At 33.3% G+C, this 47,219-nt stretch carries 43 protein-coding genes and 1 other RNA gene (1 of these 44 cut by a window edge); 28 read left to right on the top strand and 16 right to left on the bottom strand.

Features of this window, described 5'->3' with window-relative positions; genetic code table 11:
* Nucleotides 1-243: 243 nt before the first annotated feature.
* Nucleotides 244-1,707 (top strand): RNA polymerase factor sigma-54, encoded by a 1,464-nt coding sequence (gene rpoN, locus OEA66_RS04225; RefSeq protein ID WP_267280206.1) that lies wholly within the window; start codon nt 244-246, stop codon nt 1,705-1,707.
* 63 nt (nt 1,708-1,770) lie between these two features.
* Here rpoN and OEA66_RS04220 read toward each other — a convergent pair whose 3' ends face one another.
* Nucleotides 1,771-2,445 carry a DUF8845 family protein gene (locus tag OEA66_RS04220; RefSeq protein WP_267280205.1) on the bottom strand — a complete coding sequence of 225 codons (675 nt, stop codon included), beginning with the start codon at nt 2,443-2,445 and terminating at the stop codon, nt 1,771-1,773.
* Nucleotides 2,438-2,929, bottom strand: coding sequence for an RNA polymerase sigma factor (locus OEA66_RS04215; RefSeq protein WP_034674450.1), 492 nt, complete (start codon nt 2,927-2,929; stop codon nt 2,438-2,440). The genes OEA66_RS04220 and OEA66_RS04215 overlap by 8 nt, the downstream gene beginning before the upstream one ends.
* 162 nt (nt 2,930-3,091) lie before the next feature.
* Between OEA66_RS04215 and rnpB the strand changes: the two genes are divergently transcribed.
* Nucleotides 3,092-3,414: RNase P RNA component class A (rnpB, locus tag OEA66_RS04210), an RNA gene on the top strand.
* Between the two features lie 97 nt (nt 3,415-3,511).
* Here the strand turns inward: rnpB and OEA66_RS04205 are convergent.
* A complete protein-coding gene (locus OEA66_RS04205; protein WP_267280204.1) occupies nt 3,512-4,381 on the bottom strand; it encodes a polyphosphate kinase 2 family protein in 870 nt (289 codons plus the stop codon).
* A 150-nt stretch (nt 4,382-4,531) separates the two neighbouring features.
* A complete protein-coding gene (locus OEA66_RS04200) occupies nt 4,532-4,987 on the bottom strand; it encodes a DUF1573 domain-containing protein (RefSeq protein ID WP_267264803.1) in 456 nt (151 codons plus the stop codon).
* A gap of 128 nt (nt 4,988-5,115) precedes the next feature.
* Between OEA66_RS04200 and OEA66_RS04195 the strand changes: the two genes are divergently transcribed.
* The 6 genes from OEA66_RS04195 (at nt 5,116) to OEA66_RS04170 (ending at nt 11,800) form a co-directional block, all read left to right on the top strand.
* Nucleotides 5,116-7,818 carry a valine--tRNA ligase gene (locus tag OEA66_RS04195; protein ID WP_267280203.1) on the top strand — a complete coding sequence of 901 codons (2,703 nt, stop codon included), beginning with the start codon at nt 5,116-5,118 and terminating at the stop codon, nt 7,816-7,818.
* A gap of 19 nt (nt 7,819-7,837) precedes the next feature.
* Nucleotides 7,838-8,452: a hypothetical protein gene (locus tag OEA66_RS04190; protein ID WP_267280202.1), complete on the top strand. Its 615-nt coding sequence runs from the start codon at nt 7,838-7,840 to the stop codon at nt 8,450-8,452.
* 87 nt (nt 8,453-8,539) lie between these two features.
* A complete protein-coding gene (locus OEA66_RS04185; protein WP_267280201.1) occupies nt 8,540-9,181 on the top strand; it encodes a DUF4241 domain-containing protein in 642 nt (213 codons plus the stop codon).
* A 55-nt stretch (nt 9,182-9,236) separates the two neighbouring features.
* Nucleotides 9,237-10,124 (top strand): ribokinase, encoded by an 888-nt coding sequence (locus tag OEA66_RS04180; protein WP_267280200.1) that lies wholly within the window; start codon nt 9,237-9,239, stop codon nt 10,122-10,124.
* Between the two features lie 90 nt (nt 10,125-10,214).
* Complete coding sequence (locus OEA66_RS04175) at nt 10,215-11,051, top strand: alpha/beta hydrolase family protein (protein ID WP_267280199.1); 837 nt, start codon at nt 10,215-10,217, stop codon at nt 11,049-11,051.
* 104 nt (nt 11,052-11,155) lie between these two features.
* Nucleotides 11,156-11,800: an HD domain-containing protein gene (locus tag OEA66_RS04170; protein ID WP_267280198.1), complete on the top strand. Its 645-nt coding sequence runs from the start codon at nt 11,156-11,158 to the stop codon at nt 11,798-11,800.
* Here OEA66_RS04170 and OEA66_RS04165 read toward each other — a convergent pair.
* Entirely contained in the window at nt 11,797-12,195 is a 399-nt protein-coding gene (locus OEA66_RS04165) for a hypothetical protein (RefSeq protein WP_267280197.1), read from the bottom strand. The genes OEA66_RS04170 and OEA66_RS04165 overlap by 4 nt on opposite strands.
* Before the next feature lie 18 nt (nt 12,196-12,213).
* Nucleotides 12,214-13,377, bottom strand: a complete 1,164-nt coding sequence (locus OEA66_RS04160; RefSeq protein ID WP_267280196.1) for a hypothetical protein — start codon at nt 13,375-13,377, stop codon at nt 12,214-12,216.
* Nucleotides 13,378-13,600: 223 nt separating this feature from the next.
* On the opposite strand from OEA66_RS04160, the gene OEA66_RS04155 reads away from it, so the two are divergent.
* Nucleotides 13,601-14,191 carry a hypothetical protein gene (locus OEA66_RS04155; RefSeq protein ID WP_267280195.1) on the top strand — a complete coding sequence of 197 codons (591 nt, stop codon included), beginning with the start codon at nt 13,601-13,603 and terminating at the stop codon, nt 14,189-14,191.
* Nucleotides 14,192-14,194: 3 nt separating this feature from the next.
* Here OEA66_RS04155 and OEA66_RS04150 read toward each other — a convergent pair whose 3' ends face one another.
* The 9 genes from OEA66_RS04150 to OEA66_RS04110 all read right to left on the bottom strand — a co-directional run bounded on the left by OEA66_RS04150 (nt 14,195) and on the right by OEA66_RS04110 (nt 24,094).
* A complete protein-coding gene (locus OEA66_RS04150; protein ID WP_267280194.1) occupies nt 14,195-15,085 on the bottom strand; it encodes a DUF72 domain-containing protein in 891 nt (296 codons plus the stop codon).
* A gap of 251 nt (nt 15,086-15,336) precedes the next feature.
* Nucleotides 15,337-15,480, bottom strand: a complete 144-nt coding sequence (locus tag OEA66_RS04145; RefSeq protein ID WP_267280193.1) for a hypothetical protein — start codon at nt 15,478-15,480, stop codon at nt 15,337-15,339.
* 36 nt (nt 15,481-15,516) lie between these two features.
* On the bottom strand, nt 15,517-15,717 hold the full coding sequence (locus OEA66_RS04140) for a helix-turn-helix transcriptional regulator (protein WP_267280192.1): 201 nt from the start codon (nt 15,715-15,717) through the stop codon (nt 15,517-15,519).
* Nucleotides 15,714-16,163 carry a hypothetical protein gene (locus OEA66_RS04135; RefSeq protein ID WP_267280191.1) on the bottom strand — a complete coding sequence of 150 codons (450 nt, stop codon included), beginning with the start codon at nt 16,161-16,163 and terminating at the stop codon, nt 15,714-15,716. The genes OEA66_RS04140 and OEA66_RS04135 overlap by 4 nt, the downstream gene beginning before the upstream one ends.
* A 228-nt stretch (nt 16,164-16,391) precedes the next feature.
* Entirely contained in the window at nt 16,392-16,637 is a 246-nt protein-coding gene (locus OEA66_RS04130; protein WP_267280190.1) for a hypothetical protein, read from the bottom strand.
* Between the two features lie 4 nt (nt 16,638-16,641).
* Nucleotides 16,642-20,052 (bottom strand): leucine-rich repeat domain-containing protein, encoded by a 3,411-nt coding sequence (locus tag OEA66_RS04125; protein WP_267280189.1) that lies wholly within the window; start codon nt 20,050-20,052, stop codon nt 16,642-16,644.
* A 325-nt stretch (nt 20,053-20,377) separates the two neighbouring features.
* On the bottom strand, nt 20,378-22,036 hold the full coding sequence (locus OEA66_RS04120; RefSeq protein ID WP_056077045.1) for a ribonucleoside-diphosphate reductase subunit alpha: 1,659 nt from the start codon (nt 22,034-22,036) through the stop codon (nt 20,378-20,380).
* A gap of 252 nt (nt 22,037-22,288) precedes the next feature.
* A complete protein-coding gene (locus OEA66_RS04115) occupies nt 22,289-23,098 on the bottom strand; it encodes a hypothetical protein (protein ID WP_267280188.1) in 810 nt (269 codons plus the stop codon).
* 21 nt (nt 23,099-23,119) lie between these two features.
* Nucleotides 23,120-24,094 (bottom strand): ribonucleotide-diphosphate reductase subunit beta, encoded by a 975-nt coding sequence (locus tag OEA66_RS04110; protein ID WP_056077054.1) that lies wholly within the window; start codon nt 24,092-24,094, stop codon nt 23,120-23,122.
* 432 nt (nt 24,095-24,526) lie between these two features.
* On the opposite strand from OEA66_RS04110, the gene OEA66_RS04105 reads away from it, so the two are divergent.
* From OEA66_RS04105 to OEA66_RS04085, 5 genes are all read left to right on the top strand, one after another.
* Nucleotides 24,527-25,216: an ABC transporter ATP-binding protein gene (locus OEA66_RS04105; RefSeq protein WP_267264820.1), complete on the top strand. Its 690-nt coding sequence runs from the start codon at nt 24,527-24,529 to the stop codon at nt 25,214-25,216.
* Nucleotides 25,217-25,714: 498 nt separating this feature from the next.
* Nucleotides 25,715-26,944 carry an ABC transporter permease gene (locus OEA66_RS04100; RefSeq protein WP_267280187.1) on the top strand — a complete coding sequence of 410 codons (1,230 nt, stop codon included), beginning with the start codon at nt 25,715-25,717 and terminating at the stop codon, nt 26,942-26,944.
* Nucleotides 26,945-27,108: 164 nt separating this feature from the next.
* Nucleotides 27,109-28,377 (top strand): ABC transporter permease, encoded by a 1,269-nt coding sequence (locus OEA66_RS04095; RefSeq protein WP_267280186.1) that lies wholly within the window; start codon nt 27,109-27,111, stop codon nt 28,375-28,377.
* A 106-nt stretch (nt 28,378-28,483) separates the two neighbouring features.
* The gene (locus OEA66_RS04090) at nt 28,484-29,680 is read left to right on the top strand and encodes an efflux RND transporter periplasmic adaptor subunit (RefSeq protein WP_267280185.1); all 1,197 of its coding nucleotides are present in this window, start codon (nt 28,484-28,486) and stop codon (nt 29,678-29,680) included.
* 38 nt (nt 29,681-29,718) lie between these two features.
* A complete protein-coding gene (locus OEA66_RS04085) occupies nt 29,719-31,131 on the top strand; it encodes a serine hydrolase domain-containing protein (RefSeq protein ID WP_267280184.1) in 1,413 nt (470 codons plus the stop codon).
* Nucleotides 31,132-31,222: 91 nt separating this feature from the next.
* Here the strand turns inward: OEA66_RS04085 and OEA66_RS04080 are convergent, their stop codons facing one another.
* Nucleotides 31,223-31,516 carry a hypothetical protein gene (locus OEA66_RS04080; RefSeq protein ID WP_267264825.1) on the bottom strand — a complete coding sequence of 98 codons (294 nt, stop codon included), beginning with the start codon at nt 31,514-31,516 and terminating at the stop codon, nt 31,223-31,225.
* A gap of 171 nt (nt 31,517-31,687) precedes the next feature.
* On the opposite strand from OEA66_RS04080, the gene OEA66_RS04075 reads away from it, so the two are divergent.
* From OEA66_RS04075 to OEA66_RS04010, 14 genes are all read left to right on the top strand, one after another.
* Nucleotides 31,688-32,017 carry an ArsR/SmtB family transcription factor gene (locus tag OEA66_RS04075; RefSeq protein WP_267280183.1) on the top strand — a complete coding sequence of 110 codons (330 nt, stop codon included), beginning with the start codon at nt 31,688-31,690 and terminating at the stop codon, nt 32,015-32,017.
* A 69-nt stretch (nt 32,018-32,086) separates the two neighbouring features.
* Nucleotides 32,087-32,560 (top strand): DUF6428 family protein, encoded by a 474-nt coding sequence (locus tag OEA66_RS04070; RefSeq protein ID WP_267280182.1) that lies wholly within the window; start codon nt 32,087-32,089, stop codon nt 32,558-32,560.
* A 128-nt stretch (nt 32,561-32,688) separates the two neighbouring features.
* On the top strand, nt 32,689-33,105 hold the full coding sequence (locus OEA66_RS04065) for an arsenate reductase ArsC (protein ID WP_267280181.1): 417 nt from the start codon (nt 32,689-32,691) through the stop codon (nt 33,103-33,105).
* Between the two features lie 118 nt (nt 33,106-33,223).
* Nucleotides 33,224-34,489, top strand: coding sequence for a serine hydroxymethyltransferase (gene glyA, locus OEA66_RS04060; protein WP_267280180.1), 1,266 nt, complete (start codon nt 33,224-33,226; stop codon nt 34,487-34,489).
* A 143-nt stretch (nt 34,490-34,632) separates the two neighbouring features.
* Complete coding sequence (locus tag OEA66_RS04055) at nt 34,633-35,100, top strand: regulatory protein RecX (RefSeq protein WP_267280179.1); 468 nt, start codon at nt 34,633-34,635, stop codon at nt 35,098-35,100.
* A 64-nt stretch (nt 35,101-35,164) separates the two neighbouring features.
* Nucleotides 35,165-38,464 carry a T9SS type A sorting domain-containing protein gene (locus tag OEA66_RS04050; RefSeq protein WP_267280178.1) on the top strand — a complete coding sequence of 1,100 codons (3,300 nt, stop codon included), beginning with the start codon at nt 35,165-35,167 and terminating at the stop codon, nt 38,462-38,464.
* A gap of 7 nt (nt 38,465-38,471) precedes the next feature.
* Entirely contained in the window at nt 38,472-38,717 is a 246-nt protein-coding gene (locus OEA66_RS04045) for an Fjoh_0651 family PID-CTERM protein (RefSeq protein ID WP_267280177.1), read from the top strand.
* Between the two features lie 290 nt (nt 38,718-39,007).
* Entirely contained in the window at nt 39,008-40,969 is a 1,962-nt protein-coding gene (locus tag OEA66_RS04040; RefSeq protein WP_267280176.1) for a polysaccharide biosynthesis protein, read from the top strand.
* Between the two features lie 104 nt (nt 40,970-41,073).
* Nucleotides 41,074-41,883: a polysaccharide biosynthesis/export family protein gene (locus tag OEA66_RS04035; RefSeq protein ID WP_267280175.1), complete on the top strand. Its 810-nt coding sequence runs from the start codon at nt 41,074-41,076 to the stop codon at nt 41,881-41,883.
* Between the two features lie 28 nt (nt 41,884-41,911).
* Nucleotides 41,912-44,287: a GumC family protein gene (locus tag OEA66_RS04030; RefSeq protein ID WP_267280174.1), complete on the top strand. Its 2,376-nt coding sequence runs from the start codon at nt 41,912-41,914 to the stop codon at nt 44,285-44,287.
* A gap of 31 nt (nt 44,288-44,318) precedes the next feature.
* Nucleotides 44,319-45,638, top strand: a complete 1,320-nt coding sequence (locus tag OEA66_RS04025; RefSeq protein WP_267280173.1) for a nucleotide sugar dehydrogenase — start codon at nt 44,319-44,321, stop codon at nt 45,636-45,638.
* Nucleotides 45,639-45,656: 18 nt separating this feature from the next.
* Nucleotides 45,657-46,691 carry a polysaccharide biosynthesis protein gene (locus OEA66_RS04020; protein WP_267280172.1) on the top strand — a complete coding sequence of 345 codons (1,035 nt, stop codon included), beginning with the start codon at nt 45,657-45,659 and terminating at the stop codon, nt 46,689-46,691.
* A 15-nt stretch (nt 46,692-46,706) separates the two neighbouring features.
* The gene (locus OEA66_RS04015; protein WP_267280171.1) at nt 46,707-47,114 is read left to right on the top strand and encodes a WxcM-like domain-containing protein; all 408 of its coding nucleotides are present in this window, start codon (nt 46,707-46,709) and stop codon (nt 47,112-47,114) included.
* Between the two features lie 44 nt (nt 47,115-47,158).
* Nucleotides 47,159-47,219: the start of a polysaccharide biosynthesis C-terminal domain-containing protein gene (locus OEA66_RS04010; protein WP_267280170.1), read on the top strand. It continues 1,058 nt past the right edge of the window; 61 of the gene's 1,119 nt are visible here — the first part of the coding sequence; it begins with the start codon at nt 47,159-47,161; the stop codon falls past the right edge of the window.

The raw sequence follows: 47,219 nt of genomic DNA, 5'->3' as shown, positions 1-47,219 counted from the left end.
ATGAAGTTGGCAAAGCTGCGGAGCGAGGAGTAATAGCAGATAGCCGGATAAAGCTTCTAAACTCTTCATGAATTTTTTTTTTATTCTGCCTAATTTTATGAAGTATTTTAGTGAACAAAATAAGCCAAAACACGAATGTCTTGGCTTTATAAATTTATTACTACAAAAATCGTGCTAAACGTGTTTTTGTCAAAAAAAATTATTAAATTCGTAGATGTTATGATAACAAACACAAAGTAGAATATGCTAAAACAACATTTACAACTTAAATTAGGACAGAAACTTGCTCCACAGCAAATTCAGCTGATGAAGTTGATTCAGCTTCACACTTTGGAGTTTGAGGAGGAACTTGAAAGGGAACTTGAAGAAAATCCGGCACTTGAAGTAGCAAAAGATGAATCTAAAGAAGATGAATACTCTTCTTTAGAGGATAACTATGAAAGTGAAGGTACAGAAAGCATCGAAACTGATTTTGATGTCAACGAATATATATACGATGATGAGCCTAGTTACAAGACGGCTTCGAGTAATTATTCTGCAGATGATGAGGATTTCGACAATGAAAGTTTGCTTACAGAAGGACAGTCGTTATATGACTATTTAATGGAGCAAATAAATCTTATAAATATTAATGATGAAGATCTGAAAATTGCTGAATATATTATCGGAAATTTAGATACAGATGGATATTTAAGAAGAGAGATCAAAGCAATTGTCGACGATTTGGCTTTTTCGCAAGGAATTTATACCACGAAAGAAAAAGTAGAGGATATTCTTGAAAATTATATCCAAAAACTTGATCCTTCAGGGGTAGGTGCAAGAGGTTTGCAGGAGTGTCTTTTGCTTCAAATTGAAAAGAAAGTGAGTTCTGATAAAGCAGTTTCTTTGGCTGCAAACATTCTGAGATTTCAGTTTGATGCACTTACCAATAAACATTACAACAAGATCATTCAAAAATATGATATTGAGGAAGAAGATTTGAAAGATGCTTTAGAAGAAATTTCAAAATTATCTCCGAAAGTTGGCGGTAACTTCGATACCCAAACAATTACTATTAATCAAGAGATTATTCCGGATTTTGTTATTCAGGTGAAAGATGGGGTAGTTATTCCTATGTTGAATAGTAAAAATGCTCCAACTTTGAGAGTTTCTGAAGAGTATAAAGATATTTTAACAACATATTCTCACGATAAAAAATCATCTGAGCATAAACAAGCAGCTTTATTTATCAAGCAAAAATTAGATGCTGCAAAATGGTATATTGATGCTATTAATCAACGTCAGAATACTTTGCTTCAGACGATTACTGCTATTGTGAAATTTCAGTATAACTATTTTATTACTGGGGATGAAAAGTCTCTAAAACCTATGATTCTGAAAGATATTGCCGATATTACCGGTTTCGATATTTCAACAATTTCAAGGGTTGTGAAAAGTAAATATGCTGATACACCAAATGGTATTCTTTATCTTAAAGATTTGTTTTCTGACAGTTTAACTAATGACGATGGTGAAGAAGTTTCGACTAAAGAAATCAAAAATCACCTTCAGGAAGTAATAAGTAAGGAAAATAAGAGAAAACCTTTAACTGATGATGCATTGGTAGTTATTCTGAAAGAACAAGGCTACAATATTGCCCGAAGAACGATTGCAAAATATCGTGAACAGCTTAGTATTCCGGTTGCTAGATTGAGAAAAGAACTTTAAAAATAGAAAAAGCATTTCAAATCTGAAATGCTTTTTTTTTATGCAAAATATTTATTAATATTTTTAATTTTCATGAGATTCTATTTCTTTTAACTGATTTAAATTTTTATCGAGTCTACTCATGATAATCCCATATACAAGACGATAGTAAATCCAAATTAATATCACACACAAAATTGTACTTACAATTATTCCAACAATAAAACCGGTAAATGAAGAACTGTTGAGTTCTATACTTTGAGCATTTAAAATATAAAAAGTAAATCCTATTAATGCAGTTATTAGAATTAATAATAATCCGATGTTGGTTAAAATAAATGCATTTACGGTTTTTTTGAAAGTAATTATTCTTATAATAAACAACTTAAGGTCTTCTTCGATTTTTATTTTACGGTAGTTTTGATAAAACTTAAGTACAAAAAATCCGGTAACGACAAGGCTTAAAATTTTTATAATCAAATAAATATTATCGAGTTTAGTAACAAGTTGGCTATCTTTTTGAACCCCCATTTTCTCTAAAATATTCAGGAAGCTGTCTGATTCGTTACTCTGTATTAGATAAAACACACCCAAAACGCTGAAAAATAGAAACTCCACCACACTAATCCAGAAAATATATTTCATGTAATTACGTGATTTTTTATTGAGCATTTTCAGAATCTCATTATCATTATATTTTGGTTGAACGGGCTGTTCCTGCCAAGTCTTCTTAAAGCTGTCTAAATCAAATTCAGGCATGTTTTTCCATTTTTTCTTTAAGGATTTTCTTTAATCTATTCATTTTCACACGTGCATTTACCTCTGTAATACCGAGGTTTTCGGCTATATCCTTATAAGGTAAGTCATCGAGATACATCATTACAATTGCCCTTTCTACATTGGGTAACGTCTTGATTACAGTGTAAAGAAGTGAAATTTGCTGCTGTTTGTCATCATCATCCTCGATGAAATCTCTGTGGTTGATGTCGAGCTCATTGGTTTGTAAACTTTTACTTTTTTTTCTGAAAAGAGTGATTGCTGTGTTGAGTGCAACACGATACATCCAAGTAGAAATTTTTGAATTTCCTTTAAAAGAATCATAGCTTCGCCAAAGCTGTAAAACAATTTCCTGGAAAAGATCTTCTTCGTCTTCCAGCGAATTGGTGTACAGACGCGAAACTTTGATAATCAATCCCTGATTATCTTTCACAAGCTGCGCAAACTCTTTTTCTTTAGAAATCAAAATAAATGTATAACGGCACGAAGATAATAATTATTAGTCAATTATAAATTTTAGTTTTAAAATTCAATTTAAGGGTTTTAAAAATTGACAAGGAAGTGAATTGACTATTCATCATTCACAAAATGTGAATTACTATTCGCATTTTACATATCTTTGCAGCCACGAGAAAGTCGGCTTGTTGATTCTTGCTTCGGTAAGGGTAGGAAAGTCCGGACACCATAGAGCAGCAAAGCGGATAACATCCGTCATCCGTGAGGGTAGGACAAGTGCAACAGAAAGCAAGTACAGTTCGGCTGTAGTGAAACCAGGTAAACTCTTTGCGGTGCAATGATAAGTATATCGGTTCTTTTCAGTAATGAAAATAGGGGCGGCTCGTCCTGAAAGCCGAGGGGTAATCAGCTCAAGTTTTGCAGTAATGTAAAACGTAGATAAATAACAGGCGCTTTTTTAAAGTACAAAATCCGGCTTACAGATTTTCTCGTGATTTTTATTAAAATTGCCACAAATAAACGAATAATTCAAAGAAAAATATTCATGTATTCGTAGCAATTTAGATTGTTTCATTTACTTTTGCTGGCTCTTTTATTCACTTTCCAACTGTTTTTTAGCATCATCTAATCCTGCTTTATCTTCTTCAGAAAGCTTAGGATATTTCAGATTCATTTTTTCTAAAGTATCAATGATGATTTGAATTGCCGAAAGCCTCGCAAACCATTTATTATCAGCCGGAATTACGTACCAAGGCGCTTCATCTTTTGAGGTTTCATTAATTGCGGTTTCGTAGCAACTCATATATTCATCAAATAAAGCTCTTTCTGGTAGATCGGCGGCGGAGAATTTCCAGTTTTTTTCCTGTTCATTGATTCTGTCTAAAAGTCTTTTCTTTTGTTCATCCTTCGAAACGTGAAGAAAAATTTTAACGATGGTTGTTCCGTTTTGAGCCAAATGTTTTTCAAAATTTCTAATACTTTCGTAGCGTTGATTCCAAAATTCTTTATCAAAATCTTTTACTGAATCCCAGGTTTTTTCGCTTAAATTATATTCAGGGTGTACTTTACAGACCAAAACACTTTCATAATGAGAACGGTTGAAAATTCCGATCATCCCTTTTTGCGGTAAAGCCAAATAATGTCTCCAAAGAAAATCATGAGCATATTCTTTTGAGCTTGGTGTTTTAAAACTTGTCACGTTACAACCTTGCGGATTTACTCCACCAAAAACATGCTCTATTAAGCTGTCTTTTCCTGCTGCATCCATTGCCTGAAGTACAACCAAAAGAGATTTACTTCCATCGGCATATAATTTTTCCTGGAGTTCCCGAAGTTTTTCTTTTTCCTGAATTAATATTTGTACACCTTCTTCTTTAGTAAGTTTTCCTTTGTATTCTGTTGAAGTTTTTTTTATTGAAAATTTATCTTTAATTAAAAAATCATCTGAGAAATTATTATTCATATTTTTTAAATATTTAAAGTTTAAAATTAAATTTTAATGATTTGCTTGATTCCATCAACCAAAATCTAGCAAATCATTAGCAAATCAAATATAAATGTAACAAAAAAACCGCCTCGACTGAGACGGTTTAAGAATTTTTTTGAGTAAAAATTATTTTTTAGCTGCTATTTTTGCCGCTTTTTTGTCAGCTTTTGCTTTTGCTTTTTGTTCTGCAGCAGTTAATGGCTTTGGTTCTGGAGCATTTGCGTTCACATCACCTTTAATGTAGATTACGCTTCTGCTGTTTACTGGGTCATTAGAAAATACTTCAATCATTTTGTTGAATGCTCCAGGGCTAGCTGTATTATATCCAACTTTAATTTTAGCAGATTTTCCGGGTGCAATAGGATCTTGGCTAAATTCAGGAGTAGTACATCCACAAGACGGCTTTACATTTGAAAGAATCAAAGGCTTATCACCAGTATTTGTTACTGTGAAGAATCTTGTACCATCAGCATTTGGCTTAATTGTACCGTATTCATAAGTAGTTCTGTCGAATGTAATTGTTTGCGCAGTTGCTAATGCAAATGTTCCGAATAATGCAATTCCTGCAAATAAATTTTTCATATTCTTGAATGTTAATATGTTTGTTAGATAAATTTTGAGAAACAAAGTTAAAAATTATTTTAATTAATGCTTACATTTTTTTACTTTAAACTATTTTTGCAGATTATAAGATAAAGAAACCAGAATTTATGCAGATTTCAGAAAAGTATAATCCACAGGAAACAGAACAGAAATGGTACAATTACTGGCTGGAGAACAAATATTTCCACTCAGAACCCAACGAAAAGCCACCTTATACGATTGTAATTCCGCCGCCAAACGTCACAGGAATTCTTCACATGGGGCATATGTTGAATAATACCATTCAGGATGTTTTGGTTCGTCGTGCAAGAATGCAGGGCTTTAATGCCTGTTGGGTTCCGGGAACAGATCACGCTTCTATTGCTACGGAAGCTAAAGTTGTTGCTAAACTGAAATCTGAAGGTATTAATAAATCGGATATCACTCGTGAAGAATTTTTAAAACATGCTTGGGAATGGACCGATAAATACGGAGGAACAATTCTTGAGCAGTTGAAAAAACTAGGTTGTTCTTGTGACTGGGACAGAACCCGTTTCACAATGGAAGAGTCTCTTTCTCAGCAGGTAATCAAATCTTTTGTTGATTTATACAATAAAGGTTTGATTTATAGAGGTTACAGAATGGTAAACTGGGATCCAGAAGCGAAAACCAATATTTCTGATGAAGAAGTAATCTTCAAAGAACAAAACGGAAAATTATATTTCTTAAAATATAAGATCGAAGGTACAGAAGAGTTTCTTTCGGTTGCCACAACGCGTCCAGAAACTATTTTTGGAGATACTGCCGTTTGTATCAATCCTAATGATGAAAGATATGCTCATCTGAAAGGTAAAAATGTAATCGTACCGATCGTTAACAGAGTTGTTCCAATTATTGAAGACGAATATGTTGACATAGAATTTGGAACAGGAGCTTTAAAAATTACGCCGGCTCACGACATTAATGACTACGAAATCGGAAAAAAACACAATCTTCAGATGATTGATTCTTTGGATGATGACGGAAATTTAAATGATCAAGGACAACATTATGCCGGGAAAAACAGATTTGATGTAAGAAAACAAATCGCAAAAGAATTAGAAGAAAAAGATCTTTTGTTGAAAGCAGAAGATTATGTAAATAAAGTAGGGACTTCAGAAAGAACAGGCGCAGTTATCGAGCCTAAAGTTTCTGTTCAGTGGTTTTTAAAGATGTCTGAAATTGCAAAACCTGCTTTGGATGTCGTAATGGATGATGAAGTAAAATTCTATCCTGAAAAATTTAAAAACACCTACAAATATTGGATGGAAAACATCCGTGATTGGAATATTTCTCGTCAACTTTGGTGGGGACAGCAAATTCCTGCATTTTATTACGGGGACGGCGAAAATGATTTCGTAGTTGCAGAAAACATAGAAGATGCAGTAGAACTTGCGAAGCAGAAAACCAACAACCAACAACTAACAACCAACAATCTAAAACAGGATGAAGATGCTCTTGATACATGGTTCTCATCTTGGTTGTGGCCAATGTCGGTTTTTGACGGGTTGAACAATCCTGAAAATAAGGATATCAATTATTATTATCCAACTTCAGACTTGGTAACTGGTCCGGATATTATTTTCTTCTGGGTTGCCAGAATGATTATGGCCGGATTGGAATACAGAAAAGAAGTTCCATTCAAAAATGTTTATTTTACAGGAATTGTAAGAGATAAAATTGGCAGAAAAATGTCTAAATCTCTTGGGAATTCACCGGATCCGTTAGATTTGATCGAACGTTATGGTGCAGATGCAGTAAGAGTGGGGATTATGATGAGTTCTGCAGCAGGAAACGATTTGAAATTTGATTCTGAGCAGATTGACGAAGAAGGAAATGCTTTAACTGAAAAACAGATAAAACAAAGAATGGAGGAAGGTAAGGAAGCAATTTACACTTCGCCTCTTTGCGATTTGGGAAGAAACTTCGGAACAAAAATCTGGAATGCTTTCCGTTTAATCAACATTTGGAATCATGAAGATAAACCTGCCAATCAAACTGAAATTCAGACAATAGAATGGTTTGAAAATCAACTGGATAAAACTATTGTTGAAGTAAATGATCAATTCAGCAAATTTAGAATTTCTGACGCTTTAAATTTACTTCAAAAATTAGTTAAAGACGATTTCTGCGGTTGGTATCTTGAAGCAATCAAGCCTAATTATGGTGAAGGAATTTCTAAAGAAGTTTATACAAAAACTATTTATTTATTTGAAGAACTAATGAAGCTGCTTCATCCGTTTATGCCTTTCTTAACGGAAGAATTGTGGCAAACTATTTCCGAAAGAAATATAGAAGATGCTTTAATGATTTCTCAGCAAAAGAAAGAAGGATCATTTAATGAAGATATCATCAAGAAATTTGAAACAGCTCAGGAATTCATTTCCGGAGTTAGAAATTATCGTCAGACAAAAGGAATTTCTCCAAAAGAAGCAGTTGAAATTTATACAAACGCTTCTGAATTAGCGAATGAATCTGTTATCAGAAAACTAGCTAACGTTTCAGAAATTCACTTTGGAACAAAAACGGATAAGCCAAGCTTTACATTTTTGGTTGGTTCTACGGAAGTTTCAATTCCTTTGAGTGAAAACTTAGATTTAGGAGAAGAAAAAACAAAAACTGAAGAAGAAATAAAATATTTAAAAGGATTTTTAATTTCTGTGGATAAAAAACTGTCAAACGAAAAATTTGTTGCCAACGCAAAACCTGAAGTTGTAGAATCTGAGCGTAAAAAACAAAAAGATGCTCAGGATAAAATTGCAATTTTAGAAGAGAAGTTGAAAAGTTTATAAAAAATTCAATTAGTTTTGAATGAAAGACGATAGAGAAATTTTCACATTAGATAGCAATACGGTTGCTTCAAACCCGGGCAGAGTCAAAGTGATGCCTTTGGTTTTGATGAGGCATATTCACGAGCCTATTTTTTTATTAATTGCTTTATTGGCTTCGATAGCATTTACTATTGATGTTTCATTGATTTGGGGTGGAATTGCGCTTCTTATTTTTTTAGCAATAAATATTTTTTATTGGAGAAGAAAAAAAGAGCACTTTGCACATGGAGATTCAAATGGTGGAATCGTTATTTCTGAAAATCCCAAATTAGTTGCAGTTACAACAAATCTGTCAATAGGATTTGGAGGCAATTATCCTGTGGTGAAAATTATACCTTATAAAGGAAAAGGGAAATTGAATGACAGAATAGGAACTGTTGCATTGTATCAAGGTTCTGATAATACAACTACTCATTGGGAAGATTTTTTTCCTGTTCCTGTAGAATATGTTAATAATAACAAGATTGAATTAAAAAATGTTTTACAATCTTATTGCGAAGAAAGCTGGGAAATTTTGCAAAATAGAATTCAACAGATAAATAAACCATATAGAGAAGGTTTGTTTAAAATTTATTCTGAAGAAAGTAATTGGTAAAAACTGAAAAATTTATAATTTATAAAGGTTTTTGGTTTAGGTTAAATCTCATTTTAGCCTAAACCTTAGGCTTAATTTAAAATTAAAATGACACACTTAGAAAATATACAAAAACTCTTCTCAAAAGACTTTGTCGAAAGTCCTCTGTTAGAAAGTTTTGAAGTCGGGAAAATATATCTTTCGACAGGAAAATTGGTTGCTTGTGATCCTTTGATTACGAACGATATGCAGCCGTTTTCTACTGAATTTCCAAAAGGAGATTTTCAGGTTTTACTTCATAAAGAAAGAGAAAGTAACTGTGTTGCGTATGCTGAAATTATTTTTAGTAATACAAAAATTTCTTCATGGAAATTAGCGACAACAAAAGAACAAAACATAAAAGATCTTGCTGAAGGTGAAGTGTACGGTTATCCTGTAGAAAGCGGAATGGGCTGCTTTATGGACGTTCAGACTCAGGAACAATTAAATCTTTTAGAACAAAAAATTTTCCAGAGAAAAGGGGATGACTTTATGGGGATTTATGAAGAATTTTTTCATGAACATTTCTTTGATGAGAACGGAGCAATTGATCAGTTTGCGTTTTTAAAACCTACTGAAGAAAATCCCGGGAATATTTTCGCTTTCGAAACGGGTTACGGAGAAGGTTTTTACGCAAGTTATATCGGTTTTGATGATAAAAATAATCCGGTAAAAATTATTACTGAATTTATTGAGATATTGGTGAACTAAAATTGCTTACTTTTAAAGCCTTAGTTTTTAATTTACAAGACTAAGATTATTAGGTATGAATTTTTCTTCAGAGCATCCAAAAATTGTGGTTGTAGGTAGCTGTTCGCTGGATTTGGTATTATATACCGACAAAATTCCTTTGTGCAACGAAACGGTAATGGCAAATCATTCTGAAAATTTTTTTGGAGGAAAAGGCGCAAATCAAGCAGTTGGTACAGCAAGATTGGGAGCGAGTGTTTACTTTATAGGCTGTGTTGGTTTCGATCCTTTAGGACAGCAAATTATGCGAAATTTGGTTACAGAAAACGTTAATGTTGGTTTTGTATACGAAACAGATCAAGAGTCGACAGGAATTGCTTATGTGACAAGCTGTAACGGAGATTTTTCAATCGTTGTAGATCCTGCCGCCAACAAAATGCTCACTACAAAACAAATCAATGATGCCGAAAAGTACATTCACAGTTCGGAGCTTGTTCTTTTACAGTTGGAAATTCCGATGGAAGTAGTTGAATATGCCGTAAAAAAAGCAAAAAAACTAGGTAAAATGGTCGGTTTATATGCTTCACCGGGTAAAAAACTTAATGAAGAGATCCTTGATCAGGTTGATTTTATTATTGCTAAAAGTAATGAACTTTCTATCATTTTCGGGGAAGATAAAAGGGAAGAAATTCTGAAAAAATATTTCAACAAACTTTTTGTAAGAGACGAAACAAATTCTACCATTTATTTTGACGGAACAGAAATGAAATATTTTCGTAATGAAAATGAAAGTATGGTCTACAAAATGGGAATGGGAGACGCTTTTACTTCAGGTTTTGCAGTCGCTTTGTGTCATCAAAATACAATTGAAGACTGCGTGAAATTTGGGAATATTGTTTCTTCAAAAGTTTCTACAGGAAAAGGTGCGCAATCTGCACTTCCTTATCTTAAAGATTTGATTTAAACTTTATTTAATGCATATTGAAAAGTCTTTAAAATAAAGATTTATAATACTAAAAAGTCCACATTTGATGTGGATTTTTTATTTCTTCTCATGGAAAAACTCATACTGACTACAAAAGATAAAACACAAATTGTTGCACATTTATTTAAACCTGAAAAATCTAACAGGAAAATCATTCTGATCAATTCAGCAACGGGTGTAAAACAACAGGTTTATTTTTCTTTTGCTCAGTTTTTTTCTACAAAAGGATTTACTGTAATCACTTACGATTATCGCGGAATAGGGCTTTCAAAACCTCAGAAAATGAAAAATTTTAAAGCTTCTATGCGAATTTGGGGAAGTGAAGATTTTAAAACGGTTACGGAATTTATTGTTGAAAATTTCCCTGATTATCAGAAATTTTGCTTGGGACATTCTGTTGGTGCTTTAGTTATAGGAATGAATGAGCATTCTAAAATTTTTGAGAAATTTATCTTCGTTGCTACCCAAAATGCATACATAGGAAACCTAAAATGGAAGACAAAACTGGAAGCTTTTTTCGGTTTCGGATTTGCTCAGCCGTTTTTCACAGAGTTATTTGGTTATTTTCCAGCGAATTGGTTCGGATTGGGAGAAAGTCTTCCAAAAAATTGCGCTTATGATTGGAGAACCTTAATTTTGAACAGGAAATCCACCGAAAATTTATTGCATAAAACCACTGATTATTCTAAAGATTTAAACCAAAAAGTATTGGTTTTGTATGCTGAAGATGATGTTTGGTTAACAGAAAAAGGAGTGAAAAGTCTTCTCGATGAAACTTATCCTAATCTAAAACCAAATTACAGGTTCTTGAAAACTTCAGAATCTGAAAAAGGCGAAATCGGTCATATCAATTTTTTTAGAAGTTATAATAAAAAACTTTGGGATATTGTTTTAAATACGATTTGATGTTAAGCGATAAATATTTCCCTCCATTGGATGGGTGGCGAAAATTCCAAAGGAATTTTTGACGGGTGGTTTAAAAATATGTAACAAAAAAATTAAATTCAAAAATGAGCAACACAATAGAAAGCACAATCCAATTCGTAAAAGAAAAACTAGAAGGCGCAGAAGCTGGGCATGATTGGTTTCACATCGAAAGAGTCTGGAAACTTTCCGGAAAAATTGCTCAGACTGAAAACTGTAACCTTGAAGTAGTAGAACTTTCAGCTTTGTTACATGATATTGCAGACCCGAAATTTCATGATGGAGACGAGACTTTAGCTTTAAAAATTTCAAGAGATTTTTTAGAAAGTCAGAGTGTTGACGGAAAAATTATTCAGCAGGTTTTATTTGTTATTCAGAATATTTCATTTAAAAATAGAGGAGAAGCGCCTAAAGATTTACCTATTGAATTAAAAATCGTTCAGGATGCCGATAGAATCGATGCAATTGGTGCAATTGGAGTGGCAAGAACATTCAATTTTGGAGGTTTCAAAAATAATCTGATGTATCATCCCGATATTCAGCCAAAACTGAATATGTCAAAGGAAGAGTACAAAAAATCAAACGGAACAACCATTAATCATTTCTACGAAAAACTTTTGTTGTTAAAAGATCTGATGAATACCAATGAAGGCAAAAAAATAGCCGAAGAAAGACATCGGTTTATGCTGACTTTCCTCGACCAGTTTTTGAAAGAGTGGAATGTAGGTTAATTCTTTAATAAAATAAAATTAATATCTCTCATACCAATTTTATCTTTACGAGATAACTTTCCATCTGTGATATTAAAAATTTCATCATTACCACAAATTTTACCTTTAGCAAATTTCTGAAGATTGTTTAAGCTATCAATTATCATTTTTTTTTCTTCGCATATTAATATGACTTTACTTTCTTTTAGTTTCCATATGCCTTTAATATTTTGAGCACACGTTGTCATTGTGTATGTGCTGTCACTCTTTAAATTTAATTCTAACTCGGTCACAAAAGTCCCAAATAAAAATTGATTTGTTTTAGTGTTTTTTGGAGATCTATAAATACCAGAAATGTTATTTTGATTATTTGAAGAACAAAATAGCATTGAAAAACCAAAAGAAAGTATAATCATATATTTCATTGCTTTAGCTTATAAATTATTTGTAATATACTGATTATTTTTGTTTTTAAACTGATTTATTTTGTTGATCAAGTAGTTTATATCATTCGAACTATCTTCATCTGAGAATAGATAAGAGTATTTTGTTAAATAGTTGTTTAGTCTATTTGCAGTAGCGTTATCAATAATAATTATACTTTGAGAATTTACATTAGAAATAAGAGATTCTAATTTAGGTTTCATATCATTAATTAAGATAAAATTTTCATTTATAAAATCCATGTTTACTTTAGAATAATCCATTTTTTCAGATAGATTATAATATATTTCTATATATCTGGAACCATTACTAAATTTAGATAAATAATCGTCTCTAAAACCATGCAGAAATTCTCTTGTATTTAAACTTCTATATTGTTGTATACTTTCAGTTTGCTCAGTAGCTAGACTTAATGAATGATCTGCGGCACATGGTCTTGGGTCTGCCAAGCAAAACCAATTTTCGTCTCCCATTTGGCCTTCTGTAACAGTGCACCATGCATCAGCTCCAGGAGGATTACAAGGAAAACTACAGTAGCTACCTCCCTTTGCTAATATTGCTTGGTTGTGGGATAATTCCTTTTGTAACTCCATTTTTTGAGGAGGGGTTTTAATTAATTTATGAATATCTATGATTGCAAATGTCTTTTTATATAAATCATTATTGATTAATAATGATATATTTTTGAAGTCATTTGAGGAAATAATATTACTTTTTAAATTAGAGATTTTATTTTCAACATATTCTCCTTGGATTTTACTGAACAATCTTACATTATAATTTCCATTATTATTTTGTTCATATGCTACAAATGCATCAATATCTTCAGGTGCTAAATCGTCAATTTTATTGCCATTGTTAGAAAATAATATTAATGCTTTTGTTTTTTTTACTAAACTTTTGTTGGATATAAATTTAATTACCTCAGAGATTTTTGCTTCGGGTGCATTAATTGAAAAAAAATCAGGATCGCTTGGAGTACCAATATTGTAATCTCTCATCTTAAAGTTATTACTTCCGATTTTTAAATCTTTAATTAGATAATCACTAGTTTGGCATTCATCGCATTGATTCGGTAACTCTTGTTGAGAATTCTGACAAGAAAATAATATTAGCAATAGTGCTAATAAAATTTGATTTAAATAGTTTTTCATTGTGTGTTAAATTTTGTTAATTATGTTTAGTGAATTTAATAAAAAAAACAATTAATATAAATTTAATAGTTAAAATTCATTTTTTTTATGAAGTATATATAAATTCAATAGGTTCTCACTCTTTTGTTTAAAATTTTTAACGGTAATTAAAATTTTTATTAATAATATTTTTAGCTGAGTAAATGAGAAAAAGTATGTGTACATAAATAAGTATCTTTGCGATATGGGATTTATCATTTTTGTTATTTTTCTGTCACTTGTTTTCTCGCTTTTTTTCTCAAAACTGAAAAAAGGAAAGGTGGGTCAGTTGGCTAAACTTTTCAGGATTGCGAGTGTGGTTTTTGCGGTTTCTGTTTTTACCTATTGGTTTATCCAAAAATCGGCGGTGAGAATTGTTAATGATTCATTGTCGTTGCAAGTGATAAATAAACTTCCGCAACCGTTAGATTTTTATGTAATCAACATCAATAATCTCGATAAAAATACGCCTTTAGAAACCAAGCATATCGGAAAAATTCGTCCGGAATATTACAGAATTGAGTACCTGAAAATGAATAAATCTGATGAATATTGGATTGCAGGATATTTAGGTAAAAAAAATCTCGTTTATTTTTCCCAGCATTCTGTTCCCAATAAAAATATGGATCAGATGATTGAAGTTCAGAATTATATCAATCAAAGCGAAAAACTTTCCGCAATTGCAAAAAAGGAAATTGAGGAAGACAATTACCAAAATATGTTGATGGGAATCTGGGTAACGCTTTGTTTTCTCTTACTGTTCCTGAATTTTGTTTTATTGGTCAGAAAGAAATAATATTTAGAACAAACTCGGCATATTTTCCTGCCCCATTTTTGGAATCGGAAGATCAGTTTTCCATTCTTTATTTAAATTTTCGATGAAATATGCTGAAAGAAGGGGCGATGCTTTTTCAATGTTTTGGTGAACGAAAAAATAAAGATTCTGAAGACCTTCTTTTTTCCATGTGGTAAGATGATTTAACCAATCGTTTAATCTTTCGTAATCACTTTCTGCATTGGCTCCAACGTATCTGATGAAAGCATTTGGAGTTGTGAGTCTCATGTGAAGCATATCTCGTCTTCCTGCTGTATCTACGATAATATTGGTGATGTTATTCTCCTCAAAAAGTTGACAAGTTTTATCAAAAATCTCTTCGTCGGTAAACCATTCCGTATTTCTGAGTTCAATAGCTAAAGGAACTTCTTTTGGCCATTTATTAACAAAATGTTCCAATCTTTCATAATCTTTAGGCTTAAAATTATCATGGAGCTGAAGGAAAACCATTCCCAATTTTTCATCAAAATTCAAAACTGCCGTTGCAAATTGTGTTACGACATCATCAATATTCAAAAGTCTTCTGAAGTGGGAAACCGTATTGGTGATTTTCGGGAAAAATTTGAAATTTGCCGGAGTTTTTTCTTTCCAAGTTAAAACCTGTTCAGAACTTGGCAAAGAGTAAAATGTAGCGTTTAATTCTATTGAATTGAACTGAGTTGCGTAATAGGTTAATTCATCTTTTGTTCCTTTTGGATAAAATCCTTTTAAGTCTGTTTTATTCCACTTTGCGCAACCAATAGAGATATTTTCAAGTCCTTTTTTATTCTGCTTTAAAATTTCTTTGGTTCTTGAATGATCTTTTGGTAACGTGAAATCTATTTTTGAAGGGTCTTCTACTTGTCCGAATTTCATTTGACTTAGGTTTTTTTGTATTAATAAAAATAGTAAATCTAATTAGATTGATAAAGTTTTTCTGCTGATTTGAGACATTTAATTTTGACTTTATTTTTATTGATTGGAATAGAGAATTTTTCAGAATAAAAGACATTGATAAGCTATTTTTTCTTTATTTTTTCTTGAAATGAAGCTTTTCCAATCGCTATATTTTTTCTAATATTTAGACTTTCATCGTCAATGTTTTCATATTTATAATTGATCTCATCTCAGCTGTCAAAACGATACCATTTTCCATTTTTCTTTAAAATTATTGGCGTGTAATAGGTTCTTCTATGAACAAACCCCACGCTTTCGTTTTTTACAAGATAAATGATTGCATAATCATACACAGAACATCTGATTTGATTCATGTGAGTATAAATTGAAATTAATCAGTTAATGTACAATCACTCCCCATCTTCCAACTGAAAAATATCCTCAACCTTCTTTTCAAAATATCTCGCAATTTTCAAAGCCAAAACTGTAGAAGGAACATATTTTCCCGCTTCCATTGCATTGATGGTTTGTCGCGAAACGCTGATTGTTTTAGCTAAATCTTCCTGTGTGATATTTTTTATGGCTCTTTCGAGTTTAATTTTATTTTTCATTTCTTTAGCAGTAAATAATTAAATCTGAAGATATACAAAACCAAAGGCAGAAATATAATAAGAATCATAACGGTGAGAAACAGGCTTCCGAAAACTGTAATAAATAATAGAAGAACAATAGAGTAGGAGACAATCAGGCTCCAGAAAATGGACTTTAGACGCAAGCTTGAAATATATTCATCTTCAATTTTTTCTTTAGAAAATCCTACCAGAATTCCTCCGATAATAATTAAAACACCAAATAAATTTGGAAACAAATCAATTTCTGTTGTTTTCAGGAAACCTTGGTTTTCATCATTGAAAAATCCGGAACTGTAGATCACAGGCAAAGAGATTTCAACGTTCATAATTCCAATGAGAGAAATCAATCCAAGAATTAAAGAAGGAATAAAAATTAACCAACCGATTGTTTTAAAACGGTTTGATAAAAGTTGTAATGTATTCATGTTTGTAATTTTTAATAAAACAAATGTAAAAAATATTTTACAAAATGTAAAGTTTTTTTTACTTTTTAATGAAAAATTACAAAATCATTCTGTATGATAGGAATATTAACTTTTTACATGATTATTTATCAAGCGAAATTTAATTTTTTGATTGAAAATTGATCTTTTAATATTAAGATAAGACAAAAAAATCTGTTTCATGATTTGTGAAACAGATTTTAATACATATTATCTTGATTTTGCTTTATCTAAATCTTTTTTTGTTGATGCACCTAGAATGATTGTTATAGCTAAAACAAAAAGTGCAGGAATATATTGATCGACGGGAGCTGCGTTAGGATCGCCGGGATTTCCGGGAAAAGTATCTCCTTCGGTTGGAGAAGGCTCATCATATAGATAAGGATTATCGTCTGAAGATTGAGCGCACGCAAAACCCGAAAGAACAATCGAAAATGTTATTATTAATTTTTTCATTATGTTATTTCATTATTTTTTTAGAGTATTCTTTCCCTGCTGAAAATGCCTTTAGGATGTATAAACCTTTTGTATCCAATTTCACTCGCACCAATTTTGCATTTGCATTTAGCTGCATTACTTTTCTTCCCGAAGCATCGAATATTTCAACTGTTTCAATATTTTTATCATTTCTCACAAAGAAATCTTCACCTTCTCTGTATACTTCAAAAGAAGTTTTAGTGGCTTCTGCAGTTGCCAAAACATTTAGTTTGTAAACAATCTCAAATCTGTTTGCAAATTCTCCTGCATTTGCTGTAAAGCTGTAGCTGCCATTCTGCAAATTAGTGTAGGTACTTAATTCTTTGTCGTGAAGATAGATCGCTTGTCCGTTATTGAAAACCCCTTCTTTTTGAGCTAAAGAAATCGTAAAGTTTCCGTTCTGAAAATGCTTAGTACCTACCGGAACTACATCGTTGATGTCGAAATCCGATTTTCCCTGAATTACCAGTTTTTGTGCATCTGCTATTGTATAGAATGCATCAGAACCAATTCCAATTGCTTTAGAATCATATTGATCGAAAGAATCAGATGCTGAAGACAGATATGCAACTGCAAAAGTATTATTAGAATTGTAAGAAGAGTTTAATCTCAACCAGAATTTAGCTTCTGTAAGAGAATTGTTTTTATTAAAGAAAGTTCCTGATGTAGCCACTCTCATATCATTTCTGAAACTTAAAGAAGTATCTGAGGGAGCAGGTAATGCTCGTACAAAGAACCCTTGTCCGATATTAGCAATATTTCCTGTAGGAACTGTTATAATATTTGGCGCAGGAACCCAAGCCGAAGTAGAAGCATTATAAGTAGCATAACCAATGTTTACAGAACTAGCTCCTCCTTGGGTAGTTACAGAATTGCTCGTGTTATCCCAAAAATACATGGTATTAGAAATTCTTCCTTGGTTTGCTATATAGAAAGTATCTAAATTCAAATTTGAAGGATAAGGATTTCCCACCAAATTAAATCTGTTTCCTGTTGTTGCCAAAGTGTAAGTCTGAGAACCATTGTTTGGGGCACCTGTAAAGGTTACGTTTCCAATTGATCCTGAAGGGGTTTTAATAGAATATCCTTTACCAAAAGCTGAAGTTGCAGAAGCTGCGTTTACGAAATTGTCTGTTGCGGTATTATATTCTGTAATAAATTGAGGAGTAATTCCTGTTCCGTAGATTGCATTAAGATCTTGTGAAGCAACTGGTGAAGACCAGAATGCGTACTTATCAAAGTCACTTGTTGAGTATTTTTTTACTTTGAAAGTGCCGGTATAATTTAATATAGAACCATCTGTTTGGATAAGGTTTCCACCATTTTTTATCGTTACATCAGCAGCGTTGATTGTATTTCCTGATGTAATTTCTAAAACAGCTCCGTTATTAACAATAATATTTTTTGCTGTGAACATAGGTTGTGTTGTTGTAGAATAATTTCCAGCAATAAATGCATTAATAGCTGACGTAGGAGCTCCATTACTCCAAGTTGTACCATTCCATATAGTTTGGATTAGGTTTGTGCAATCTGAGGTGAAATTTATATCAAAATCAACAAAGGTTGCCAGCTGTGCATCATCAACACAAACTGATAAGCTGGGATTGTAATTATAATTTTCAACATACTGTTCTATTGAGTTGTTGTGAAGATTAACTGAAACTAAGTTTAAATTATCTATTGCAGAAAAACTCTCTAAATGTGAAGCGGTTGAAAAATCCAGTTGTGTTAATAATGGGCATTCTTTAAAAAATACATTCTTTAGATTGACATTAGCTAAAGTATTTAATTGTGCTATCAAAGGGAGTTTCTCTATGTGAAGTTCTTCTAAATTTATATTATTAGAAATATTCAATTGATTGAGAAAATTATTTTCAATAAGATCAAGTTTTTTTAATCCTGTACAATCAGAAATATCTAATGAACTGATTTTTGTGTATTTGATATATAACTCCTCAAGACCTGAACATTGAAGGAGATTTAATGTATTGAGTTGACTAAAATAATTGTAAAGTATGTTGTCACTTATAGCCAAAGTTTGGAGACTTGAACAATTTTGTAGATTCAAAGTTTTTAAATCATAGTTTCCCCAGATGTCTAAAGCCGTAAGAGCTGTACAATTTTGGGCATTTATATTTTGTAGATTTATAGGTACGCTAGAATCCTCCGGAGCACCATTATAAGCTTTTAGTGTATGCAGTGCGGTTAAATTACTTACATTTAAATTACTTAAAAACTGACTTGAGGTTACGATATTTATCTCTTGCAAGAGTGGGCAAACATTTATATTTGCATAATTGAGAGGTTGATTAAAGGCTGTTAATTTTTTTAGTTTTGGTAGCCCTGCAAGATTTAATGATGTTACATTTCCTAGTATTACACTTCCCAGGGAATTTGTTGTGTAAATGTATCTGTTATAATATGCACAGTCTAATTCTTCAAGATTCACTAATCCTGCTGTTGAAAAATCAATATTCGAAGCGTTAACGCCTTTTATTTTCTTTAAAGAAGAACATCCGTTTACATTGATTGCTGATAAATAAACTGCACAACTGTCATAATAATCGCCATCTAAAATAATTTCATGCAAGGCAGTGCAATTATTCGCAATCAAATTAATTTCCTGATCATCTGTTTGTGAATCTTGTGTATTGGCAATATTAATCGTCTGTAGTGTTGCAATATTGGGAACAGATAATTTTACAAGGCCTCTGCAATCATCGATATCAATTGATGTTAAATTGACATTCTCAATATACAATTCAGAAACCAATTTGTTATTCATCACCAATGCACCATTAAACTGTGGGTTATTTTTAATTCTAAAAATGGCCTGTCCTAAAAAAGAAGGATGATAAAAAGCACTAATATCATTCATTGTTAAAACCGACGGACAATTATCAATGGTAAAATCTACAGGAAAAAAATCAGAGTCATAGTAACTTCCGTTGAAAGATGCCTCGTTGTAAAACCAACGATTCATGCACATCACTTTTTTAATTTTACTATTATTTACAAAACTGATATTTGCATTTTTAGTGTCTGAAATATAGAGTTCTTCTACATTAGTAAAAAGCAAAGCATCAGAAATGTTTTCTGGAAGATGAGTAAAATAGTAAATATAATTAGTAACAGCTTCGGTTATTGGATCACAATACTGTGTCTTATCCATTTTCACATTAAGAACCACTACCTGTTGAGCTTCCTGAAGCTGAATTTCACCATCTCCGTTTGTATCAATTGTGATAGAATTTCCGTTAAGGTCTTTTGCTATCTCATTCGTGGTGTTTGAGCTTAGAATTAAAGCTTTAAACTTAGAATCTGTAAAATTAATGTTTTGGGAATAAACTACAGAACAGCAGCTTACAAATAGTGTAAATAGAATTTTTTTCATTAGTGTTTTTTGTTTTTTGATCAATATAAAACCGAGAGAAGTTTAAATTCAAAAAACAAAGATATTATTTTAATTTTTCTACATATTTTGATTAATTCACATTTTTTGCAATATATGGTTTTGTTTTTTATTTAAATAAATGTTTATTATTTCGTTATGTATTTATAAATCAGATTATGAAGCTTATTGCCAAAATAAATTATGTAATTATTTTTTTTTTTTTTGATTCTTTTAAGGTAAACAAAAAAACCGCAGAAAAATTTCCACGGTTATAATATATTCACAGCCAAAACTTGGCTCTTTTTACTTTTACTTTTCTCTTCCCTTAAGCTTCACAAGCCGAACAGCTCACAAAATTCACCATCATTTCCTTAGAAACAGACGAACTTCTTTGGTAATACAAAGTTTTCACACCTTTCTTCCAAGCCTCAATATAAAGATAGTTTACATCCTTAACAGGCATCGTAGACGGAATCTGTAAATTCAGAGACTGAGCCTGATCGATATATTGCTGTCTTTGTGCGGCCTGAGAAATAATCTCCATCGGAGAGATTTCTTTGAATGTTTTGAATACTGCTTTTTCTTCGTCAGTCAGTTCAGTTAAGTGCTGTACAGAACCGTGGTTCAGCATAATCGTTCTCCACGTTTCTTCGTTGTCAAGACCTTTATCTTCAAGCAATTTAGCCAAATATTTATTCTTACGCATGAAGTTTCCTTTCGCAAGACCTGCTTTGTAGTAATTTGAAGCAAAAGGCTCGATTCCCGGAGAAGTCTGACCTAAAATCGCAGAACTTGAAGTGGTAGGAGCAATCGCCATTACCGTTGTATTTCTCATTCCGTAACCTTTCAGAAGTTCAGGTTCACCGTAGATGTTTGCCAGTTCTTTCGATGCAATATCCGCCTGAGCTCTGATGTGTTTGAAAGCCCTTGCATTAAACTGCGTCGCCTCAAAACTCTCAAAAGGAATCATATTTTTCTGAAGATAAGAATGGTATCCCAAAACTCCCAAACCAAGCGCTCTGTGGCGCATTGCGAAGTCTCTTGCTCCTTTTAGATAATAATTTCCTTCCGTTTTTTCGATAAACTCAGACAAAACAGCGTCAAGGAAATAAATCGCCAACTGTACAGCGTTCGTATCTTTCCACTCGTCATATAATTCTAAGTTCATAGAAGACAGGCAGCAGATGAAAGATTCCTCTCTGGTTGAAGGAAGCATAATTTCCGAACAAAGATTACTCGCATTAACGGTTAATCCTAAGTCCTTATAAACTTGTGGCTTGTTTCTGTTCACGTTATCGGTAAAGAAAATGTACGGAAGACCTTTTTGCTGACGGCTTTCCAAAACTCTCGCCCAGATTTTACGTTTGTCGGCATCACCGTCGATCATATCCTGCATCCAGTAATCCGGTACACAAATCCCTGTAAAAAGGTTCTGAATCGGACTACCAATGTCTTTAATTGATAAAAATTCTTCAATATCACCGTGGTCAACATCAAGATAAGCCGCAAAAGCACCTCTTCTTACACCACCCTGAGAAACGACATCCATTGAAGTGTCAAACAGTTTCATAAACGACACCGCACCCGAAGATTTTCCGTTATCAGTTACCGCAGTTCCTCTGTTACGCAGTTCCCCGAAATATCCCGAAGTTCCGCCCCCGATTTTCGTCTGCATAATTACTTCACCCATTTTGTGGGTAATTCCTTCAATGCTGTCCGGAATATGCACGTTGAAACAAGAGATTGGAAGACCTCTCTGCGTTCCCATATTCGCCCACACCGGAGAAGAAAAACTGATCCATCCTTTCATGATCATCTCCTTGAAAGCCGGCTGCAGTTCAGGTTTGTATAATTTTTTTGCTGCGGCAGTCGTGATTCTGTCGATTGCACCGTCTACGGTTTCCCCTTTTAGAAGGTAACCTCTGTTCAGCATTTGCTCAGATTCTTCGTTGAGCCACCAGATATTGTTGTTTTGTTCTTCCATTTTTTATATTGTAAAATGTACCGAGTACATTGTTTTGTTATTTTTTTAGGAGCAGAAATTCTTGTCTGCCTCCTCACTGTTCTACCTGCTTTCCGCTATATCTTTTTTGTGATTGCGAACCACATTATTTTATCATTTTCACTTTTCTGCCACCGCAATCCCAAAAAAGGATGCCGCTGCAATCAGGGCTAAGACGAGGTTTCTTTTATCTTTACCAATAAGCGCTATTATTGTGAGGAATGAAACGATTCTTTATTTAATAGATTTTTTATCAAGTAAAAACTTCATGCTTTCAGTGAAATTTTTAGCATCTTCTTTACTTTTTAAAACTTGATTTATCAAAAATGTAAGAATGTTTTTCACATGATTTGCCTTTTCCAAACAAACTTCATCGCTTTCAGAATGAAGTCCTCCACTTAATTCACTGTGTAAAACTCCCAAAGTATTCATGCCACCTGGCTTTAAAATTGAGGGTAACAAATCCTTTATAAGTGATATTTTTTCTTGAGTTACTCGCGTTTGTTTAGTTTTCTCTAAGGCTTCTTGATATTGGGCTTTATTTTCTTCATCAATTAAGTCTTCAATTGAATCTAAAAGCTCATCAATTATGTCTTCTGTAATTCTTCTATAATATGAAAATGCTCCAATTCCGTATCCTTGTGATTCGCAAACTAATCCTTTTCTGAAATTGCCTAAATGTTTATGCAATGTTTTCTCTAGACCTTTATCAATCTTAATTTCCCACTCCGGATATTGTCCAATTTTATAAATTTCATTTAACTCAGGATTAATGTAGATGTAGAAGTGTCTCTCAAAGATTTTACAAGATTGACATTTGTATTTAAGTGAAGCGACTTTGTCTGCTGCGTTATTATCAGGAGTATTATAATTTGAATTATATCCGTAACGATTTATTAGATTAAATGTTTGAACAGAACTACATTTATGACAATTCATGTTTATTGGTATTTGATCCCAATTTCCCAAGTTGTCAGGAAGTGTTTGATTAAATTTCAACTTCCTGAATAATGAATATTCTTCTATAAATTTTTTTGTAATCATTCGTCTATGAACTGAATTTCACTAAAACAAATCATTCGCCGTAATACTCTTATCATGCTTTGTATAATCCACCGGTCTTTTTGCGAAGAAATCATCCATAGAATTCGCAAATACTTCCTCTTCAAACCATTTCATCGGGCTGTATTGCTCGGCAGTGGTGTTGTAACGTTTTTCCATGTTGATTTTGGTTAAACTTTCATCAACACGGTATTTCATAAAGTTGATCAAATCCTGTTTCGAGAATTTATCCAGTTCGCCCATTTCAAAGATCCAGTCAAGAATTTCACCTTCCAGCTCGATTGATTGGTCTACCAAAGTATAAATATCTTCAATATCAGAATCAGTCAAAAGATCCGGCTGCTCTTCACGGATTTTATTGATCAGATAAATTCCGCCGTTTGCGTGAATCTGCTCATCAATAGAAGTCCATGCAATAATATTGGAAACATTTTTCATGAAACCTTTAAATCTTGTGAACGATAAAATAATGGCAAACTGTGAGAACAAAGACACATTCTCAATCAGAATACTGAACAGAAGCAAAGACGAAACATACTCTTTCGGCGTTGCAGAGTTGGCATGTTTCAGCACATTAGATAAAAACTGAATTCTCTTTTTCAGTGCGGGAACTTCCACTACATGAAGAAACTCTTCATTATAGCCCAACACCTCAAGCAAACGCGAGTACGCCTCCGAATGACGGAATTCACATTCTGCAAACGTCGCTCCCAAACCGTTCAGTTCAGGCTTCGGAAGGTGATTGTAAAGATTACCCCAAAACGACTTTACCGAAACTTCGATCTGAGCAATCGCCAAAAGTGCATTTTTTACCGCATTTTTTTCGTGTGGCTCCAGCTGCGACTGAAAATCCTGAACATCTGCCGTGAAATCTACTTCCGAGTGTACCCAGAAAGATTTGTTGATCGCTTCTGTAAACTGAAGAACTTCAGGATACTCAAATGGCTTGTAGCTTACTCTTTTGTCGAAAATCCCCATATTGTAAATATTTTGTCTCTTGTTTTGTAAAAAATAGAATTTTACAAACACTCCCGATATATCGATAAGTATTTGATTTTTCGAAAGTTAATAATGTGATTGATTAATCTTAAATCTCATTTATTTTCTTTCAGAATATACCTACAAAGTTAGAAAATGAACACTGATTTTGAAAGGGGTAAAGACTAATTGGCTGTCTTTTAACCTTAAAAGTTTTCCACAATTACATGAAACTCCCTTTGCTATTGGATTATAGGAACTTATCCGTCTAAAACAAATTGCTCAGGTGGATTTTAATTAAACAGATATTTATAAGTAATTGATTTTTAATTAATAATATGTTAAACAAGTGTAAAGTAAAAAGAATTTCCCAATCTTGTAACAAAACGATTGTGATGGCTACTTATAGGGTATAAAAACATCCAAAGCTTAATGTTAGTAATTCAGGATCTACATAAATCATACGATACGGGAAAGAGTAAACTGCACGTTCTCAAAGGAATTAACCTTAATATTTCTGAAGGTGAATTTGTCTCTATTATGGGAAGTTCTGGCTCCGGAAAATCAACTTTATTGAATATTATCGGAATTCTGGATGAAAAAGATTCAGGAGTCTATGAGTTGGACGGAATTCCCATAGAACATCTAAATGAAGTGAAAGCTGCAGAATATCGCTCCAAATTTTTAGGTTTTGTCTTCCAGTCTTTCAATTTAATTGGATATAAAACAGCAATAGAAAATGTTGCACTTCCTTTATATTATCAAAATGTTTCCAGAAAAGAAAGAAACGAAAAAGCATTAGAATATCTTGAAAAAGTAGGATTGGCACAATGGGCAAATCATTTACCCAACGAATTGTCTGGTGGACAAAAACAAAGGGTTGCCATTGCAAGAGCTTTAATAACTGATCCAAAAGTGGTTTTAGCAGATGAGCCAACCGGAGCACTAGATTCAAAAACGACCCACGATATTATGAAATTGCTTCAGGATATCAATAACGAAGGAAAAACCATTATCGTAGTAACTCACGAAAACGATGTCGCCGCACAAACGAAAAGAAACGTCATTTTACGTGACGGAATTATTGAGAGTGATGAGTTTATAAAGCAGATTGTGCTGTAAAGGTGAATTGTGAATGGTCAATTTTTGCTTCGCAAGTGAATTTTAAATGCGATTATTTACAATTATCAAGTAAACACAAGTGAATTTTAAAAAGAGAAAAAATGTTTTTAAATCTTCCAGGTGAAGAAAAATTTAATTTAACAGATCAGATACGGTGAGCTTCAACTTCAGTAGTTTTAAATATTACCGAAGGATGCTCTAGAAAATCTGAAATTGAAGAAAAAGATATTTTGAAATTTCAAGAGGCTCAGTAATAGAATTGGATTCTTGTTTTGATATAATTATTGAATCTGAATATCTTAACCTAGTTGATGTGGAAAAAGTAGGAGCTAAACTAAAAATAACATTTATCCTTTTGAGTGGAATGTTGAAATAATGAATTGTAAATAGTCAATTGTGAATTTGAATAAGGCAAAAATTGACATTAAAATAATTGACTTGCGAAGCAAAATTCACTGCAAAGCAAATTGACTTTTTTACAAAGTAAAAAACAAATATATGTTTGACCTAGATCGTTGGCAGGAAATATTCAGTTCGATTCGCAGTAATGTATTGCGAACGGTGCTTTCGGGTTTTACCGTGGCTTTGGGGCTGTTTATTTTTATTGTTCTTTTCGGAATCGGAAGTGGTTTAAAAAATGCTTTTACAGAAGGTTTTGCACGAGATGCTCAAAACTTGATTACCATTTATTCGGGGAAAACAACGATTGCTTACAATGGTTTGCAATCTGACCGTACCGTGACGATGAATAATGAAGATTATGATTTCTTAGTGAATAATGATAAGGAAAAAGTAGGGTATTCTACGCCGAGATACACCGCTAATTTGATGGTGAAGTATGGTAAGGAAAGCGGTTCCTATCAAATCAACGGAGCCGATCCTGAAGAAAAATACATCGAAAACAGAAAAATGTTGGAAGGCCGTTATCTTTCATCCATGGATTTGGTACGCAAACAAAACGTAGCGGTTGTCGGTAGAATGGTGCAAAGGGATTTAATAAAAAACGGAAGTCCAGTAGGTAAAGATTTGGATATTAACGGAACGATGTTCAAGGTTATCGGAGTGTTTTCTGATGATGGTGGAGATAATGATGAGCGACATATTACAATTCCTATTACCACTTTACAGCAGATGAAAAAAGGTTCGGATACGATAAGTACAGCATACATTGCTTATAATGAAAATCTAACTCCGGAACAGGCAATAAAATATGGCGATAAACTGAAAGACGGTCTTAAAGCCCGAAAAAATGTTTCTCCAGACGATGAAAATGGAATTCGTGTTTGGAACAACGCTAAAAATATGAATGAAACTTTCATGTTTATGGCGGTTCTTACAGGGATTGTAACGTTCATTGGATTAGGAACTTTGTTGGCAGGAATTATTGGGATCAGCAACATCATGGTTTACATCGTTAAAGAAAGAACCAAAGAAATCGGAGTGCGAAAAGCAATCGGAGCGAAACCGGGAAGTATTGTCGCCTTGATTGTTCAGGAAAGTGTTGTTATCACGGTTGTTTCAGGATTTGTAGGGGTAGGATTGGGCGTTTTAGCTTTACATTTAATAGGAGATAATTTAGAAGAATATTTTATTAAAAATCCAAGTGTGGGGTGGTATGAAATTATCGCAGCGTTCATCGCTTTGGTCATCTCTGGATTGATTGCAGGATTTGTCCCGGCTTACAGAGCTTCGAAAATTAAACCGATTGAAGCATTGAGAACAGAATAGCAAATAGTGAATAGTCAGTTTTGCTTCGCAAGTGAATTTTAAAGAATTAAAATTCACAATTGATTCGGAGAAATTGATAATTCACTTGTAGAAATTCACATTGAAAATAATTGACTAGCGAAGCAAAATTCACTTTTACAAAGTAAAAAATTGACATTTTAAAGATGAACATTTTATTTAAAAAAGATACATGGCAGGAGATTTATTATTCACTGAAGAATAATAAGCTTCGTACGTTTCTTACCATGATTGGCGTGGGTTGGGGAATGTTCCTTTATGTGGTTTTACTGGGTTCTGCAAAAGGGATGGAAAATGGTTTTGATAAATTATTTTCAGGTTTTGCAACCAATTCTATTTTTCTTTGGGCACAGAATACTTCCATTCCTTACGAAGGTTTTCCAAAAGGAAGAGCGATGGATCTGAAACTTCAGGATGTCGAAATGCTGCAACGAAAAATTAACGAAATTGATTATATCTCTCCAAAAAATTCAAGAGGTAATTTTGGAAGTGCAGGAGAACAAATGTCCAGAAACGGAAAGACCGCGACCTATACTTTGAATGGAGATTATCCGATTGGAAATAAAATTTCAGAAAAAAAACTGATTTACGGAAGGTATTTGAATGATGCCGATGTTTCAGGAAATAAAAGTGTGGCGGTTATTGGTGAAGAGGTTTACAAAAACTTTTTTGATGCTAAAAAGAATGAAAATCCGATTGGGAAATCAATCAACGTAAAAGGTATTTTCTTTAATGTAATCGGAGTTTTCAGAGTGAAAAGAGGTGGTGGAATGGATAATGATCAAACGGTTTTTATCCCGCTTTCTACATTTACGAAAATTTATAATGACGGTGATAATGTAGATGTTTTTGCGATTGTAAGTAAACCTAATGCAGATGTAAATTTAGTGGAAGATAAAGTAAAAGCCGAACTGAAAAAGAAAAATAAGGTTTCTCCGGAAGATACTAATGCTTTTGGAAGTTTTAACCTTGGAAAGGAATTTAAAAAACTGACAGGGTTTTTAACCGGAATGCAGCTTTTAACCATCATTGTAGGAACCTTAACTATTCTTGCAGGAGTAATTGCTATTTCAAATATTCTATTGATTACGGTAAAAGAAAGAACCAAAGAAATTGGCATCAGAAGGGCTTTAGGTGCGAAACCTTCAGAAGTGAGAAATCAGATTTTGCTGGAAAGTGTGGTGATTACCTTAAGTTCGGGTTTGCTGGGATTTATCTTCGGTATTTTTGTGTTGATGATTTTTAATGGACTCACTCAAAATCAGGATGAGTTCCCTTTTTATAATCCGACCGTCAATTACGGAAATGTTTTTAGCGCCATGACGGTAATGGTGATTCTAGGCTTAATTATCGGAATGATTCCGGCACAAAGAGCCGTGAAAATCCGCCCAATTGAAGCATTAAGAAGCGAATAGAGTTATGAATTATGAGTTAAGATTTAAAATGATCGAACAAGAATTTATAAATCTCTTAATTTCTGAATCTAAAAATTAATTTAATTAAAAAAATAAAAAATTACATATGAAAAAGAAGTTCACCTGGAAAAAAGTTGTTTATATACTTTTAGGACTTTTATTGGCATGGGCTTTATTTGCAGGAATCAGCTATCTTGTAAAATCAAATTCCACACAAAGCGAAGCTTTCCTTACGAGAAAACCGTCTATTCAGAATATGGAAGACAAGGTAATGGCGACAGGGAAAATTGTTCCGAAAGAGGAAATTGAAATTAAACCAAACATTGCAGGAATTATCGATAAAATTCTGGTGGATGAAGGAGATAGAGTAGAAGTGGGACAATTGATTGCAACGGTGAAAATTATTCCAAACATTGCAGAAGTAAATAGTGCAACACAAAATGTTCAGAATTCACAGCTGCAAATAAGCAATGCAAAAATGAATGTTTCAAATGCACAAACTCAATTTGCGATGTCAGAAAAACTGTACAAACAAGGGGTAATTTCTAAGCAGGAATATTTGACGGCTCAACAGCAATTATATACGCAGCAGCAAGCGTTGAAAAATGCTAATCAGCAATTGATAACTGCACAAAAATCTTTACAGATTGTTAAAACCGGTGCTATTCCTGAATTGCAGGGCTTGGCAACAACACAGATTCGATCAAAAGCTGCAGGAACTGTTCTTGAAGTTCCCGTAAAAGTGGGAAGTCAGGTAATTGAAGCGAATTCATTCAACGCAGGAACAACGATTTGTTCAATCGCAGATTTAAATTCATTAATTTTCCAAGGTGAAATTGATGAAGCTCAAGCTGGAAAACTAAAGCAGGGAATGGATATGAAAATCGTTATCGGAGCTTTACAGAATAAATCTTTTCCCGGAACATTGACAATGATTGCTCCAAAAGGAAAAGATACCAACGGAACGATAAAATTCCCGGTGGAAGGTGATGTGAAAAATCCAAATAACGAATACATCAGAGCCGGATTTTCAGCAAATGGAGAAATTGTAATGAGCTCTCAGAAAAATGCTTTGCTTTTGGATGAATCCTTGGTTCAGTATGAAAAGAAAAACGGTAAAGACGTTCCTTTTGTTGAGGTGAAACAAAAAGACGGAAAATTCAAGAAAACGTATGTGAAATTGGGTGCAAGCGACGGAATTAATGTGCAGATTCTCTCAGGAATCGATAAAAACGCAGATGTAAAAGTGTGGAATCCTTCTGATAAAGACAAAGAAGAGTTGAAAGAAAAAGCGAAGAAATAAATTTAGAAAGAATTTAATTTAAATTTCGGCGAAAAGATATGAAGAAGATATTATCTTTTTTGATGCTCAGTCTGATGGCTACTTTGTGTTTTGCTCAGTCAAATAACTACAAAACTGCATTCGATGTTTTTCAGAATGATTATAATTCCGGGAGATACGAAAACATTTTTAATAGTTTCTCCCCTGAAATGCAAAAAGCATTACCTCTTGAAGATACAAAACAGTTTTTATCAGGATTAAAACAGCAGGTTGGCGCCATTCAAAGTAAAGAATTTGTCAATAATCAGCAAACGTATGCTAATTACAAAACCAAATTTGAGAGAGCTGTTTTGTCGGTGAATATTTCTTTAGATGACAAAAATAAAATCAACGGATTTTTTGTAAAACCTTTTGAAGAGCCAAAAGAAAATAAAGCTGTTACGAATAACAAAACGGTAAATGCATTAAAAAACTTTCCTGAAAAAATTAGTGAAAGTATATTCCTAAAGGTCAAAGATTTTCCGAATAATACTCAGGTTTCAATAGCTTTTATTGAAAATGGAAAAACCAGTTTTTATGGAATTATCAAACGAAATGATTCGGTAAAAAGCGTTTCAAATCAAAATCAAGTTTTTGAAATAGGTTCTCTTACGAAAGCTTTTACGGCAACGGTTTTGGCTTCATTGGTTGAGGATAAAAAGATTAATTTAAACGATAATATAAATTCTTATTATGCTTTTAGATTTAAAGATAATATAAAACTCAAATTTGAAAGTTTAGCCAATCATACTTCCGGTTTGCCGCGCTTACCAGATAATTTGAATGCATCAAACGAAAAAAATCCGTATAAAAATTACGGTAAAAGTGATATTGAGAGTTATCTTAAAAACAATTTGAAATTAGAAAATAATCCTCAAAAATATGAATATTCTAATTTGGGTGCAGGATTATTGGGTTACACATTGGGTCTGAGTCAGAAAACAACATTTCAGAAATTACTGCAGAAAAGAATCTTCGATCAATATAAAATGAACAATTCTTATACGAGTTCACAAAACCTGAGAGATCAATTGGTTTCCGGACTCAACACAGATGGAAAAGAAGTTCCTAATTGGGATTTTGATGCTTTATTTGGCGGCGGCGGAATTTTATCGACCACGGAAGACTTGTCAAAATTTGTACAGGCTCAGTTCAATCCGAAAAATGTAGTACTGGCATTAACAAGAAAACCAAGTTTTACGATTAATGAAAAGATGAAAATCGGGTTGGGATGGCATATTTTAAAAAGCAAAAATAAGGAAGAGTTTTTGTGGCATAACGGTGGAACCGGAGGGTATTCTTCATCCTTAGCTTTTAATACTGAAAATAAAAATGCAGTTATTATTTTATCAAATATTTCGGCTTTCAATCCCAAAATGGGAAATATTGATCAGCTTTGTTTTGAACTGATGAATGTCGCTGAAGGAAAATAACGTTTAGAAGTTATCTGAAAACATAAAAAGAGTCCGTACACATTACCAATGTACGGACTCTTTTATTTTGTGTAATGATGAACATTAAATATTAACTCAAAAACTTGATTTCTTTATCTTTAAAATCATTTTTCTCCACAATTTTATTCATCGTGGTCATCATTTTTCTGCGAAGCTTAGCTAATTTTCTGATGTTTTTATCTTCGCTGTAATCAAAAATATTGTCTTTAAAACTGAATGTATCGCCATCTTTAAACTCAATTTTACTTTTCTTTAGTTCTCCTAAAAGCATAAGATTAGTCATGCTTTCAAGAATATAATGTTCAGATTGACCTAGAGATTTCAAAGAGTTGATTAGTTGCTTTTTATATTTTTTCTTTCCCATAACTCAGACTATTTTTTTTCTTTTTAAGATTTATACAAATATATCTTTTTCATTAAAAACTATCATTGTTTAAACCCAACTTTTACTAAATTTTATGATTTTAAATATTATTTGAAGATTAATTTCTCTGCTATATTTTATTATCGTAATATTGCAATGTTAAAATAATTTATGGGACTTACAAAAACAGAAATTTTTACCGCAAAACAAAACAGATTAGCAACCCTTTTCAAAGTTTTAGGGCATCCTGCCAGAATTGCAATTTTGCAACATATCATCAATCAAAAAGCTTGTATTTGTAATGATCTGGTAGAGGAATTGGGTTTGGCTCAGGCAACAATTTCCCAACATTTAAAAGAGCTGAAAAATATCGGCATCATCAAAGGCTCCATTGAAGGAAAATCAGTTTGTTATTGTATTGATGATAATATTTGGAACAGTGTGGAAGATGAATTAACTTCATTTTTCAATCAGGATACTCAGTCAAAAACTTGCTGTTAAAAAGCATTTTTTTTAATAATTATAATCGTTATATAGCAATATTACAATAAATATAAATTAATCATAAATATGAAATTATCAGCTATCAAAGAAATATTACCAACTCTGGATAATGTAGAATTTCAATTGGAAAACGGGAATTTTGTTCCGGAACATTTTCATGTGACAGAAGTGGGAATGATTACTAAAAATTTCATCGATTGCGGAGGTGTGGTTCGCTCAGAAAAAGTAATCAATTTCCAACTATGGAATGCTGATGATTTTGAACATCGTCTGAAACCCGAAAAACTTTTAAAAATCATTCAACTTTCCGAAGAAAAATTAGGTATTAAAGATTTTGAAATCGAAGTAGAATACCAATCTGAAACTGTTGGAAAATATAATTTGGATTTCAAGGGAAAGCATTTCGTTTTAAAAAATAAAACAACAGCTTGTTTAGCTCAAGAAGCTTGTGGAATTTCTAATGAAAAGCCCAAATTAAATCTTAATGAGTTAAGAAATAATACCGAATTTTCCTGTAATCCAAAATCAGGATGTTGCTAAATGAAAAACTTAATCATTAAATATAAAAAACCTTTAATCATCACCTCATCAGTAATTATTTTGCAGATGATTTTCGGGTTTGATCCTAAATTTTGTATCATTAATATCATTTGGTTACTCGTTTAAATATGAAAAAGAGAATATTAGTACTTTGTACAGGAAACAGTTGTAGAAGCCAGATTGCACATGGCTTTTTAAAAAGTTTTGCCGGAGATAAAGCAGAAATTTATAGTGCAGGAATAGAAACTCACGGAGTCAATCCAAAAGCAATCAAAACAATGATGGAAGAAGGAATTGATATTTCGCATCATACTTCCGACAATATTGATGAATATAAAAATGTGGATTTTGATTTTGTGATGACGGTTTGTGATAATGCCAAAGAAAACTGTCCGTATTTTCCTACTACTGCAAAAGTATTTCATCATAATTTTTCAGATCCTGCGAAAGCTCAGGGAACGGAAGAAGAAATCGATGAGCAATTCAAGATAATAACAGATGAAATTAAAATGTACTGTAAAGAATTTGTTAATCAGAATTTATAATTTTAAAATTTATACTTATAATAAATACTTTCAAAAAATAAAAATCATGAGAATGAATAATGTATTCTACATGAAATTCCGTAATTTTGACATTCAAAATCTAAAAATCTAAAAGTAAATGGACATTATTTTTGACCTTATCGAAAAAGAAAGAGAGAGACAATCCCACGGATTAGAACTTATTGCTTCAGAAAACTTTGTTTCTGAAAATGTAATGAAAGCGATGGGAAGTGTACTTACAAATAAATATGCAGAAGGATATCCCGGGAAAAGATATTACGGAGGTTGTGAAGTGGTAGATGAGGTTGAAACGTTGGCAATAGAAAGAGCAAAACAGCTTTTCGGTGTTGATTATGTAAATGTTCAGCCGCATTCTGGTTCTCAAGCAAATGCTGCAATTTATTTGGCAGTTTTAAAGCCTGGAGATAAAATCATGGGGATGGATCTTTCAATGGGAGGTCACCTTACTCACGGTTCTGCAGTGAATTTCTCTGGAATTCAGTACGATGTCGTTTCTTACGGAGTGCAGCAGGAAACTGGTTTGATTGATTATGACCAAATGAGAGAAGTAGCGTTAAGAGAAAGACCAAAAATGTTAATTGCAGGTTTCTCGGCATATTCAAGAGATTTAGATTATGCAAAATTCAGAGAGGTTGCAGACGAAATAGGAGCGACACTTTGGGCAGATATTGCACACCCTGCAGGTTTGGTAGCTAAAGGATTATTAAATTCTCCATTCGAACACTGTCATGTTGTTACAACAACGACTCATAAGACTCTTAGAGGTCCAAGAGGTGGAATGATCATGATGGGAAAAGATTTTGAAAATACTTACGGACATAAAACTCCAAAAGGAGAAATCAAACAGATGAGTCAGGTTCTTGACGGGGCTGTTTTTCCTGGAATTCAGGGAGGTCCGTTAGAGCACGTAATTGCAGGTAAAGCGGTTGCGTTTGCTGAGGCAATTGATGATAAATTTTTAACGTATGCAAAACAGGTTAAATCTAATGCTCAGGCTTTATCAAAAGCAATGATCAGTAACGGGTTTGATATTGTAAGCGGCGGAACAGATAATCACCTGATGTTGGTAGACCTTAGAAATAAAGGCGTAAACGGAAAAGAAACTGAAAAAGCTTTGGTAAAAGCAGACATTACTTGTAATAAAAACATGGTTCCTTTTGATGATAAATCTCCGTTCACTACTTCTGGTATCAGATTAGGAACTGCAGCGATTACCACAAGAGGTCTTAAAGAAAATGATATGGAAACAATAGCAGGATTAATTTCTGAAGTTGTTGATAATATTAAAAATGAAGAAGTAATTTCTGAAGTTAGAAAAAAAGTAAACGGATTGATGGAAGGAAAAGCTTTGTTCAATTACTAATCAGCTATTGGCTTTTTAGCTTTAAATAAATCAAATAATATAAAGAGGTACAAATTATTTTGTGCCTCTTTTTAATAAATAGTAATTTTAATTACTCATTACTCATTACTCATTACTCATTACTCATTACTCATCATATAATTATGCAGTCGGAAAAAAAACTTTTCACCTTTGAAGAAACTAAACAAAAGTTAGTTAATTATTGTGTTTATCAGGATCGTTGTCATGCTGAGGTAGAACAAAAAATGCGGGAGTTCGTTTTAATTCCTGAAGCAAAGGAAGAAATTCTTCTGTATTTAATGAAAGAAAATTATCTGAATGAAGAACGTTTCACCCGAAGCTATATTCGCGGAAAATTTTATATAAAAAGCTGGGGTAAGACGAAGATAAAGATGCACTTAAAACAAAAAGGAATTACTGAAAAACTAATCTCTAGCTGTTTTGATGAAATTGATGAAAATGATTATTTAAAAATAATAAATAAGATATACGAAAATTATGATGGTAAATTGAAAGGATTGCAGAATTATCAAAAAAAATCCAAGACTATTAAATATCTTCTAAGCAGAGGCTTCGAATATGAGGCTATTTTGCAAGTAATTGAAAATTAACATATATGTAATTTTAACATTCATTAATATTTTTTAGATTTGTCAGACGAAAAAAATAATTTATATGAATTTAAAACTACAAAAATTGTCAAAGATGTTAATGGCATTTTTGATGGCTCTATTCTCGGTTTGGGGATGGGGGCAAACCGTGACACTTCCTCACACTAGAACAACATGGGATTCTTCGCCTACAGGTTGGACTGATTCACCCATTAAAACCTATTTAACTACTTTTGCGTGCTCGGGTAGTAATGGTGCTAGATTTGACGCTACAGGAGATTCGAAAATAGTACGTTTAGATTCTACGCCTGACAAATTATCTTTTGTTGTAAAATCTAATGCTACTACAAGCTCATCTTTATTAGTTCAAGAATCAAGCGACGGAACAAATTATACTACAGTAGTAAATTTGATTGGAACTGCTGATTTACCTACATCATGTACGGTAAAAGGTGATTACCAATTGGACTCTACTACAAGATATGTAAAATGGACTTTTACGAGAGGTAATCAAAATATGACAATGGATGATGTTTCTATTACTAAACTAACATCACCAACCCTTTCGGCTTCTGGTAGTTTTATAGATTTTACATATGTAGAAGGTAATGGACCGTCTATAAATCAGTCAGTTTCAGTTTCTGGAGTGAATTTAAATGTTAACGGAGTTACAGTTTCGGCTTCCTCTAATTTTGAAGTTTCTTTAGACGGTACATCTTATGCGCCTAGTCAAATACTGTCTTATTCTAATGGTACATTTACAAATCAGAACGTATATGCTCGTTTAATAAGTGGACTTACTGCAGGTACTTATTCTGGAAGCATTACGATTTCGGGAGGAGGTGCAACAAATGTTGTGAAAGCAGTAGCTGGACAAGTTGCATTTCCTGTTTCTGCTGTCTCAAATAATGCAGCTTTCGGAACTGTTTCAGTCTCAAATAATATAATTACAGCTATTCCCGCAGCGGGATATACATATGCTACACCAGCATACTCAATTATCAGTGGTGCGGCAGCTGTATCTCAAAATGGGAATCAATTTACAGTAACACCAAGTGCTGTTACACAGGTTCAAATTAATTTTGAAGCAAAACCCAACTTTACTTTATCATTAATTAATAATACAGTTGCTTATTCAAATTCTAATTTTCCTTTTATAACATACGAAGGAAATACAATTTCTTTACCTACTCTACCAAGTTGCGGAAATCTTATTTTTGCAGGTTGGGGGACTAATGCAAATACTACTTCTGCTCCACAGTACTTAGGTGGAAGCACATATACAACAACAGCAGCTAATGTAACTTTATATGCTGTATATCAGTTAACAACAGGCACTCCTGCTGTTACGTATTCATACGGATTTGAGGATGCGGACACTGGATGGACTTCGGGAGCAACAAAATCAAGCACTGAAGCTAAAACAGGAAGTTTTTCTGGTAGGATTAATAGTAATACAGTGCCTACTCAATTTAATAATTTGGTTTCTTCTCCTACTTCAATCTCGTTTTCATTTTTGAGGACATCCACCAATACAAATACTAATATTCAGGTAGAGGTTTCAACAAACAGTACCAATTGGACAACTGTTGCAACTTATCCTATGAATGAGTTTATAAATGGGACTTGGACTGAAAAAACAACTTCTTTATCAGCTTATCAGAACGTTTATGTCCGCTTGTTATATAATGGAACGACTGCAGTTAGGTATCTTGATGATATTAAGCTGGTTTCAGGAGGATTTACAACAACTTACACAACAACTACACCTTGTGGAGCTAATGCTACAATTTGGGATGGTACAGTTTGGTCAAATGGTACTCCTTCTTCAACTCTTGATGCTTATATCTCAAGTAATTATACAGGAAATGGATTTACAGCACAATCAATGACTGTTAATCAAAGTACAACACTTACAATCAATTCAGGTCAAACGTTTACGACAGGAAACATGACCAACAATGGTAATATTATTGTAAATGACGGGGGTAACTTTGTTCAGACGGTTGGAGGAACTTATACGGCAGGAACTGGAGCATCATTTGTTGCAAACAGAAACAGCGCAAGTCCTGCAACGAAGTATGTATTCTGGTCTTCTCCGATAACTGATGAAAATTTATATACAGCATACTCAAATGGATCTTCTGCAACACCTCCAACTTATGTAATGACTTATGATACGGCTACAAATCTTTATCCTAATGTCACGAATGCTGATACAAGCTTTACAGGAAATGCAGGGAAAGGATATTCAGTAAAGGTACCAGCAACTAATGCAAGTGTTTCTTTTGGAGGTTCTGCTAAAATTCCTAACAACGGGAATGTAAATGTTGCTTTGAGTACAGCAAGTTTCGGATATAATCTTATTGGTAATCCGTATCCTTCTAATATCAATTTAACTGCATTCTATAATGCAAACAGTACTTTAATTGCACCAACAATGTGGTTGTGGGACAATACAACAGGAAATGTAACTACACAAACAGGCAATACAGCAGTAAATGTAGGTTATGCTACTTTCAATGGACCATCTGGAACATGGACGGAAGCTCCGAACACAACAGGATACAATAGTACAGCACTTAATGGAATCGGAGCTTTTGCTAAAATTGGGCAAGGATTTATTGTTAAGGCAATTTCTGCAGGATCTGCTACGTTTACCAATGCAATCCGTGCTTCGAATACAGCAGTTACTTTAAATAAAAATCTTAACACTATAGCAGGTAAATTCTGGGTTAAGCTAACAACATCTTACGGAAATAATGTAACTCAGGCAATCACTTACAGTCAAGGGGCTTCAGATGCTTACGATGTTTATGATTCAAAAGCGATGGGGATGGGTTCTGACGCTTTCTATAGTTTGGCAGGAACTGAAAAATTAGTAATTCAGGGTAGAGCGCCATTTAATGTAAATGATGTTGTACAGTTGGGTAACAAACATTTCGAAACTGGAAACTTTACAATTTCTTTATCTCATAAAGAAGGATTGTTTACAAATGGGCAGGAAATTTATTTACATGACAAACAGTCAGGAACTTATACAAACCTTCAGAATGGGACATATAATTTTTCAGCGAGTGCAGGAGATTTCACAGACAGATTTGAAATTGTATATAAATTAAATGTTTTATCTACAAACGAAGCTGAAAAAGGTGCTTTTGAAGTGTACAGAGATGGTGAAGACTTCGTGGTAAGAAATCATAAAAATATCCAGAGCGTTGAGGTTTTTGATGCTGCAGGTAGAAAGATTCAACAAATTACTGCAAATTCAAAATCAGTAACGGTAAAAGTTCAGGCTAAAGGAATGTATATTCTGAAAGCGGTATCTGAAGGGAAAGAATATACTCAAAAAATAATTAAATAAGAAGACGATGAAAAAGATAATAATAATGTTTTCAATGATTGTTTCTAGCATCGCTTTTGGGCAATCGACTAATCCATATGTGTATGATGAGCCGGAAATGTCAACGATGGCAGATGGAGATAATCCTGCAGGTCCTGGAGATCCAGACCCGGGGTCTGTTCCCATAGATCAATACATTCCCGTTTTATTAATGGTTGCAACTGCTTTAGCATTTGCTTACACAAATAAAAACAATACAGCGAAAAATAATTAAGAATAAAACTTAATTATATTCATCTTAATCCCCAAACATTTGCTTTGGGGATTTTTTTAGACCAGATATTAAATTTTATTAAAACAATTTTACGATTTTAATGAATGAGCTTGTTTTAATTAATTATTTTCACTTTTTTACATGAAATACACCCGTGTTTATTGATTTTTCTATAGAATGCATTGCTTTATAATTTAGGTGCTGATATAAAAATATACCAATTACTAATTTTTTTATAGAAATAATATGATTACATTTGCAAAATAAAACTAAAACACTAAAAATGTTGAATGAGAAAGCTAAATGATGCTTTTGCTACCCTTTATAACGGAGATAATATTGTGAAGCTCACAGAGCTAAGATATATACCTAGATGGATTGTTATTCTTATAGATATCTCGATCATACTGCTGTCAATACTTTTGTCATATATTTTTCTTGAGAAGCTTCATGTGAAAGTGAATTTTCCTGAGTATATTGTTCAGCAAAGGATTTTAGTCATTGCTGTTAATGTGGTGTTTATGTTTGTATTTAAAACCTACGCAGGAATTATCAGGCATTCTACTTTTTTTGATTTTTTTAAAATTATTTTATCATCCGGAAGTACTTTGATTACTTTACTGGGAATTAATTTCGCAACCGAGATCTGGTTAGGGAAATCATTGTTTTTATATCCTAACTTATTTTTATATTTCTTTATTTCGGTTTCCATCATGTTTTTTTTCAGGATGTTTACCAAACAGTTTTTTAATATTTTGATCGACTTCAAAGGCTCAACATCAAAAGTACGAATAGCTGTAGTTGGAGTGGGGGATGCTTCTATTTCTTTGGCAAGAGCCATTTTACATAATCCTAATTATCCTTATCGTTTAGAGGGTTTTCTTACAAAAAGATCAGATTCTCATAAAGCACTTCTCTTAGGTCATAAAATTTATAATATAGATAAGTTTTTTGGTGATAAAAATTTGGTCAGTCAGTTTGATGCCGTTTTGATTATAAAAGAGATCATGACGAAACAGGAGCTGGAAGAATGGATGACTTGCGCATTGGATAATGGACTTAAAGTTTTAAAAGCACCTACAGTAAGTAAAATGCGGGATTCAGACTTAGTGGGCGGGATTCGTCAGCTTCAGATTGAAGATCTGTTAAATCGTAAACCTATTAAAATTGAAAATGAAGATATTAAAAAAAGACATTTTCAGAAAAGTGTTTTAGTAACGGGAGGGGCAGGTTCTATTGGGAGTGAAATTGTAAGACAGGTTGCTCAGTTTAATCCTTCCCTAATTGTTGTATTGGATCAGGCGGAATCTCCTTTATATGAACTAGAACTGGAATTATTGGAAAAGTTTCCGGATCAGAAATTCAAGTTTGTTTTGGCGGATATCTCAAACAGCTACAGGCTGGAAAAAATTTTTGAGATCTACCAGTTTTCGATGGTGTATCATGCGGCAGCATACAAGCATGTACCTTTGATCGAAGAAAACCCGCACGAAGCGATTTTCGTCAATGTGTTGGGAACCAAAAATTTGGCGTTACTTTCTAAAAAATATAAAGTGAACCGTTTTGTAATGGTTTCTACAGATAAAGCGGTTAATCCGACCAATGTAATGGGGGCTTCCAAAAGAACGGCTGAACTTTTTGTACAGTCTCTGCAGAACTCTGATAGTAATATAACAAAATTTATCACAACTCGTTTTGGGAATGTTTTGGGATCTAATGGTTCTGTTATTCCACACTTTAGAAAACAAATTGAAAAAGGCGGTCCTGTAACCATTACCCATCCTGATATTATCAGATATTTTATGACCATTCCTGAGGCTTGTGAATTGGTACTTCAGGCAGGAACAATGGGCTCAGGTGGAGAAATCTATGTGTTTGATATGGGAGAGCCTGTCAAGATTTTGGATTTAGCCAGAAGAATGATTAAACTTTCAGGGTTTACTCCGGATGTTGATATTAAGATTAAATTTATTGGTTTAAGACCGGGAGAGAAGTTGTATGAAGAATTATTAAGTAATAATGCAACAACGATTCCCACCCATCACGAAAAAATAATGATTTCTAGAGATCCTAACATTGGGTTTAATGAAATTGAAATATTATGTAAGCAGATTATTAAATCGGCTGTTAAAAGAGATAAAATACAGGTGGTAACACTTTTAAAAGCGATTGTTCCGGAATTCATTAGTAATAATTCAGAATTCGAAGCTTTAGATAAAAAAAATGATTCTCTGGATGTCATTGAATTATAAAAGCATTTTGTATTAACATATTGTAATAATAGATTTTTAATATAATTGAAAACAAGTTTTGTTTAGAAAATAATAATCCTATTTTTGTGAAAAAATTATCAAAAATGAATTTTAAGAAATATATTTTAGTTGGAGCTTTAAGTATTGCAGTATTCTCTTGTGCCCCAAGGCAGGAGATAAATTACATGCAGGACATCGATAATATTTCTTTGGACAATGCTGTTAAAAACAGCCGAAGTACATTACAGCCTGGAGATCAGTTGGTTATTACGGTTACTGCAAAAGATATGGATGTGGTAAAACCATTTAATCAGTCGTATTCTTCCACTTCAACAATTACACAATATTCTACTCCAAGCTCAAACAGTCTGCCCCAGCAGTTACCGGTTTCCGGACCTACGTATTTAGTAGACACCGATGGAAGTATTATGTTCCCGCAGATTGGAGCAGTGAGTACCAAAGGAGAAAATGTGGAGACGCTTCGCACAAAATTAGTAGACCTTATTTCAGTGTACGTGAAAAATCCAGTGGTGGATTTAAAACTAATTAATTTTAAAGTTTCAATATTGGGAGAGGTGAATAGACCTGGACAATATACCATCCCGGATGGAAGCACAACGTTGTTGGGAGCTTTGGCCTTAGCAGGAGATTCAACGCCCTACGGTATTCGAACGAATGTTTTAATTGTTAGAAATGTTGATGGACAGATTACTAAGGAAAGAGTGGACTTAACGAGTGCTCAGTTCATTAATTCACCGTATTATTACCTTAAGCAAAACGACATGATCTATGTTCAGCCCAATGCCAACAGAGAAAAGTCTGCGAGAGTAGACCCAAATACAGGATTATATATTTCGGTGGCATCGGTTATTGCTTCTTTAGTTATAGGTGTTTTAGCATTGACTAAAAATTAATTCAAATTCATTTTACATCAAATCAACAGTGGAATATAATCAGAATCAGGAAGACTTTCAGGAAGAAAATTTAAATCTAAGGGAAATTATTAAGCCCTATTTGTATCGATGGTATTGGTTTGTCATCGGTGCAGTTTTAGCAATTGTTGTTGCCTGGTTTTTCCTACGCTACACAATTCCCGTATACAGCAGTGAATCCACTTTACTAATCAAAGAAGTCAAAAAATCCACATCTGGTCAACCGGAAATGTCTGTTGTTTCAGAACTTGGAGGAATTGGAGGCATGGGAACCAATTCTGTCGACAATGAGATTGAGATTTTAAAATCAAAGAAACTGATGCTTTCTGTAGTTAGGGAATTGACATTAGAAACCAATATTTATTCTAAAGGCAAGATAAAAGAATCGGAACTGTACAAAAGCAGTGCTCCCTTTTTTGTAAGGGTTATTAGTGAGAAAAACAAAGCAGTTTATCCTGGAAAAGAGGTAATCGCTAAGACGATTGGAGGTGAAGTTATTCTTGAGTCGGAAAGTTTTAAGAAACCCATAAAAGCTCCGTTCAACAAAGCGGTTTCAATGCCCTTTGGTGTGGTAATGTTTCAGAAAAATCCAAATTTCAAAGTTTCTAAATCAGACGAGGTTTATAAACTTCAGTTTATGTCCGGGATGAACAGGGCAATATATTATCTTTCTAAATTAAATGTAAGTTTAGTACAGAAAGAAGCGACCGTTCTGAAAATCTCTATTACAGATCCTGTGCCGGAAAAATCTGAAGATATTTTAAATCGTTTGGCGGTAAATTACAACAGGGAAGCAATTTTAGATAAAAATTCAGAGTCGCAGAAAACGGCTAGTTTTATTGATGAAAGAATCAATCTGATCAGTAAAGAGTTGGGGGATGTTGAAGCTCAAAAAGAAAATTTTAAGGTACAGAACAATATTGCGGACATCCAGACAGAGGCAGAACTATCTTTGCAGACTGCCGCATCCGGAAGAGAAAAGCAAATTGAAAATGAATCACAGCTTGAGCTGGTAAACAGTTTGCTTAGCTCAATCAACAGGCAGGGGAATTTTCAGGTTCTACCTTTAAATGTAGGGCTTTCAGACTCAGATACCTCATCTGACATCAGTAAATACAATCAATTGGTCATTGAAAGAAACCGCTTGTTGGAAAACTCTACATCCGCAAACCCAATTGTTCAGGATGTGACTTCACAGATCAACAGCATGAGAAGTTCTGTCATTCAGAGCTTACAGAAAAGCAGATCTGCCCTTCAGATCTCAAGAAGCAATATTCTGGGTGAGCAAAACAGATTGTCTGGAAGAATATCTAAAATTCCGGTTCAGGAAAAATTATTCAGAAGCATCGAAAGACAGCAGAATATCAAAGAGCAATTGTATTTATTGTTATTGCAAAAAAGGGAAGAAGCAGCAATTTCTTTAGCAATCGCAGCGCCTAAAGCAAGGATTGTTGATGATGCGTTAACGAATCCATCTCCGGTTTCTCCTAAGAGAATGCTTATCTATCTGGGTGCAATGATTATAGGATTACTACTTCCATTTGCCATCATTTATTTGTCTGAATTATTTAATAATAAGATTAAATCCAAAAATGATCTTGAAAAATTAGCTGGTGGTACAACGGTGATTGGTGAATTACCATCTTTACAGAAAGGAGATCCTGAAATCGTGCAGGTTAATGATTTATCTCCTTTGGCCGAAGCATTTAGAATTTTGATTACGAATATCAATTTCATGCTTCCTAAGAATAAAAAAGGCCATGTTTTGTTTGTCACTTCAACAGTAAAAGGAGAAGGGAAAACATTTACATCGGTTAACTTGGCGCTTACATTGGCTACTCCGCGAAAAAAAGTAATTATTATTGGTTCGGATATCCGTAACCCGCAATTGCAAAGATATAACGAAAGCAGAAGAGGATTGATTGGATTATCAGAATTCATGTATGATAGTGAAATGAAAGCCTCGGAAATTATCCATCCAACTTCGTTTAATCCGTATTGTGATGTGATTTATTCCGGAGCAATCACTCCAAATCCCACGGAGTTATTGTCGAATGGTCGTTACCAGGAGTTGATTGAATACTTAAAAACAGATTATGATTACATTATTTTAGATACGGCACCTCTTATGCTGGTAACAGATTCTTTCTTAATCGCAGATATGGCAGATGTTACCATTTATGTAACACGTTCTGGGTACACAGAAAAAGAACTGGTTTCTTTTATCACGAAACAGATCAAAGATAAAAAAATTAAAAATGTAGGGTTGGTTCTTAATGACGTTGATAAAATGCACAGTGGTTATGGTTATGGGTACAAATATGGTTATGGATATTCAGCCGACGGGAATCAATCATTCTGGAAAAAATTTTTCAGCAAGTATTAAAATAATCGAGTATTCCTGGTGAATATAAATAATGAATAGTAAATATAAAATTTCTGTAATTGGTCTTGGATATGTGGGTTTACCTCTTGCCAGGCTTTTTGCTACAAAATATGCAGTTGTTGGTTTTGACATCAATGAAAAAAGAATTTCACAATTAAAAAATGCTGTTGATACCACTCATGAAGTAGAAAACAAAATTTTGAGTGAGGTGATACTAAATGGTAACCCTTTCTCCGAATCAGAGGTAACCAGTACAGGTTTATTTTTTTCTTCAGAAATTAAAGATATCAGCGGTGCTACTTTTTACATCATCACTGTTCCTACACCTATTGACAAACACAATCGGCCTGATTTAACCCCTTTATATAAGGCTAGTGAAACTGTAGCAAAAGTTCTTAAGAAAGGGGATATCGTTATTTACGAATCAACGGTTTATCCGGGAGTGACGGAAGAAGAGTGTGTTCCGGTCTTAGAAAAAGTTTCAGGGTTGACCTTCAATGCAGATTTTTTTGTAGGCTATTCACCCGAAAGAATTAATCCGGGAGATAAAGAACATACTGTCGATAAAATATTAAAGGTAACATCAGGTTCTACCCCAGAGATTGGTAAGATTGTAGACAATTTATATAAGTCTGTAATTACGGCAGGAACGCATTTAGCACCGACCATTAAAGTTGCGGAGGCATCCAAAGTCATTGAAAATTCGCAAAGGGATCTCAATATAGCATTTATGAATGAATTGGCGAAGATTTTTTCTTTGATGGATATTGATACGCACGATGTACTCGAAGCTGCAGGGACGAAATGGAATTTCTTGAAATTCAAACCGGGTTTGGTAGGGGGCCACTGTATTGGCGTTGATCCATTTTATTTAGCTCAGAAAGCACAAGAAATAGGTTACTATTCGGAACTTATATTGGCAGCCAGAAGATTGAACGATTCTATGGGAGCATTTGTCGCTTCGCAAATTGTTAAATTAATGATTAAGAAAGATATTAAAGTAAAAGGAGCAAAAATTTTAAATTTAGGAGTTACTTTTAAAGAAAATTGTCCGGATATAAGAAATTCAAAAGCTATTGACGTTATTACAAATTTACAAGAATATGGAGCTGATGTAATAAGTTATGATCCTTGGGCAAATCCTATGGAAGTAATTGAGGAATACGGGGTTCCTTGCTATAATGAAATTCTAAGTGAATTGCCAGAAAACGAAAAATATGATGCCATAATTCTTACGGTTGCACATGAGGAGTTTCTTAATCTTAATCTAAATTATTTAATTAAAGAAAAAGGAGTAATCTATGATGTTAAAGGAGTACTATCAAAGTTCAATATTGATAAAAGATTATAAAAATAATTTATAGTAAACATGAAAATTCAAGATAAAATACTTTTAATAACCGGTGGAACAGGTTCATTCGGCACGGCAGTCCTAAACAGATTCTTGCAAACAGATCATTTCAAAGAAATCCGTATTTTTTCTCGTGATGAGAAAAAGCAGGATGATATGAGAAATCTGTACAAAAACGATAAGATAAAATATTATATCGGAGATGTAAGAGATTTCGCAAGTGTAGAACCTGCTACAAGAGGAGTAGATTATATCTTTCATGCAGCAGCTTTAAAACAAGTGCCGTCATGCGAATTTTTTCCGATGCAGGCTGTGAAAACCAATGTTGAAGGAACACAGAATGTAATACGTGCAGCAACTGCTAATAAAGTACAAAAAGTAATTTGTTTGTCTACGGATAAAGCAGCTTACCCCATCAACGCAATGGGGATTTCCAAGGCAATGATGGAAAAAGTAGCTGTTGCAGAGTCTAGAAATACCACTGAAACGGTGGTTTGCCTTACCCGTTATGGAAATGTAATGGCATCCAGAGGTTCTGTAATTCCTTTATTTTTAAATCAGATTCAGAAAGGAGAGCCTATTACCATTACAGATCCCCATATGTCCAGATTTTTCATGTCATTAGAAGATGCTGTTGATTTGGTATTATTTGCATTTGAACATGCTAATCCAGGAGATCTATTTGTGAATAAAGCGCCTGCAGGAAGTATTGGAGATTTAGCAAAAGCTTTAATTGAATTGACGGGTAAAGAAGTTCCGGTGAAAGTGATTGGAACCCGTCATGGAGAAAAATTATACGAAACTTTGTGTACCCGCGAAGAAATGGCAAAAGCCGAAGATATGGGAGACTTCTATCGTGTTCCGGCAGATAACCGTGACCTGAATTATGCACAGTATTTCTCTGAAGGTGAAGAAGAAGTTGCCGAGATTGAAGATTACCATTCACACAATACAGAGCAGCAAGGGGTTGAAGGATTGAAAAAACTGATATCAACTTTACCGCTAATCCGTAAAGAAGTTTTCGGAGAAAATGTAATGCAGTATCCGTATTAATCAAAATAGCAGTTAATGTTACTTCAGGGAAAGACTTATCAAGATGAAAGAGGAATTATTACGTATAACAATGATTTTGATGCTTCAACGATCAAAAGAATATATACCATTGAAAACCACTCAATGGATTTTACTCGGGGTTGGCAAGGACATAAAATACAACAAAGATGGTTTGCCTGCATGAAGGGAAGTTTTGAAATTTCTGTAATTGAAGTTGATGATTTCACAAAACCTTCAAAAGATTTAACAATTCAGAAATATCTATTAATAGATGAAGTATTAACTTACCTACATATTCCGGCTGGTTGTATTACCGCAATCCAATCTAAATCTGAAGGAAGCAAATTATTGGTTTTGGCAGATTACGGTTTAGGAGAAATTGCTGATGAATATAGATTTGATTTAAATTATTTTAAAAACTAATAAACTTGAAATTGCCAAAAGTAACTGGTTAAAAACATAGAAACATGAAAAAAATCGGAATTACCGGTCAGAATGGTTTTGTCGGAAGACATTTATATAACACTT

The organism is Chryseobacterium luquanense, from assembly GCF_026460945.1.
GTDB classification, from domain to species: domain Bacteria; phylum Bacteroidota; class Bacteroidia; order Flavobacteriales; family Weeksellaceae; genus Chryseobacterium; species Chryseobacterium luquanense.
This window is presented reverse-complemented; position numbering and strand designations above follow the sequence as displayed.

Excerpts from the sequence above, each read along its gene's own strand:
- rpoN (WP_267280206.1), top strand. The coding sequence starts at position 244 with ATGCTAAAACAACATTTACAACTTAAATTAGGACAGAAACTTGCTCCA.
- OEA66_RS04220 (WP_267280205.1), bottom strand. The coding sequence starts at position 2,445 with ATGCCTGAATTTGATTTAGACAGCTTTAAGAAGACTTGGCAGGAACAG.
- OEA66_RS04205 (WP_267280204.1), bottom strand. The coding sequence starts at position 4,381 with ATGAATAATAATTTCTCAGATGATTTTTTAATTAAAGATAAATTTTCA.
- OEA66_RS04200 (WP_267264803.1), bottom strand. The coding sequence starts at position 4,987 with ATGAAAAATTTATTTGCAGGAATTGCATTATTCGGAACATTTGCATTA.
- OEA66_RS04195 (WP_267280203.1), top strand. The coding sequence starts at position 5,116 with ATGCAGATTTCAGAAAAGTATAATCCACAGGAAACAGAACAGAAATGG.
- OEA66_RS04190 (WP_267280202.1), top strand. The coding sequence starts at position 7,838 with ATGAAAGACGATAGAGAAATTTTCACATTAGATAGCAATACGGTTGCT.
- OEA66_RS04185 (WP_267280201.1), top strand. The coding sequence starts at position 8,540 with ATGACACACTTAGAAAATATACAAAAACTCTTCTCAAAAGACTTTGTC.
- OEA66_RS04180 (WP_267280200.1), top strand. The coding sequence starts at position 9,237 with ATGAATTTTTCTTCAGAGCATCCAAAAATTGTGGTTGTAGGTAGCTGT.
- OEA66_RS04175 (WP_267280199.1), top strand. The coding sequence starts at position 10,215 with ATGGAAAAACTCATACTGACTACAAAAGATAAAACACAAATTGTTGCA.
- OEA66_RS04170 (WP_267280198.1), top strand. The coding sequence starts at position 11,156 with ATGAGCAACACAATAGAAAGCACAATCCAATTCGTAAAAGAAAAACTA.
- OEA66_RS04165 (WP_267280197.1), bottom strand. The coding sequence starts at position 12,195 with ATGATTATACTTTCTTTTGGTTTTTCAATGCTATTTTGTTCTTCAAAT.
- OEA66_RS04160 (WP_267280196.1), bottom strand. The coding sequence starts at position 13,377 with ATGAAAAACTATTTAAATCAAATTTTATTAGCACTATTGCTAATATTA.
- OEA66_RS04155 (WP_267280195.1), top strand. The coding sequence starts at position 13,601 with ATGGGATTTATCATTTTTGTTATTTTTCTGTCACTTGTTTTCTCGCTT.
- OEA66_RS04150 (WP_267280194.1), bottom strand. The coding sequence starts at position 15,085 with ATGAAATTCGGACAAGTAGAAGACCCTTCAAAAATAGATTTCACGTTA.
- OEA66_RS04145 (WP_267280193.1), bottom strand. The coding sequence starts at position 15,480 with ATGAATCAAATCAGATGTTCTGTGTATGATTATGCAATCATTTATCTT.
- OEA66_RS04140 (WP_267280192.1), bottom strand. The coding sequence starts at position 15,717 with ATGAAAAATAAAATTAAACTCGAAAGAGCCATAAAAAATATCACACAG.
- OEA66_RS04135 (WP_267280191.1), bottom strand. The coding sequence starts at position 16,163 with ATGAATACATTACAACTTTTATCAAACCGTTTTAAAACAATCGGTTGG.
- OEA66_RS04130 (WP_267280190.1), bottom strand. The coding sequence starts at position 16,637 with ATGAAAAAATTAATAATAACATTTTCGATTGTTCTTTCGGGTTTTGCG.
- OEA66_RS04125 (WP_267280189.1), bottom strand. The coding sequence starts at position 20,052 with ATGAAAAAAATTCTATTTACACTATTTGTAAGCTGCTGTTCTGTAGTT.
- OEA66_RS04120 (WP_056077045.1), bottom strand. The coding sequence starts at position 22,036 with ATGGAAGAACAAAACAACAATATCTGGTGGCTCAACGAAGAATCTGAG.
- OEA66_RS04115 (WP_267280188.1), bottom strand. The coding sequence starts at position 23,098 with ATGATTACAAAAAAATTTATAGAAGAATATTCATTATTCAGGAAGTTG.
- OEA66_RS04110 (WP_056077054.1), bottom strand. The coding sequence starts at position 24,094 with ATGGGGATTTTCGACAAAAGAGTAAGCTACAAGCCATTTGAGTATCCT.
- OEA66_RS04105 (WP_267264820.1), top strand. The coding sequence starts at position 24,527 with ATGTTAGTAATTCAGGATCTACATAAATCATACGATACGGGAAAGAGT.
- OEA66_RS04100 (WP_267280187.1), top strand. The coding sequence starts at position 25,715 with ATGTTTGACCTAGATCGTTGGCAGGAAATATTCAGTTCGATTCGCAGT.
- OEA66_RS04095 (WP_267280186.1), top strand. The coding sequence starts at position 27,109 with ATGAACATTTTATTTAAAAAAGATACATGGCAGGAGATTTATTATTCA.
- OEA66_RS04090 (WP_267280185.1), top strand. The coding sequence starts at position 28,484 with ATGAAAAAGAAGTTCACCTGGAAAAAAGTTGTTTATATACTTTTAGGA.
- OEA66_RS04085 (WP_267280184.1), top strand. The coding sequence starts at position 29,719 with ATGAAGAAGATATTATCTTTTTTGATGCTCAGTCTGATGGCTACTTTG.
- OEA66_RS04080 (WP_267264825.1), bottom strand. The coding sequence starts at position 31,516 with ATGGGAAAGAAAAAATATAAAAAGCAACTAATCAACTCTTTGAAATCT.
- OEA66_RS04075 (WP_267280183.1), top strand. The coding sequence starts at position 31,688 with ATGGGACTTACAAAAACAGAAATTTTTACCGCAAAACAAAACAGATTA.
- OEA66_RS04070 (WP_267280182.1), top strand. The coding sequence starts at position 32,087 with ATGAAATTATCAGCTATCAAAGAAATATTACCAACTCTGGATAATGTA.
- OEA66_RS04065 (WP_267280181.1), top strand. The coding sequence starts at position 32,689 with ATGAAAAAGAGAATATTAGTACTTTGTACAGGAAACAGTTGTAGAAGC.
- glyA (WP_267280180.1), top strand. The coding sequence starts at position 33,224 with ATGGACATTATTTTTGACCTTATCGAAAAAGAAAGAGAGAGACAATCC.
- OEA66_RS04055 (WP_267280179.1), top strand. The coding sequence starts at position 34,633 with ATGCAGTCGGAAAAAAAACTTTTCACCTTTGAAGAAACTAAACAAAAG.
- OEA66_RS04050 (WP_267280178.1), top strand. The coding sequence starts at position 35,165 with ATGAATTTAAAACTACAAAAATTGTCAAAGATGTTAATGGCATTTTTG.
- OEA66_RS04045 (WP_267280177.1), top strand. The coding sequence starts at position 38,472 with ATGAAAAAGATAATAATAATGTTTTCAATGATTGTTTCTAGCATCGCT.
- OEA66_RS04040 (WP_267280176.1), top strand. The coding sequence starts at position 39,008 with ATGAGAAAGCTAAATGATGCTTTTGCTACCCTTTATAACGGAGATAAT.
- OEA66_RS04035 (WP_267280175.1), top strand. The coding sequence starts at position 41,074 with ATGAATTTTAAGAAATATATTTTAGTTGGAGCTTTAAGTATTGCAGTA.
- OEA66_RS04025 (WP_267280173.1), top strand. The coding sequence starts at position 44,319 with ATGAATAGTAAATATAAAATTTCTGTAATTGGTCTTGGATATGTGGGT.
- OEA66_RS04020 (WP_267280172.1), top strand. The coding sequence starts at position 45,657 with ATGAAAATTCAAGATAAAATACTTTTAATAACCGGTGGAACAGGTTCA.
- OEA66_RS04015 (WP_267280171.1), top strand. The coding sequence starts at position 46,707 with ATGTTACTTCAGGGAAAGACTTATCAAGATGAAAGAGGAATTATTACG.